The organism is Candidatus Methylomirabilota bacterium (genome assembly GCA_035315345.1).
Classification (GTDB): Bacteria; Methylomirabilota; Methylomirabilia; order Rokubacteriales; family CSP1-6; genus CAMLFJ01.
On sequence record DATFYA010000016.1, the window covers coordinates 55,842 to 108,239 of the forward strand.

The following is a 52,398-nucleotide window of genomic DNA, read 5'->3' on the forward strand; positions in this document are numbered from 1 at the left end:
TGGAACGGCTGGCTGGAGAAGCCCTTCAGCCCCGACGAGATGCTGGCGAAGGTGCGCGACTGCCTCACCAGGTAACCGAGCCGGTCGTGAAGTAGCCGATGAACTGCCACAGCAGCCCGCCCAGCCAGAAGACGAATCCGAGGCCGATGAGGGCGCGGAACGAGGAGGGCGGCCGCGCGGCCCCCTGACGCCACTCGCCGGCCAGCGAGAACCACACGGCGCCCAGGAGCAGGAGGACCGCGCCGGCAATGGTGAGGATCCAGCCCGCCATCACGCTGACCGTGAAGACGGGATCGAAGAAGATCGTGGGGTGCATGGTCGCTCCTGTGATCAGCGTGGCTGCATGCGGATGGCCCCGCCGATCGGATACTTTGGTTCCCGCATCATAGCGCCAATTGAGGGGCAGGAGAGCCAAGTATCATGACGACCCAAACCCAACGCAACACCCTCGCCGCTCTGCTGTACGACGTGCTCGTCACGGGGCCCACGCTCACCCTGAGCGAGAAGGCTGCTGCCCTGGGCGAGGTCAGCTCCACCCACATGACCCCAGGACCAGGCTGAGGCCCGCCACCGCGAGCCAGCCCTGGTGAAGGCTCTGGCCCGCGCGCTCCAGGCGGTCGAGCATTCGAACGTCGAGCTTGCCCTGGAGTTCCCGGAAACCAGTTTTGGCGAAGCGCTCGCGCAGCACCATCAGCGATGTTGGCGTGGACGAGTAAGTCAAGAATTCAAGGTTATTCGCAAGTTCAATCCCGCGCGTTGAAGCTACAGAGTCCGGATCTGGCTCAAAGATGACCGACTTGAGATCAGTCCAACTGAAATTGGCGCGAGGACACGTCAGCTTCAGAGCTACTCCCCAGACACCGAGCGCTTTCCTGGGGTGCGTCCCTTCCGCTGTCAACTGGCGAGTACCGCCCGGATCGGCTTGGCGCGCCGCGGCGCCGGCGGCGGGCGGCGCAGGCCCAGAGCAGCCGCCCGACGCAGTCGGCACCATCTGTAGTTGTGCTTCCTGCTCATTAAGGACAATAGGAGCCCGGCCGCGCAGGCCGCCGTCGCGCTCGGCGTCGGCGCCGGGATCGCGTCCGGTGCGTCGGCGTCTCGAGCCCGCGACCAACGGGGTTGACCAGAGCTACGGTCTTGACAAGACCTCGCCCAGGGCGTAGCCATTTCTCACAAGGTTTCTTCGCGACCACACCAGGGAGGTATGGACATGGATGAGGTCTTCCCGGTGCTCGCTGGCGTCGTCGTCGGCTTGGCAATTCATCACATCACGTCCACCCGGCTGCGCATTCTGATAGTCGCCGCGTCCAGCCTCGTCTTCGGGGCGGTCGCCAGTTTCGTGAGCGGAGAGCTGGCCGTCAGTTGGGTCTATCTGGTGATCGATGCCGCTCAGGTCTTCGTCGCCGCCAGCCTGACTGCCGTGCTGGCCGCGTTCTGGCGCCGCCGGGCATGGCGCTTGCGGTCCTGAGAGGGCGACGGACCCGCGCGTTAGCTGAGACGAAAGCGGTCGCGGTCGCCGGGTAGATTGGAGGACCCCATGCCGAGAGTAAGGAAGGGCGACGAGGAGTCCCGGAAGGGCGACGAGAAGCCTCGCGAGGACGACGGCAAGCAAAAGCCATCACCGCCGGGCAACCCGGACGCAGACCCAGTCAAGATCCATCGCGAGTACGTCGAGCGTCGCCTCGGTGGCGGCGCCACGGCAACTTCCGACGCCTACGCCCGTGCGCTCGAGCAGTGGCATAAGTTGCCGGGGGCGGTCAGCACGCCCGCCTCCGAAATCAAACCCGAGAACTCGAAGAACCCGCCCGAGGAAGAAGGCGGCGCGCAGGATGGCGGCGCCGACAAGGAGAGACGGCCATAACTCTCACGGGAACGGTCTGGACGGCTATCGGACCGAGCCCGATCACCCAGGGCGGCCGGCAGGACAATGGCCTGACCTCGGCCATCGCGATCAACCCCAACAATGGCAACATCATCTACCAGGGCACGGCCGGCGGCGGCGTGTGGCGCACGCTCGACGGAGGCGCAGCCTGGACGCCCATCTTCGACCGGCAGATCGCGCTCGGCATCGGCGAGCCGGCCGGCATCGCGATCGACCCCAACGACACGAGCATCATCTATGTGGGGACGAGCAGCCGGGTCACTCCGCAGGCCCAAGCGGGACTCTATAAGTCGACCGACGGCGGCGCCAGCAGCATCCGGCTCGGCTCCGGCTATCCGGCCGGCAACGTCGGCAACGCGACCCAGTTCGTCAACCAGAACATCAACGTCATCATCGTCGATCCGGCGAACTCGCAGACGCTCTACCTGAGCTCGTCGAGCGGCGTCTTTCGATCCACCGACAGCGGGCAGAACTGGACGCTGGGCGTCGGCAGCAACGGCGACGCGCGCTCGCTCGTTCTCGACCGCAGCTCCCCGGCCAGCGCCCGGATCCTCTACGCGGGTATCACCAATCGCGGGCTCTTCCAATCCACCGACGGTGGACAGAACTGGCTGCAGATCCTCGGTCCGGCCACGCCGCAGGTGGTGGCGGCACTCGGCGGCGCGCCCGGCGCAGCGTTCAGCAAGGTCGTCGTCGACCTGGCGCCGCCCACGTCGCCGCCGAACGCCGCCGGCATCCAGGTTATCTACGTCGCGCTGTCCGGACAGGGCGGGGCACCTGATCCGGTCGGACTGTTCCTCAGCACCGATCAGGGAGCGAACTGGGCGCAGCGCGGCGCGGCGGGTATGCCGACCAACACGCAAGGTGGCTACAGCTTCCACATCGCGGTAGACCCCGCGTCGCCCGGAAACGGGGCCAATGACACCGTCTACGTCGGCTGTGTCGGCCAGGGCCGTTCCAACGACTCCGGCGCCAACTTCACCGGGCTCACCGGCCTGCACGCGGACACGCACGCCTGGGCGTTCTTCCCGCAACCGAGCCCCACCCCGTCGGTGGTCTACTGCGGCAACGACGGCGGCATCTATCGTTCGACCGACAACGGAGCGACCTGGACGTCGCGCAATGGCGGCGGTCTTCAGACCGGCCTGTTCTACAACATCACGGTGCGACCCGATGCCACCGCCAGCGTCACGGTCGGCGCCCTGCAGGATAACGGACTGCAGACAACGTCCGGAGTGGCGAGCCCCGGCTGGCAAACTTCGCAGGGCGGCGATGGCTGGGACGCGGCGTACGACGGGGTGACGGCCGGCCGCCTGTACGGGACGAGCGGATTCTGGCCGAATCCGTGCACCCGGGTGTTCGTTTCCACCGCGGACGGGACGGACTTCCCTCCAACCGTTCCATCGGCTCAGGACATCACGCCGTGGGGCACTGCGACCGATCAGGGCTGCTACCTGGCATCGATCGCCTGCGACCCGAGCGCGGCGGGCATCGTTTACGCGAGCGGCAACCAGAACCTGTGGCAGAGCCAGAATGGCGGCGGCACCTGGCGCAACATCGGTGTCGTTCCCGGCAACCCGGCGGTCGCGCTTTCCAACGGCAACAACGTCGTAGTCGCCTCCGGCACCCAGGTGTTCCTGACCACGAACGCGCTCGCGACCACGGTGGGGCCACCCACCGGCGTGACCTTCACAAACATCACGCGGAACCTTCCGAACCGCAGCGTCCAGCGCGTCGAGTTCGACCCCAACGACCCTTCCGTGATCTACGCAGTGCTCGGCGGGTTCAATGGGGGGCCCGGGCAGACCGGGCACGTCTTCCGCACGACCGTCGCCGGCACGGCCTGGCAGGATATCTCTCCGGTCCTCGACGTCCCGTTCGGCGGGCTGGCCCTCGACGGCACCGACACGCCGACGAGCATCTACGTCGGAACCGATCTCGGCGTGCTGCGCTCCGTCGACGACGGCGCGACCTGGACGGTCCTCGACGACATCCATCTCCCGCGCGCGCCGGTGACGGATCTGGTGCTGTCGCGCCAGGGCGGGATCCTGCGCGCCGCCACGTACGGGCGCGGCGTCTTCGAGTTCCGCCGGCCGGACTGGCCGTCGATCGCCGTCAACCTCGAGAACGGCCTCAGCTTCGGCACCGTCTGCGACGGACCGGAGTACCTCACCCTTCAGATCTTCAACGTCGGCACCAAGGAGCTCGTGATCACGAGCGTCCAGCGTCTCATGGGGTCATCGGGGGTAAGCGTGCTGCCGTCGCCCGGGACGCCGGTCGTCCTAGCTGCCGGAGAGGAGATCGATTTCACCGTCCAGTTCACACCGACGACTCCGGGGACGCCCGAGACCGCGACGATCCGCATCATCAGCAACGATCCGGGCGCGCCCATCGTCGATCTCGCCGCTACGGGAACCGGCGGCCGCGCGTCCCTCGAGGTGGCCATCCCTGACGGCGGACGCTTCGGCGACGTCTGCCTCGGCTCGTTCGTGGATCGCGGGCTCGTCCTCAACAATCGCGGGCCCTGTCCACTGCGGGTGACCAGCCTGACGTCGTCCTCGACCGATTTCATCCCACCCCGCGTCTCCTTCTTCCCGCTCGTCGTGGCGGCGGGCGACTCTGTCGAGCTACCGATCCGGTTCCAGCCCAATCACCTCGGCCCCGCGTCGGCAACGCTGACGATCACGAGCAACGACCCGAACAGCCCGGAGACCGTCCGCGTCACCGGCAACACGCCCGCCCCGCGGCTCGCCCTTTCGATCGCGAACGCCGGCGAGTTCGGAGAGGTTTGCGTCGGCTCGTTCAGGGATGAGGAGCTGACGCTGAGCAACAGCGGCGGCTGCGCGCTGACCGTGACCAGCATCACCTCGTCCTCGCCGGAGTTCATTCCACCCGGGGTCAACGTGTACCCGCTCGTCGTCGCGGCTGGAGACTCCGTCGACGTCCAGGTCCGCTTCCAGCCGACCAGCTTCGGACCGAAGTCGGCCACGCTCACCGTCGTCAGCGACGACCCGGGCGGGCCACGGACGCTCCTCGTCTCGGGTTTCACGCCGAGCGGCAAGCTCACGGTTACGGGCACCGGGCACTTCGGCCCGGTCGATTTCGGCCGGCGCGCCGAGCGCACCATCTCGATCTGCAACGTCGGCAAGTGCGACCTGCACGTGCTGAAGGTCGCATTCCTGCCGGATCCGTGGAAGCCCGGCTGCCACGACTGCGACTGCTGCGGATGCGGCTGCGAGTGTGTATGTGGATGCGGTTGTGATCACCACCACCGCCACGAGCCGCCGCACCACGACCAGGGCGATCACGGGCAGCACGGGCATGGCCACCACCACAAGGACGACCGCGATCAATGCTGCGCGACCTTCAAGATCGTCAGCAACCCGTTCCCGGCGACCGTGCGACCCGGTTCGTGCTTGCCGATCCTGATCCGCTTCACTCCGACCTGTTCGGGACCGAAGTGCTGCGAGCTCCAGATCGAGACCGACGACCCCGACAACCTCAAGACGATCGTGTACGTCACTGGCTCGCTGCACCGCACCCTGGTGTCCGCGCTCAAATGCTGGGCCGCCGAGGAGCTGCAGAGCCTGCTCAAGGCGGGGAAGCATCCCTGAGCGTGGCGGAATCTCGAAGACTTTCCCAGCCAAGCGCACCCGAGCCGTCCCGCACTGTGACAGAAGGCTTGATGTGGAGGGAGCATCCTCAGATCAACAGATTCGTAGGTGCTGCTGCCTTCCCCCCAGAGGGCTAAATTAGTCCGGAAGTCGTAGGCGATGCGGGCGGCTGCGACGAGACGGCGGGCGGCGTATACCCTTTAAAGAACTATTCATACTTTGCACACGCAAGTCGAGCAAGGAGAGGGGTGACTCCGATGAGCAACGCCTTGAGCATCATCTTCGGTCGCAACGACCGCACACCTGCCGACCATCACTACGGAGATGAGGTCGACGATCACATACATCGGTCGATCGGTGGCTCAGCAAATCTGCGGCTCGACGACCCGATTCACCCGAGGGCTCCGATGATGCCGAACCCGGGGGACATGGTGCTCCACGAGACTGGGCCCATGATTATTATCGACGCTGATGACGTGGAGAATGCTTCGCCTACCCTTGACGCCGCACGCCAGATCGCCCGGGTCTGGGCGGCTCGGAAGGTCGACATAGACAGATGGGGTGAACCATGGGCGGCTATCAGATACGGACCGGCCACGAATAATATCTGGGACTGGCGGTTGCACGCGTACACAACCGACCCGCTCACGCTGGCTAGTGAGCTTGATGTACTTGTCGAGTTCATCATGAGGCGCCATCGGGAGCGGAGATGAATGCTCCCGGGCGATCCCTCCCGAGACGGGGACCCTCGCCGAAAACTCGTTTACGACGACGCCGTCCACGCCATCGACCGGCAGCAGGTCAGGCTTGACGAGGTCCGGAAGCGGGCCGCCAACATCTTCACTGCCGCGAGCATCTCAGGCGGTTTTCTTGGAGCGGAGGTGTTCAAGGCGCCCGAAGGACTGAATGTCTGGGCATGGCTAGCCGCCGGTGCCTTCACCCTCAACGCGCTTCTTCTCGGCTACATCTTGTGGCCAAGAACGTGGCTGTTCAAGAATAAGACGGACGAGCTCCAGTCCCTGTGGATCGACCAGAGTAACTTATCTCTCGACGAGATTCACACCCAACTTGCGGCGCACACGGCGAAGAACTACACGATCAATGACGCTAAGCTTCGCCGGCTCGCCGTTGCACTCGAGATTATGGTCATCGCGGTGCTCGTAGTGCTCGGCGCTCTCGTAGTCAACCTCGCACGCTCAGAACACGCGGGACGGTCGCTACTGGGCGGCGGCGGTTTGTAGGACGGAACGTTGCGCGCATGCGGCGAGCCGGCCGTCGAGTGCAATAAACAAGCGCTGCGGACCTGGGTCGTGCACTTGCCATCCGTCTGAAGGAGGCGGTTTCCTCGAAGGCGGCACAGGCTCACCGACATGCGATTGCGGCTTCCCGGTACGCTCTCGGGTACGAGAAGCACGCCCGGAATGTATTGCTAAGCTGATCCTCACGATGTCGTCGAAGTGTGCTTCTCCGGCGGGTCCTTACCTGCACCTGGAGGAAGCTGGATTGAACGCGATCACGACTGCGGTCGCGGCCGCGCTTCCCAAGGTAACCGGATGGCCCCGTCGAGCCGGATGGTCTCGCCGTTCAGCATCGAGTTCTCGATGATGTGGGCGGCCAGGGCTCCGTACTCGGCCGGACGGCCGAGGCGGGGCGGGAAGGGCACCTGCTTGCCGAGCGAGAGTCGCGCCGGCTCGGGCAGCCCGGCGAGCATCGGCGTCTCGAAGATGCCAGGAGCGATCGTGCAGACGCGGATGCCCAGCTCGGCGAGATCGCGCGCGATCGGCAGCGTCATGCCGACCACGCCGCCCTTGGACGCCGAGTAGGCGGCCTGACCGATCTGGCCGTCGAAGGCGGCCACCGACGCGGTGTTGATGACGACGCCGCGCTCGCCCTCGCCGTTCGGCGCGTTCTTGGCCATCTGGGCCGCCGCGAGACGGATGCAATTGAACGTGCCGATCAGGTTGATCTGGATGGTGCGCGCGAACCCGGCCAGGTCGGCCGGCCCGCGCTTGCCGAAGGTCTTGTCCGCGGTGCCGATGCCCGCGCAGTTCACGAGGACGTGCACGGCGCCGAACCGCGCGACGGCTCCCTCCAGGGCGGCGGTCACCTCGTCCGGGCTCGTGACGTCCGCGGGCACGAAGAGCGCGCGGTCGCCGAGGCCGCCGGCCACCTCCTTGCCGGGCGATCGCGGCAGATCGAGCAGGACCACGTGGCCGCCGCCCGCGTGGAGGCGCTCCGCGGTCGCGCGCCCGAGGCCCGAGGCTCCGCCCGTGATCACCGTGGTCGAGCCCGCGATCTGCATGCCGTCCTCCCGGGAAACGTGGTGTCGCCGACGGTGTAGTATAACCGGGCGCGCCATGCCGCTCCCCCGGTGGATCCGGACCCCCGACGACCTGCGTGCCCTGGCCTCCGAGCTCGAGGGCACGCCTGCCCTAGCCATCGACACCGAGGCCGACAGCCTGCACCACTATCCCGGCAAGCTCTGCCTGGTGCAGCTGGCCGACGCGCGGGGCCAGGCCCACCTCGTCGATCCGCTCGCCCTGCGTGACCTCTCGCCGCTCGGCCCGGTCCTGGCCGACCCGGGCACGCTCAAGATCCTGCACGCCGCCGACAACGACCTCGCGTATCTCAAGCGGCTGTACGGGGCGACCGTCTCGTCGCTCTTCGACACTGCGGTGGCCGCGCGCTTCCTGGGCGCCCCGGCCCTCGGGCTCGAAGGGCTGCTCACCCAGTTCCTCGGCATCACCCCGGTGAAGTCGCGTCAGAAGGACGACTGGTCGCGCCGCCCGCTGACCGCGGAGCAGGAGGCCTACGCCCTCGACGACGTGCTGCACCTGATCCCGCTGCGCGAGAGGCTGCTGGAAGCCCTGCGGACGCTGGGGCGCGAGCGGTGGGTCGAGCAGGAGTGCGCCGGGCTGGCCGCCCTCATCGTCCCCGAGAAGGCACCGGATCCCGACGCCTACATGAAGCTGAAGGGCGCGCGCGAGCTCACCCCGCGCGGGCTCGCCGTGCTGCGCGAGCTGTTCGCGGCCCGCGAGGCACTCGCGCTGCGGCTCGATCGCCCGCCGTTCATGATCATCGGCAACGAGAGCCTGGTCGGCCTGGCCACGCGGCTGCCCGCCGACGCCGAGGCGATCCTGTCGGTGCCGGGCTGCACTCCGCCGGTGGTGCGGCGCGCCGGCCCCGCCATCCTGGAGGCGGTGGCCCGCGGCCTGGCCTTGCCCGAGGCCGATCTGCCGGCCTACCGGCCCGCGCCGCGCCCGCACGTGCCCGCTGCCGTGCGGCGCCGCGCCGAGGCCCTGCGGGCGTGGCGGACGCGGGCGTCGAAGGAGATCGGCCTGGACCCCGGCGTGCTCTTCCCGCAGCGGCTGATCGACCGCCTGGCCGCGTCGCCGCCGGGCGACCTTACCGCGCTGCGGCAGATCGAGGGGGTGCGGGACTGGCGCGTCGAGCTGTTCGGCCCGGCGGTCCTGAGCGCGATCGCCTCGGCCTGAGCCGCGGTCCGGTCGCCCGCGCGAATCTTGCCCTGACCACCCGTTGGTGGTACCCCTGACCTTACGCCGTCTGACCGGATTGGGTTGATTGGAAGGGAGGGTCACCATGGCCTCCAACTCCCGCTACTTCCGTGAAGGCGTCATCGCCGGCCTCATCGGGGCCGCCCTGGTCGCCGTCTGGTTCCTCATCTACGACGCGGCCCGTGGCCGGCCGTTCCGCACCCCGTCCCTGCTGGGCGCGGCCACCTTCGAGGGAGTGAAGGACCCCTCCGCGGTGCCCACCGCCGCGCATCTCGTCCTGCCGTACACCGTGCTGCACGGGGTGGTCTTCGCGATGATCGGCGTGCTGATCGCCTACCTCATCGTCACGGTGCAGCGCGAGCCGAGCCGGTTCCTGACGTTGTTCATCGCCCTCATGTGCTTCGAGATCTTCTTCCTCGCAGTGGTGACGTGGCTCGCCCACCCGGTGCTCAACGAGCTGGCGTGGTGGGCCATCCTGGTGGGCAACGCGCTGGCCGCCTTCGGCATGCTCGCCTATCTGGTGCTCGGCCACCGCGCGCTCGGGCGGGCGCTGCTGAGCCCGCTCTGGAGCCGCACGGTGCGCGAAGGGATCTGGGCCGGCCTGCTGGGCGCCGCCGCCGTGGCGGTCTGGTTCCTCGTGTACGACACCGCGGCGGGCGTGCCGCTGCGCACCCCCGCGCTGCTCGGCGCCGCGCTCTTCCAGGGCCTGCGCGAGCCGAGCGCGGTGCAGATCACGCTGCCCCTGGTGCTGCAGTACACCGTCGTGCACGGCGCCGCCTTCGTGGCCTTCGGCATCGCGGCGGCCGGCCTGCTCACCCTCGCCGATCGCGATCCACGGCTCCTCTTCGGCCTGGTGATGCTCTTCTGCTGCTTCGAGGTGTTCTTCGCCGCCCTGCTCACGATCCTCGCCGAGTGGCTCCTCGAGGCCATCCCGTGGTGGACCATCCTCGGCGGCAATCTCCTCGCGGCCATCGTCATGCTCGGCTTCTTCTTCCGGGAGCATCGCGTGACCTGGCGCGAGTTCCTGCACGCGCGGCGCTAGCGAGGGTCCTCGCGCGCGGCCGGCCGCTCCTCCGCTCCGGGCTTTTCCCTCCCGGACGGAGCGAGTAGACTTCTGCCACCATTCATCGACGGCCACGCGCCCCGGGCGCGGGGACGAACCGGGAGGACGCGCGCGTGGCAGACCGGGAGCTGAAGGGGCGGGTGGCGGTGGTGACGGGGGGCAACGGAGGCATCGGCCTCGGCATGGCGCGCGGGCTCGCCCGGGCCGGGGCCGCCATCGTGGTGTCGGGCCGCAACGCCGACAAGAGCCGGCGTGCGGTCGACGAGCTGGGCGGGCTCGGGGCTGCCGCGGTGGCGATCGAAGCCGACGTCGCCGACGAAGCCGCGGTCAACGCGCTCGTGCAGGAAACTGTGGACCGCTTCGGGCGCCTCGACATCCTGGTGAACAACGCGGGCATGAACATCCGGAAGCCGGTGCACGAGCTGACGCTCGCGGAGTGGCGCCGGGTGATCGACACCAATCTCACCAGCGCGTTCCTCGCGAGCCGCGCCGCCTATCCGATCATGAAGAAGAACGGGGGCGGCAAGATCATCAACATCGGCTCGATGATGTCGATCTTCGGCGCCTCCTTCGCCCCCGCCTACGCGGCGTCGAAGGGCGGCATCGTGCAGCTCACGAAGGCGATGGCGAGCGGATGGGCCCGCGACAACATCCAGGTGAACGCGGTGCTGCCCGGGTGGATCGACACGGAGCTCACCACCAACGCGCGGCGCGAGGTGGCGGGCCTGCACGACCGGGTGCTGGCCCGCACGCCCGCGGACCGCTGGGGCGTGCCCGACGATCTGTCCGGCGTCGCGGTGTTCCTCGGCGGTCCCGCCTCGGATTTCGTGACCGGCACCGCCATTCCGGTGGACGGAGGCTATTCGATCCAGGGCTGAAGTGCGATACACTCGACCACGCGTGATGCGGCCGTCGGCACGACTCCTTCTGCTGGCCGTGGCGGTGTCCGGATGCGCGTCGGTTGCGCCCATCGACGTGGCCGTGCGGCGCCCGTCGCCGCCGGACGTCCTGCGCTTCGGGGTGGATACCTTCGCGTTCCCCAACGAGAGCCGCACCAACAACCCGGGCAAGCCGGATCTCTACGCCAACTACTGCTTCGTGATGGCCCGCGGGGTCATCCAGTTCCAGCGCTTCGCCCGCTTCGATCCGCTGGCCCCGCGGCTCCCCGGCGACGAGTACGCCGAGCGGGTGAAGCGGGTGGTCGCGCACGCCCCGTGGCGCGATCCGCTGCCGCCCGACGATCGGATCGTGATCCCGGGCTACGCCTCGCTCTACGAGTTCTCGCACGATCAGGAGGCCGCGGTGAAGGCGGGGCTGGTCGGGCGCTTCTGGACCCTCGTGCACTGGACGAACTGGCGCGTGGTGTTCCCGATGCCGCGCTGGCAGCAGGAGCGGGTCGCCCGGGAGGCGCTGACCGAGGTCGGGGACGGGCGGCCGGTGCAGCTGCTGGTGACGAACTTCCCGACCTGGGAGCTGAATCACACCGTGGTCGCGTATGCCTACCGGCTCGATCCGAGCGGGAATGTGCTCTTCACGGTCTACGATCCCAACGATCCACGCGAGCCCGGGCGTGTGACCTTCGATCGCGCCGAGCGCGAGTTCCAGGCGAGCCGCCTCTACGACACCCACGTGGGCCCCATCCGCGCCTTTCGCATGTACTACTGGGCGCTGCTCTAGGCCCATGGCCGCTCGCGAGCCGGCCGACCCGACGTCCCGACCCGCCGGGCACGCATCCGCCGACGGCGCGCCCGCGGCGCCCGACTACTATTCGCACGGTCTCAACCGCATCGCCTACTACCGGCTCGCCGCCGCGGCGGCCCGCGCCCTGCCGCGTCCCGCGCGCCTGCGGGTGGCCCGAGGGCTGGGCCGGCTGCTCGCCCGCGCGGTGCCGGCGGAGCGGCGCGCGGTCCGCGCGAATCTCTCGCGCGTGCTCGCGGGGGCGCCGCCCGATCGGATCGAGGCGGCGGTCGCTCAAACCTTCGCCAACTTCGGGGCGTTCTTCGCCGATCTGCTCACGCTCAACCGTCGGCCCGGGGCCGACCTGGGCGCCTACGTGGCGCGCGCCGACGGCGAGCACCACCTCGACGCCGCGCTCGCGGTGGGACGCGGGGTGGTGCTGCTGACCGCGCACCTCGGCAACTGGGAGTTCGCGGGCCGGCTGCTGTCGACCCGCGGCGGCCGCACCGCCCACGTCGTCCTCTCCGCCGAGCAGGACCGGGCCCTCGAGCAGTACCTGCGCCTCGACGGCCCGCAGCTGCGCTTCGTGACGCGTCGCCAAGCCACGTCCACCCTCGGGCTGCTCGCGGCGCTGCGGCGTGGCGAGCTGGTGGCGATGCAGGCCGATCGTCCCACCGGCGGGCGCGGGGACGCGCTCGCTCCGTTCTTCGGCGAGCCGGCCGCGTTCCCGCTCGGCCCGTTCGTGCTCGCGCGGGCCGCCGGCGCCGCGGTCATCCCCGCGTTCTGCGCGATGGTCCCGGGCGGGCGCTACCGGCTCGAGATCGACCCCGCGATCTGGGTGAAGCCCGGCGAGGAGCAGGCCGCCCTGGGCAGCGTGGTGGCCACGCTGGAGCGGGTGATCCGCGCCCATCCCACACAGTGGTTCAACTTCTTCGACGCCTGGAGCCCGTTTCATGGCCGCCCCTGAGCGCGTGACCGTGGTGGCCGCGGGAGTGGTCACCCCGATCGGCGCGGATCTGGAAGCGTTCTGGTCGGCGCTCGTCACCGGGGCCTCCGGCATCTCGCAGATCGAGCGCGTGGCGGTGGCGGACCTGCGCGTGCAGCGCGGCGGCGAGGTCAAGAAGGTCGGCCGCATCAAGGACTGGCGCGGGGTGCCCGACTGCCGGGCCACCCGGCTCCTGGTCGCGGCGGCCGACGACCTGTGCACGCAGACCGGATTCCGTCCGCTGCCGCTCGATCCCGCGCGCGTGGGCGTGGTGGTGGGCACCGCGCTCGGCGGCGTCGAAGAGGGCGAGCGGGCGCTCGCGGGCGAGAGCGCGCGGCGGCTGCGCGACGCGCTCTACGACGGACCGGGCGACCGTCTCGCCCGCTGGCTCGGGGCGCGGGGACCGGTGATCACGGTCTCGACCGCGTGCGCCTCCGGCGCCACCGCGCTCGCGATGGGCGCCGATCTCCTGCGTCGCGGTGAGGCCGACGCGGTGGTGGCGGGCGGCTACGACGTGCTCTGCCGCTTCGTGCTGCGCGGCTTCGACGCGCTCCGCTCGCTGACTCGCGACGAGGTGCGCCCGTTCGACCGCCGGCGCACCGGATTGCTGCTGGGCGAGGCGGGCGCGCTCGCGCTCCTGCGGCGAGAGCGCGACGTCCGCGGGCCGCGGCTCGGGACCCTGCTCGGCTACGGCAGCGCCAGCGACGGGTTTCACATCGCGGCGCCCGAGCCCCAGGGCCGCGGGCTCGAGCGGGCCATCACCGCCGCGCTCGCCGACGCGGGCGTGTCGGCCCGCGACATCGATCTGGTCAGCGCCCACGGCACCGCGACCCCGCTCAACGACCGGATCGAGACCGCGGCGCTCAAGCGCGCGCTCGGCGCGCGCGCCTACCAGGTGCCGGTCAACTCGATCAAGGCCGGTCTCGGCCACACCATGGGCGCGGCCGCCGCGCTCGAGGCCTTCATGTGCCTGCTCGCCGCGCAGCGGGCGCTCATTCCCCCGACGCTGAACCTGGAAGATCCGGATCCCGAGTGCGACCTGGACTACGTGCCGGGCCAGGCCCGGCCCGGCCGCCCGCGCCTCATGTTGTCCACCTCGATGGGATTCGGCGGCTGCAACGGCGCGCTCGTCCTCGAGGCGGCATGACCGCGGCCCCCGCGATCCGGGCTCTGGGCCTGCTGAGCGGCCAATCGCCGGCCGAGGCCGGGCCGGCCGCGCGGATTCTGCCGCTCCCGCGCCCGAATCGGGCCGGCGACCGATTCCGGCGGACCACCCGGGAATGCCTCCTCGCTCTTGCGGCAGTGGACGCGATGCTTGAAGATGGAACGGCGGGCCGAGACGCCATCGCGGGGGATCGGACGGCGCTGCAGTACGTGACCGCGGCCGCCTATGGCGCCTCCAATCGCGCGTTCATCGAGCGCCGGGGCGGCGTGATGCACTTCGCGTATACGGCGCCGGCGGTGGTCTCGGCCGAGGTGGCGATCGAGTTCGGCATCACGGGGCCGTACGGCATCCTGATCGGAGGGGCGCCCGCGACGCTGCGGGCGATCGAGCAGTCGGCGCGGCTGCTGGAGGCAGGACGCTGCGACCGTGCGCTGGTGCTGGTGGTCGAGATCTTCGAGGAGTGCGCGGACCTCTACGCGCGCCACCGCCGATTCGACCACCGGCCGCTGGTGGAGACCGCCGCGTGTCTGTGGCTCGAGCGCGGGGTGGGTGATCTCCGGTTCGAGTCCGCTCGCGGCGCGGGGGCGGCCGGCGATCCCCCGGGCGGGGGGGAGCGATTCGCGGCCGGTCCGCTCGCGGATCTGCGGGAGTGGCGCGACGGTGCGCGGACGGAGCCGCTGGAGCTGTCCGGAGCCTGGCGCGGCGAGCACGCGCGGCTCCGCTGGAGCACGGAGCAATCCCACGCGCGCGGGAGCGCGGCGTGACAGGAGGTCGTGACCGATGACGCAGAAGGAAGTCCTGGACGAGCTGAAAGGGCTCGTCGTCGAGCGGCTCAAGTTCGATCCGCGCCGCGCGGCCGAGATGACGCTCGAGACGACCCTGCCCAAGGGGGTCGACGGCTCCCTGGGCCTGGACTCGCTCGACTTCATCGAGCTGTCGGTGGCCATCGAGGAGCGCTTCGGCATCGTGATCGACGAGGGGCACGACCTCACCGAGGAGTTTCTCTCACTGGATTCCCTGTCGCGGTTCATCCTGTCCAAGACCGGCCAGGGCTGAGCCTCCGAGGTGCAGCCTCCCGTCATGGACGCCGCATGAGCCGGGCCCGCGCCCCTCACGGCCGGCGCGAGGTGGTGGTGAGCGGGCTCGGCATCGTGAGCCCGTACGGCCTCGGCACCAAGGCCTTCTGGTCGGGACTCGCCGCCGGCGCCTGCGCGATCAAGCCGATCACCGTCATCGACACCGCGGGCTTCCGCTCGCGCATCGCCGCCGAGATCCCCGCCGACGCGTTCGGCACGATCGGCGTCTCGCGTCGGCGCTCGCGGGCGGATCGCATCGCGCTCGCCGCGGCCCGCGAGGCTCTCGCCGACGCCGGCCTGCCGGCCCGGGCGCGGGCCGAGGCCGGGCTCTTCGTCGGCGCGGTCGGTGGCGGCATGCTCGAGGGCGAGGACTGGTACTGGGACGAGGGCCGGCGCGGCGTGGTGTCTCCCCGGATGCGCGCCCTGCGCACCATCCTGCCGTACTCGCACGCGGAGACCCTCGCCTGGCGTCTCGGCCTGACCGGCCCCAAGGAGACGATCGTGATGGCGTGCGCGTCCGGCGCCGCCTCCATCGCCCTGGGTGCCGATCTGGTCCGGGCCGGGACGATCGCGGCCGCGGTGGTGGGCGGCGTCGACGCGCTCACGCACATCTGCTTCATGGGCTTCAACGCGTTGAAGCTGCTCGACCCGAGCCCGTGCCGGCCGTTCGACCGGGAGCGCCGCGGGATGTCCATCGGGGAGGGCGCCGCGTTCTTCGTGCTGGAGGACGCCGAGCACTGCCGGGCGCGCGGCGGACGCGTCCACGCGCGGCTCGCCGGCTACGGCATGTCCACCGACGCGCACCACGTGACCGCGCCGCACCCCGAGGGCGAGGGGATGATCCACGCCATGCGCCAGGCCCTCGACGACGCGGGGCTGCCCGCGGCCGCGGTGGGCTACGTCAACGCCCACGGCACCGGCACGGTCCAGAACGACCGCGCGGAAGCCCTCGCGCTGCGCGCGGTGTTCGGCGAGGGCGGCGTCCTGCTGAGCTCGACCAAGTCGCTGGTCGGCCACACCATGGCGGCCGCGGGCAGCGTCGAGGCCATGGCCACCGTGCTGGCGCTCCAGCACGGGCTGCTCCCGCCCACCGCCAACCTGGAGCAGACCGATCCCGAGGTCGCGTTCGACTGCCTGCCCGGTACGGCGCGTCCGGCCGAGATCGAGGCCGCGCTATCCAACTCCTTCGGGTTCGGCGGCCAGAACGTGAGCCTCGTCTTCACCCGAGCCGACGCCGGTGCCTGATCGCCGCGTGGTGGTGACCGGCGTGGGGACGATCAACGCCTCCACCGCCGGCGGCCGGGACGCCCTGGCCGGCGCGCTCGCCCTGAATCGCTCTGCGATCGGCCCGGTGCGCGGCTTCGATGCCGCCGCGTTCACGAGCCGGCTCGCCGCCGAGGTGGACGACGCCATCCTGGCGTCGCTCATCGACCGGGACGCGGCCCGTCGCCTGTCGCGCATCTGCCGGCTCGCTCTCGGCGCCTGCGTGCTCGCGGTGCGCGACGCGGGGGTGCCCAGCGGGCCCGGGCTCGGCATCGTGGTCGGCACCGAGTTCGGCGACTTCACCTCGAGCCGCGACTTCGCGCACGGCTTCCTGACCCGCGGCCCGGGCGGGCTCTCCCCGATGATCTTCCCCAACACGGTGATGAACACGATGGCGTCGATCGCCGCGATCGCCGTCGGGGCCAAGGCGCCGTCGGTCACCGTGAACCAGTCGACGCTCGCGGGCGATCTCGCGGTGGCGCGCGGCGCGCGCCTCATCGCCGACGGCCGCGCCACCGCGGTGGTGGCCGGGGGCGTCGACGAGCTGTTCCAGGAGGTCTACCAGCGCCTGGCCGAGATGGGCGCGCTCTCCCCGATGCAGAGCCGCGCGCCGGAAGGCTGCCGGCCGTACGCGGCCGACCACAACGGTCCCGTGCTCGGAGAGGGCGCCACCTTCGTCGTGCTCGAGGATCTGGAAACCGCCCGCGCGCGGGGCGCCCGCATCATGGCCGAGATCGTGGAGGCCGCGTGGGGCAACGTGCCGACTGCCCCGCACACCGGCCGCCCGACGCGGATCGACGACCGCTCCCCGGCGGGACGGCTGATCCGATCGCGTCCGGAGGGCGTGGCGCGCTGCTACGGCGCGGGCAACGGCGACCCCGCGGTGGACGACTGGGAGCGCGCGCTGCTCGGTCACGACCTGCCGGCCCGCGCGGACCTGCTGCCGCCCCGGTCGCTGGCCGCGCTCTTCGGCCAGCACGGCGGGCTGGGGGCGCTGCGGATGGCCGCGGCCGCGCTCGACGCCGAGCGCGGCATCGGGTCCGTGCTCGTGCACGGCATCGCGCGGGGCGGCTGCCGCACCGCGGTGCTGGTGGGCCCGCCGCCGTGAGCGAGCACATCCCGGCCATGCGCGAGCATCTGATACTCGTCCCGGTGTTCAACGAGGCCGCGACCATCGGCGACATCGTCGAGCGGGCCCGGCTGCACGGCCCGGTGCTCGTGATCGACGACGGCTCCACCGACGACAGCGCGGCGCGGGCCGTCGTCGCGGGCGCCGAGGTGATGACCCTCGCCGGCCGGCGCGGCAAGGGCGCGGCGCTGCGGGCCGGCTTCGCCGAGGCCCTCCGTCGCGGCGTGTCGCGGGTGGTGACGCTCGACGGCGACGGCCAGCACGACCCCGACGACATCCCGCGCCTGCTGAAGGTGGCGGTGGAGGAGCCGCGGAGCCTCGTCATCGGCGGACGGCTCGGCGGCCTCGCCGCGTATCCGGAGCGCGCGATGCCGACCGATCGGCTGGCCGCGCTCCGGGTGGCCGGCTTCTTCATCAACTGGCTCACCGGCATGGCGGTGGCGGATACCCAGTCCGGCTTTCGCGTCTACCCGGCCGCGCTGCTCACGGCGGCGCCGCCGCGGCGGGGTGGCTTCGTGCTGGAGAGCGAGATGCTCCTGCGCGCGGCCGAGCACGGCTTCGACATCGTCGAGGTGCCGATCGCCCCGCTGCACTTCGAAGACCGGCGCAGCCGTTTCCGCCCCGCTCGCGACGGTCTCGCGGTCGGCTCGTTCCTGGCCGGCCACATCGCGCGGCGCTGGGGGCGCGAGGCGACCGCGCTCGCCGCCTACCTGGTCGGCATCTTCAGCGCGTCGCGCCTGCGGGCGCGACATCGCGAGATGTACCAGGTGGCCGCGCCCCACCGCGGCAACCCGCCGGACTGGGCGCTGGCCGTCGGCACCTTCATCGCCAACCGGGCGATGCGCTCGATGGAGCGGGGATGGCGCTCACCGCACAGCCAGGGCCTGCGGATGGCCGCGGTGGCCACCGTGGCGACGCCGCTCATGCTGGCCCTGGCCCTCAGCCGCCGCGCCCTCGCCACGGCCGACGTGGATTGGATCAGCCCGGCGGTTCGGCGCCTCTATCCGCAAGACGAGCTGGCGCGCACCCTCGAGGCGCCGGCCCGGCCCGCGGCCGCCGCGTCGCGGGCCGCCGACTACGACGTGCTGGTGGTGGGCGGCGGACCGGGCGGCTCGAGCGCGGCCACCTTCCTCGCGCGGGGCGGGCTCCGGGTGGCCCTGGCCGAGCGCGAGGCGTTTCCCCGCTTCCACGTCGGCGAATCGCTGCTGCCCGCCAACATGCCGGTGCTGGAGCGGCTGGGCGTGCTCGACGAGGTGAAGTCTCGCGGATTCCTCGTGAAGTACGGGGCCTACTTCCACGACCAGGACCAGGAGCTCGACTACCAGTTCCTCTTCCGCGAGGGCAAGCCGTGGCCGGCCTACACCTACGAGGTCCAGCGCGCCGAGTTCGACAAGATCCTGCTCGATCACGCGGCCCGCCAGCCGAACGTCACGCTGCTGCAGCCGACCACCGTGGAGCGGGTGGCCTTCGACGACGACGGAGTGACCGCGACCGTATCGGACGCCGCCGGCTCGCGGCAGCTGCGCGCGCGCTTCCTGGTGGACGCGAGCGGACGCGACGCTCTCATCGCCACGCGGCACGGGCGCCGTCGCCCGATCGAGGGGCTGGGCAAGGTCGCCCTGTTCGCCCACTTCCAGGGGGGCAAGCGCTGGCCCGGCAAGGAGGTGGGCAACATCCGCATCTTCAGCTTCGAGCCCGGCTGGTTCTGGTACATTCCGTTCGCCGACGGCACCACCAGCGTGGGCTGCGTGCTGCACGCGCGCACCGTGCAGGGCCGGGAGGGCGGCCTCGACGAGCTCTACGAGTCGCTGATCGCGCGCTGCCGCCAGCTGACCGACGCGCTGGAGGGCGCGCCCCGCATCACTCCGGTCCACCGCGCGGCCAATTTCTCGTATCGGACCGATCCCGCGATCGGGGACCGCTACGTGTGCGTGGGCGACGCGATCGCCTTCCTGGATCCGATCTTCTCGTCGGGCGTGTACATCGCCACCCAGTCCGCCGAGCTGTCCTCGATCGAGATCCTGAAGGCGTTCCGGGAGAACCGCTTCGAGGCGAGCCGATTCCGGGCCTACGACCGGACCATCCGGAAAGGCACGGAGCCATTTCAGCGCTTCATCCGCTACTTCTACGATCCCTCGTTCGTCGAGATGTTCCTCAAGCCGCGCGAGTTCGCGGGCATGGTGGACGGGGTGACCGGCGTGCTCGCGGGCGGGGCGTTCCTCCGGCAATCGCTCCGCATGAAGCTGTCGCTGGAAGTGTTCTTCACGATCGTTCGCATCAACCGCTGGACGCGCCGGCGCCGGGGTCTGCCCACCGAGTCTCGCTTCACGTGGTAGGGATGCGCCGGCTCCTGCCGAGGAACTACCTGTTCACGATCCTCGGCATCGCGGTGGGAGTGGGCGGCCTGGTGGCCCTCGGGGCCATGGCCGAGCGCATCACCCGCTTCATCGACGGCGGCGATCGTTTCGTGCTCGGCCAGATCTCGGTGGCCGGCGAGGGGATGGGCATGGGCACCGGCTTCACCGCGGGCGGCCTGCTGCGCGCGGCCAAGATCGCGGAGATCGCCCGGGTGCCCGGCGTGGCCGCGGTTCAACCGCAGGTCATGCTGCCACTCAACCCGTCCACCTCTCAGTTCCTCACGCTCACCCAGGAGCTGGTCCTGGGCGTGGATCCCGGCGTGCGGATGCCCAATCGCGAGTTCCGCGACCTGCCGGTGCGCGACGGGCGGCCCCTGCGGGCGGGGGACCGGGGCGTGGCGGTGGTGGGGGCGGACTTCGCGACGGCCCGCGGCCTGCGCGCGGGCTCGCGGCTCGAGCTGAGCGGTCGCGCCTTCGAGGTGGTGGGCGTGCTGGACAAGACGCTCACCGCGCCGGACCGCTTCGCCATCGTGCCCCTCGAGGACGCGCGCGATCTCTGGCTGCGCCGCGATCCGCTGCTGGTGCAGGTCTTCGCGGGCGGAGGCATGACCCGCGCCGATCTGAACAGCGGGGCGGCGGTGGCGTGGGCGGACGGTGTCGATCCGGACGCGCTCGCCCGGCGCCTCCAGGCCGACGTGCCGGGGCTCAACGTCACGATCCCGGGCGAGCTGAGCCGGCTCCTCCGCCAGTCCACCGCGTTCTTCTCGGCGCTGCTCTTCGGCATCGGCGTGCTGGGCCTCGTGATCGGCGGCCTCTCGCTCGCCAACACGGTGACCGCCGCGGTGTTCGAGCGCATCCGCGACTTCGGCATCAAGCGCGCGCTCGGGGCCACCGATGGGCAATTGCTCCGCGAGATCCTGGGCGAGGCCCTCGCCGTCTCGGTCTCGGGCGGGGCCATCGGGATCGGGCTGGCCCTCGCGGTGGGCGCGCTGGTGGACGCCCGCGTGCTGCGCCAGGGGCAGCAGCTCTTCCTGTTCTCCCCGCGGCTGCTCGGGTTCGCGCTGGTCTTCTCGGTGGTCCTGGGCGCGCTCGCGGCGAGCTACGCCACGCTGCGCATCGTGCGCCTGTCGCCCGCCGAGGCCATCCGGCGCGGAGCCTGACCGTGGTCGTGCGCGCGAGCGGATTGAGCAAGACGTTCCGCGGTCCCGACGGCCGGCCGGTGCCGGTGCTCGAGGGCGTGGACGTCGAGGTGGGGGCCGGGGAATTCGTGGCGGTGGCCGGCCCGTCGGGCTCCGGCAAGTCCACCCTGCTCAACCTGCTCGGTCTGCTGGAGCCGCTCGACGCGGGCGAGATCTGGTTCGATCAAACCCAGGTGAGCGCGCTGCCGCGGCGGGCGCAGTGCCCGGTGCGGGGCCGCTCGATCGGCTACGTCTTCCAGTCGTTCCTGCTGATCTCGGCTCTCACCGCCCTCGACAACGTCCTGCTCGCCGCGCGCTACGTGGGCCGCTCGCGGCGCGAGGCGCTGCCCGAGGCGCGAGCCCTGATGGAGCGGCTCGGGGTGGCCCACCGGAGCGGCCACTATCCGGCCCAGCTCTCGGGGGGCGAGCAGCAGCGCGTCGCGTACTGCCGCGCGGTGCTGAACACGCCGCCCCTGGTGCTGGCCGACGAGCCCACCGGCAATCTCGACGAGGGCCACGCCGCGGTGATCCTGGCCGCGCTGCGCTCGCTGTGCCAGGAGCGCGGGGCCTCGGTGATCCTGGTCACCCACCGGGCTGACGCGGCCGCCCTCGCGGACCGCACCCTGCGCCTGCGCGCGGGACGGCTCGAGACCGACCGCGCCCGCTAGTGGTGGCTCGCCGCGGCGCCGGCGCCGCCGTCGTGGTCACCGGGCTGCTGGCCGTGCTCCTGCTCGCCCCCGGGCTCGGGCAGGCGCCGTTCGACGATCCGGGCGAGGGCCAGCACGCCGAGATCGCCCGCGAGATGCTGGGCAGCAGCTGGATCGCCCTGCGGCTGAACGGCGTGCGCTACTGGGACAAGCCGCCGCTGCTCTACTGGCTGACCGCGACGTCGTTCACGGTGTTCGGGATCGACGAGTGGGCGGCCCGCCTGCCGTCGTTGCTCGGGGCGCTGCTCGCGGTGGCCGGCACCGCGCTGCTCGGCGCGCGCCTGCTGGGGTCGGCCGGCGGCCTGCTCGCCGGCGCCGCGCTGCTCTCGTGCGCGCTCTTCGCCGCGTTCGCGCGCTACGTGCGGCCCGAGACGCTGTTCGTGGCCGCGATCCAGTGGGGCTTCACCGGCCTGCTGCTCGGAGCCTGCCAGCCGCGGGAGCGCGCAGGTGACACGCGCACTCCGGCGGGCGAGTCCTCGGCGGGCGACTTGCCGCCGGGCAGATCCGCGGCGGGAGAATTCACGCCGGGCAGCCCGCTGGGGGCGGACGCTCGGACCCGCCCCTCTTTTATATGCGGGGGCCCGGACATGGCCCCCGCACTCCCCCAGTCGGCGGGCAACCCGTGGTGGGCGATTCTCGGGTGCGGGACGCTGGGGGTGGCCGCGCTCGCGAAGGATCCGCTCGGCATGCTGGGGCCGCTTGCCGCGGTCGCGGTGGCGCTGGCGCTGGCGGGGCGGCTGCGGCCGGTGCGCGCCTGGATGCCCGCGCTCGGCGTGGTATCGCTGCTCGTGATCGGCCTCGGCTGGTACGCGGTGGCCGCCGCGACCGAGCCCTCGTTCCTCTGGTACACGGTCGTCGACAACCATCTCCTCAACGTGGCGCGCATGCGCGTCTACCCCGACGAGGACGTGCCGCTGTCCGCGCTCGAGTTCCTGGCCGCGGCCGGCTTCGGGGCCTTCCCGTGGATCCTGGCCGCCGCGGCGGCGGTGGCGGCGCTGATCCGCTCCCGCGCCTGGCGCGATCCCGGCGAGCTGCCCTGGGTGGCGCTGGCGCTCTGGGCCGTCGGCGTGCTGGCCCTCTTCACGCTGTCGCCCTTCAAGCTGCCGCACTATGGCCTGCCGGCCTATCCGGCGATCGCGCTGCTCGCGGCCCGCGGGTGGCGCGACGCGACGGCACGGCCGCGCGGGCTCATCACCGTGCATCTCGTGCTGTTCGCGCTGCTCGGGGCGGTCTTCGCGTGGGCCGCGATCAGCGACGGGCGCGATTTCACCGCGGCGGTGTTCGGGATCTCGGACGTCTACTCGCGAAAGGAAGCCGCGCTCGGCCAGGCGTCGCCCTATCCGCCGTGGTCGACCATGCAGCCCATGCTCGTGCAGGCCGCCGCGGTGATGCTCGCGGGTGCGGGGGGTCTCGCGTGGGCCGGGGCCCGCCGCTCGGCGCCGGCGGGGGCGGCGACGGTGGCGGTCGTGACGCTCCTGCTGGTGCCGCTGGTCGGGCAGAGCCTCGCCGCGACGTCGTCGGTCCGGACGGTCGCCCCGATGGCCGCAGAGATCCGCGCGCGGCTCGCGCCCGACGACGTTCTGGTCCTGGAGGGCCCGATCGAGAACGCGGCCGCGATCGAGCTGTACTCGGGGCACCGGCCGGTCCTCCTCGACGGCACCCGCAGCGTGCTCGGCATCGGCGCCACGTTCCCCGACGCGTCCGCCTCGTTCTGGAGCGCCGAGACTTTCCGCGCCGCGTGGGCCTCGCCGCGGCCGCCGTATCTGCTGACCGGGCGCGAAGCCGGCCGGAGCATCGTCTCGTCGCTGCCCCCGGGCCGCGTGCGGCTGCTTGTCGCGCACAACGGCCGCTGGCTCTACGCGCGGGCGGGCGAGTGATGCTGTTCGATCTGATCGTCCACTTCACGTACCCGGGCGTCTTCCTGATCCTGCTCTCCACCGGCCTCGGTCTGCCGATCCCCGAGGAGCTGCCGATCGCCATCGCGGCGCTGATGGCGCGCTGGCAGCTGATGCACTGGGCGGGGGCGCTCTTGTCGTGCGTGGCCGGCGTGCTCGCGGGCGACATGCTGCTGTACTGGGTCGGGCGTCACTTCGGCCGGCAGATCTTGAAGTGGTCGACGGTGCGGCGGATCCTCACCCCGGCGCGCGAGGCGCGGGTGATGGACGCCTATCACCGCCACGGGCTGAAGTTCGTGGTGATGGCCCGGCTGGTGATGGGCCTGCGGGCCGCCGCGTTCCTGACCGCGGGACTGGTACGCGTGCCGTTTCCGCGCTTCTTGCTGGTCGACGTCGCGGCGGTGCTGATCAGCGTGCCGCTCTGGTTCGGAGTGGCCTACCTGGTCGCGGACTCGGTGGCGGCGGCGCTCGTCTGGGTGCGCGAGCTGCAATTCTGGATCGGCGGCTTCGTGCTGCTGATCGCGGCGATCTGGATCGTCGTCGTGGTGCGGCGCCACCGGCAGGTCTAGGCTCGGGAGGGCGCGACGGCCGCTATGGTATCGTGAGGCCATCGTGACCGACTACCTGCGCACGCTCTTTCTGCACCCGCCCGCGGTGGCCGGCTTCGATGGCGGCGCGGGGTCCCGGTACCAGGCGCGGCGCGAGATCCGCTCGTTCTGGTACCCGACGTGGCTGGCCCAGCCCGCCGCGCTGGTGCCCGGATCCCGCCTCGTGGACGCGCCGCCCGACGGCCTCACCCTCGAGGACGTGCTCCCGCTGGCGCGCGGCTACGATCTCTGCGTGATGCACACGAGCACGCCGTCGTTCGCGTCCGACGTGCGAGTGGCCGAGGCGCTCAAGGCCGAGAATCCCGATCTGATCGTCGGCATGGTGGGCGCCGCGGTGGCGGTGGCGCCGGAGGCCTCGCTGCGGGCCAGCTGCGCGCTCGCGTTCGTGGCGCGGAGCGAGTTCGACTTCACCATCCAGGAAGTCGCGCAGGGCCGGCGGCTCGCGGACGTCCGCGGGCTGTCCTACCGGATGAACGGGCACGTGGCCCACACCCCCGATCGCCCGACCCTCGAGAACATGGACGCGCTGCCCTTCGTGACCCCGATCTACCAGCGCGACCTCACGGTGGAGCACTACGCGATCGGCTATCTCCGCCATCCCTACGTCTCGCTCTACACCGGGCGGGGCTGCCGCTCGAAGTGCACGTTCTGCCTGTGGCCGCAGACGGTGGGCGGCCAGCGCTACCGCACCCGCAGCCCCGAGCACGTGGCCGAGGAGATGGCCCTGGCCGCCCGGATGTTCCCGCAGGTCCGCGAGTTCTTCTTCGACGACGACACCTTCACCGACGATCTACCGCGGGCCGAGGCCATCGCCCGGCGTCTCGGGCGCCTGGGGATCACCTGGTCGGTCAACGCCAAGGCCAACGTGCCGTACGCGACCTTGAAGGTGCTCAAGGACAACGGGTTGCGGCTGCTCCTGGTCGGCTACGAGTCGGGCAACCAGGCCATCCTCAACAACATCAAGAAGGGCGTGCGCCTCGACGTGGCGCGTCGGTTCACCCGCGACGCGAAATCGCTCGGCATCGCCATCCACGGCACGTTCATCCTGGGGCTGCCCGGTGAGACGCGCGAGACCATCGCCGAGACCATCCGCTTCGCGGCCGAGATCGATCCCGACACCATCCAGGTCTCGCTGGCCGCGCCGTATCCGGGCACTGCGCTCCACGAGGAAGCGCAGCGGAACGGATGGCTCGAGTCCGACACGCTGGTGGACGGCTCGGGGGTGCAGGTGAGCGCCCTCGGCTACCCGCATCTCGCGCGCACCGAGATCTTCCGCTCGGTGGACCACTTCTACCGCCGCTTCTACTTCCGCCCGCGGAAGATGCTCTCCCTGGCCGCGGAGATGGTCCGCGACCGGCAGGTGATGCGTCGCCGGCTCGCGGAGGGGCGCGAGTTCCTCCGGTTCCTGCGCACCCATCGCTAGACCGTGGGCCGGTGAGATGAACGTCCTCGTCATCGACACGATCGCCGCCGAGGGCATCGCGTACCTGACCGAGCGCGGGTTCACGGTGGACCAGGTCTCGAGCACGGTGCCCCGCGACGAGCTGCTGGCGCGAGTGGGCGAGTACGAGGCGATCGTCACCCGCTCCTCCACCGCGGTGACCTCCGAGTTCCTCGCCCGGGCGCGGCGGCTGCGCATCCTGGGCCGGGCCGGCGTCGGAGTGGACAACATCGACGTGGACGCGTGCTCGCGCCACGGCGTGGTGGTCGTCAATGCGCCCTATGGCAATGTCGTCTCCGCGGCCGAGCACACCGTGGGCATGCTGCTGGCGCTGGTGCGCAAGATCCCGACGGCCCACGAGGCGCTCAAGCATCTGCAGTGGGACCGCGGCATCTACGGCTCGGAGCTGTTCCGCAAGACCGCCGGAGTGCTGGGCCTCGGCAAGGTCGGCTCCCGGGTGGCCGCGCGCCTGCGCGCGTTCGACATGGAGGTGCTCGTCTACGACCCCTTCATCCCGGAGAGCCGGGCCCGCGATCTGGGCGTGCGCCTGACCGATCTACAGACGGTGCTGAGCCGCGCCGACATCCTCACCGTCCACGTCCCGCTGAGCGACGACACCGAGAACATGATCGGCGCGCGCGAGCTGGCGGCCATGAAGTCGGGGGCCCGCATCGTCAACTGCGCCCGGGGCGGGATCGTCAACGAGCCGGCCCTGCTCGCCGCGCTCGAATCGGGGCAGGTCGCGGGCGCCGCGGTGGACGTGTGGAGCGAAGAGCCGCCGGCGTCCCCGCTGGTGAGGCGCCTCATCCAGCATCCGCGCGTGGTGGTGACCCCGCATCTGGGCGCGAACACCCAGGAGGCCCAGGTCAACGTGGCGGTGGACGTGGCCCGGCAGCTCGTGGCCTTCCGGGAGGGGGAGCTGGTGGAGCACGCGGTGAACATCCCGGTGGGCGACCGCGAGACGCTGGCCGAGCAGCGGCCGTACCTGCACCTCGCCGAGCTGCTCGGGCGCTTCTGCGTGCAGCTCGAGCCCGAGAACGTCGAGCGGGTCGAGATCGAGGTGGCGGGCCACGTGGCGCGCTGGGATCCCGCGCTGGTGGGGCGCGCGGTGCTGAAGGGGCTGCTCGGGCGGGTGACCGCGCAGGCGGTGAACCTGGTCAACGCGCACCTGATCGCGGAGGAGCGCGGCCTGTCCATGGAGATCCGCACGGATCCCGAGTCGGTCTCGGGCTACACGAACCTGATCACCGTCACCACTCAGGCGGGGGCCGGGCGCAAGATCATCGCGGGCACCGTCTTCGACGGGGTGCCCCGGATCGTGCGGCTGCGCGATCTGCACATCGAGTTCATTCCGGAGGGCTACATCCTCGTGCTAGCGTACGAAGATCGGCCCGGCATGGTGGGTCGGATCGGCTCGATTCTTGGACGACACAACGTCAACATCGCGTCCATGCACGTGGGCCGGCGCACCCGCCGGGGCCGCGCCATCGTGGTGCTGCTCCTGGACGACGACGTGCCGGGCGAGGTCATGGACGAGGTGACCAAGAGCGTGGAGGCCGATTTCGCGAGGATGATCCGGCTATGAGCGCGATGCGTCGTGGTGGCGAGGCGGTCGCCTTCGAGGCCCGCCCGTGGGGCGGGTTTCAGACCATCGAGGAGGGACGTGGCTACAAGGTCAAGCGCCTGCTCGTGCAGCCGGGCCAGCGCCTGAGCCTGCAGCGGCACCGCTTCCGGGCCGAGCACTGGGTGGTGGTCACCGGCTCCCCGCGGGTGATCATCTCCGGCCGCGCGCGACGGCTCAAGCCGCGAGGGTCGGTGGACGTCCCGCGCGGCGCCTGGCACCGCATCGAGAACCCCGGGCGGGTGCCCGTCGTGCTGATCGAGGTCCAGCACGGCCCCTATCTCGGCGAGGACGACATCATCCGCCGCCACGACGACTACGGCCGCGCCGCACCGGGGGACAAGCCAAAATCCAGAAAACCACAACGGTAGACCGCCCCGAGCGTCCGCTCTCGCTGGCTGCCCTTCCGCCGCGCCGCCGCGGCTTGGCGAGGCGCAGCCGAAGGCGAGCCGAGCGGATAAATAATGAAGCGTCCGGTAGCAGCCCAAGCCGGTGGCCCCGACCCGATCAACCCAACCCAAAACCGCACCGGCTAGCCCCGACCCGACCAACCCCAACCAAAACCGCAACGGCGAGCCCCAACCCGATCAACCTCACGCCCCCCACGAAAGGACCCCGCCCATGCCCATCCAGACCCGGTATCTCTTCAGCGCCGCCATGGACGTCGACCCGGCCCAGGAGCGCCTCTTCAACGAGGTCTACGACCGCGAGCACGTGCCGAGCCTGCTCACGGTGCCGGGGGTGATCGCGGTCTCGCGCTACGAGCTGCAGCCGCTCACCATGAGCATCGGCGGCCAGCTCAAGAGCATCGTCATCGAGCACGCGCCAAAGTACGGCGCCCTTTACGAGATCGAGAGCCCGGACGTGCTGGTCGGCGATGCGTGGGCCAAGGCGGTCGAGGTGGGGCGCTGGCCGGCCCAGGTGCGACCCCACACGCGCAATCGCCAGCACATGCTCTACAAGCGCATCACCCCGTAGACGCTCACGGCGGAGCGGAGCTGGCTCAGCGCATCAGGCTCGAGACGTGCAGGTAGACCGCGATGAGGCCGAGATACTCGTGCAGCACGGCCTCGCCGCAGCGCCGGCGCCTCCACCAGGTGCGGTCGGCCGAGCACTCGTCGTCGATCATCGCGATGCCGGCCTCGATGCCGGGGCCGGCCTCGCGATGCCAGATCAGCCGCACCCGCCGCGAGTGATTGGGGGTGGTCACCAGGAGCACCCGGCGCCACCCCCGCGTGTGGGCCTCGGCGGCCACCGCCCGCAGCTCCATCTCGGTGATCTCGACCGGCTTCGTCAGCGTGACGATCGCCGCGCGGGGGACCCCGTACTTCTCGAGCGCGGCCACCGATTCGCCCTGGAAGTCCAGCGGACGGATGCCCAGGTCGAGGAGCTGCTGCACGCGCACCGGCATCGTCTGGCGCGAGACCACCACGACGGGGGCGCGGCGCTCGCGGAACAGCGTGGCGGCCAGGGCCTCGCGGGTGGGCGTGCTTCCGGCCACCACCACGATGGCGTCGGCGGGGCCGTCCGACGGCTCGACCACGAGGATCCGGCCGGCCGCGCGCAGCAGGGGCCGGTGTGCGACGACCGCGACGAGGGCCACCACCAGCAGGGCGACCAGGACGACGATCCACGACCGTCTCATGCGCGCGTTGGACCATCCAAAAACTTTGGTGGGCTCTCTCACGGACGGTAGGATGGCCGGCAGGAGGTACTACTCATGCGACGTTTGCTCGTCCTGTCGGCCACCGTGCTCGCCCTGACCGCGTGCGCCTCGACGCCGCCCAGAGCGCAGCGCAGCGAGTTCGAGGACATCCCGGTGCCGAAGGGCCTGGCGGTGGACCTGGACCGCTCCACCATCATCGAGTCGCCGAACGTGAAGGCGGCGCGGCTCTTCTACAAGGGACGCATCGAGCCGGACAGCCTGTCCGTCGCGTTCCGCACCACGCTCGAGGCGAACGGCTGGAAGCACCTCTCCTCGACGACCGCGTCCGGCAAGGGCACGACCCAGATCTACGAGAAGTCGGGCAGCTCGCTGCAGGTGATGATCTACGAGAGCTGGTACTACACCTGGGTCGAGATGTCGGCGACCCGGATGGTGGGGTCGGCGTCGGCGCAGCTCCGGCAATAGGTAGCGCGTCACGGCGGCGGCGCCCTCAGGGGCGCCGCCAGCGCCGTCCGCTGCGCTCGATCAAGGTGTCGGCCTCGGCCGGGCCCCAGGTGCCCGCCTCGTAGTTGGGGAACTTGCGGGGGTCCCCGCTCGTCCACGCGTCGAGGATGGGCTGCAGCAGCTCCCAGGCCATCATGACCCAGTCACCGCGCGCGTAGAGCGTGGTGTCGCCCTTCATGGCGTCCAGCAGGAGCCGCTCGTAGGCCTCGGGCGGCTCGCCCCCGAAGGCCTGTCCATAGTCGAACTCCATCTCCACCGGCTTGATCCGCAGGTCCTGCCCAGGCAGCTTGGCCCCGAACGAGAGCGACATGCCCTCGTCGGGCTGGATGCGCAGCACCAGCCGATTGGGCTCGGCGAGGATCTCGGGATTGCGCCGAAACACCAGGTGCGGAGTCCGCTTGAACTGCACCGCGATCTCGCTCGCGCGCTTGGGCAGGCGCTTGCCGGTGCGCAGGTAGAAGGGCACGCCGGCCCAGCGCCAGTTCTCGACCTCGAGCCGCAGCGCCGCGAAGGTCTCGGTGATCGACTCGGACGAGACGCCCTTCTCCTCGCGATAGCCCACCACGCGCTGCCCGCCCACGAACCCGGGCCCGTACTGCCCGCGCACCGCGACCCGGTCGACCTCGTCGGCGGCCACCGGCCGGATCGCCTGCATCACCTTCGTCTTCTCGTCGCGCACCGGATCGGCGTCGAAGGTGACCGGCGGCTCCATGGCCACCAGGCAGAGCAGCTGGAGGATGTGGTTCTGGATCATGTCGCGCAGCGCGCCCGACTCCTCGTAGTAGGCCCCGCGCCCCTCGACGCCGATCGACTCGCCCACCGTGATCTGCACGTGGTCGACGTGGTTGCGGTTCCACAAGGGCTCGAAGATGCCGTTGGCCCACCGGAACACGAGGATGTTCTGGACCGTCTCCTTGCCCAGGTAGTGATCGATGCGGTAGACCTGATCCTCGCTGAACACCGAGGCAACCACCTGGTTCAGCGAGCTGGCCGACTCCCGATCGCGGCCGAACGGCTTCTCGATGACGATGCGCACCCACCCCGCGCTGTTCTCGGGCGGGCGGTTGAGCGAGGCCTCGCCGAGCCGCATCACCAGATGCGGGTATACCGACGGCGGCGTCGAGACGTAGAAGAGGCGGTTGCCGCCGATCCCGCGCTCCTGCTCCACCTGCGTGATGTAGGCGGCGAGCCCCGGGTAGGTGGCCGCGTCCGAGGGATCGCCCGAGTAGTAGAACAGGGCCTGGGCGAAGCGGTCCCAGACCCGCGCGGACGGCGGCTGCACGCGCGCGAAGTCGGCGATGGCCTCGCGCATGCGCGTGCGGAACTCCTCGTTGGTCATCTCGGAGCGCGCCACTCCGACCACCGCGAACGGCTCGGGCAGCACGCGGCTCTGGAACATGGACCACAGCGCGGGGATCAGCTTGCGCCGGGTGAGATCGCCCGACGCGCCGAAGATGACGAGGGCGCAGGATTCGTCGCCGGTGGGAACCGTCATGCTCACAGCCTCTTGGTCAGCCCCGCGACCATCTGCAGCAGCTGCTGCAGGGCCGGCGACTGCTTGCCGGTCAGATGGAGCCGGATGACCCGGCGCGCGCCGTCGCGCAGGCTCTGGAGATCGCCCAGGGCCTGGGCCGACTTCAGCGTCGAGAAGCCGTAGCCCGCGCCCGGGATCGCCAGGTCCTCGCGATCGTCGCCGGTGATCTGGATGAACAGGCCGCTGGTCGGGCCGCCCTTGTGTAGCTGGCCCGTGGAGTGGAGATACCGGGGGCCCCAGCCCACCGTGGTGGCGACGCGTAGCCGATCGCGCAGGGCCACCCGCATCTCCTGCAGCGCGCGCCCGGCCTCCGCGGTCGGGGTGAGATAGGCCTGGATCGCGAGATAGTCGCCGGGGGCGGCCATGGCCAGGTGGGCGGCCAGCCCGCGGCTCACCGAGCCCGGCTTCTTGTTCGACTTCGTCATCAGCACGATGCCGTCTTCCTCGACGTCGGCGGGCCACTCGGGCAGCCGGTGGGAGCGCCGCCACTCGGTGAGCAGCGCGGCCGCGTTCTCCTTGGCCCGCGCCACGTCCGGCTCGTCGAAGGGATTGACCCCGAGGACCGCCCCCGCGGTGGCGGTGGCCAGCGCCCACCGGAAGAACTCGGCGCCCAGGTCCATCGGATCGCGCAGCACGAGACGCAGCACCGGATGTCCCGCGTCGGCCAGCTTGGCCAGTGCGCCGTCGTGCGCGTCGTCGCCTTCCAGCACGAGGGCCACGAAGACGCGGTCGTCGCCGTAGACGGTCGGCGGGCCGAGCGGCTCGTCCACCACCGGCACGAGGCCGGTGCCGTCCTTGCCGAGCGACTCGGCGAGCAGCTGCTCGATCCAGCGGCCGAGGCCGCGGATCTTCTCGGACAGCACCAGGGTGACCTTGTCGCGGCCGGCCCGCGCCAGCCCGGCCAGCACCGCGCCCAGCTGCACCGCCGGATTGCCGCGCACGCCCACCTCGTTGCCGCAGGTCTCCACCATGGTGTTGGCGCGCTCGAGCAGCACCTTGATGTCCACGCCGATCAGGGCCGCCGGCACGAGGCCGAAGAGGGACAGCGCCGAGTAGCGCCCGCCGATGGAGGCGGGGTTCAGGAAGGTGCGCCGGAAGCCGGTCTCGGTGGCCAGCTTGTCCAGCGGCCGGCCCGGATCGGTGATGGCCACGAACTGCATGCCGGGCCGCGGCGAGGAGGCGGCCTCCACCTGGCCGCGGAAGAACGCGTACGCGGCCATGGTCTCGGCGGAGGTGCCCGACTTGCTCGCGACCACGAACAGGGTGCGGCTCAGGTTGATGGAATCGGCCACGTGCTTGACCGCGCCCGGATCGGTCGAGTCCAGCACGAGCATGTCCGGGAAGCCCATCTTCGAGCCGAACGTGTCGTTGAAGACCTCGCCGGTCGACGACGATCCGCCCATGCCGAGCAGCACCACGTGCGAGTACTGCAGGCGGCGCACCTCGTCCGCGAAGCCCCGGATGTCCTCGGAGTGGCCGCGCATGATCGTGGGCGAGGTGAGCCAGCCGAGCCGATTGCGCACGGTGGCGGCGTCGCCCTTCCAGAGCGTGGCGTCCTTCACCCAGAGTCGGTCGAGGAACTCGCGGGCCTCGAGGAACCGCAGCGTCTCCTCCACCGCGGGCAGCTTGAGCGGATCCGGCAGGACGAGCGGCGGAGCGGTGACCGCGGGGGCGGCCGGAGCCGGGATGGGCTCGGGAGCGACGACGACCGGTGGCGGCGCCGCCGCTGTCGGCGCCTCACGCCGCGTCGGGGCCGGGCGCGGCATCCCGGGCTCCGGGCTGACCTTCGCGTCGGTCCCGGGCTTGAGCGGGGCCTTGTCGGCGCCGAGGAGCCCGGCCTCCAGCTGCCCGATCTTGGTCATCTGCCGCGTCTGCTGATCGCCGGGCTCGTACGGGGTCGTGATGAACGTCCGGGCAATCTCGACCGCGGTCTTGGAGTCCAGGTCGGCCGCGGCGAGGCAGAGCACGTTGGCGTCGACCTCCTCGCGGCTGCGGCGCGCCGAGGCGGCGTCGTGGCAGAGCGCGGCGCGGACGCCCCGCATCTTGTTGGCCGCGATCACTCCCCCCGCACCCGAGCCGCAGAGCAGCACGCTGGCGTCCACGAACCCCCGGAGCACGGCCTGGCCGACCGCGCGCGCGAAGTCCGGATAGTCCACGGGCTCGGACGAGAACGTGCCCAGGTCGAGGACATCGTGTCCCTCGGCCTCGAGGGCGCTCACCAGGGGTTCTTTGAGCGGAAAGCCGGTGTCGTCGCAGCCGATCGCGATTCGCATGGGCCCGCGGCGTCTATTCTCTCAGGAGTCCTGAAAGCCGACAATGTTGTCGTAGAGCCGTCGCTGTCGCCGGCGGGCCACCTGATACTTCGCATGAATGCCCGGGTCGGGACGCAAGATCCGGACCGGATCCGCGGGCGGTGGGGTCTGCACCCCGAGCGCTTCGAGCGTGAGGATGGCGGCGCCTCGGGCGGACGCCTCCGTGTCGGGACTCAGCCCGATCGGCACGCCCAGGGCATCCGCGATGATCTGCGCCCAGGTCGGGGAGTGCCCGATCGCCCCGCCCGAGCCGATCACCCGATGCTCCGCAGCGAGGGGTCGCAGCCGGTCGTAGATCTCGGCCAGCCGGAGCGCGACGGCTTCCAGCAGCGCCCGGGTGATCTCGACGGCATCCGTGGCCAGCGACATCTCGGCCAGCGCGGCGCGGGCCTCGGGGCGCCAGCCCGGGCTGCGCTCGCCCGCGAGGAACGGCAGCGCGGTGAGCCCGTGGCCGTCGGGCGGCACCGCGGCCAGCGCCTGTTCCAGCGCCGCGTCGTCCGCGGGCAGCGCGAGCGTCTTGCGGCACCACGCGAACACGTTGCCGCCCTCGGACGTGGCCCCGCCGACCAGCGCGCGCCGGCCGTCCACGCGATAGCGCCAGAGCCCCGACGGCGTCGCGCGGTGCGCGCCGAGGCCCTCGGGCCGGACCACGCGCAGGGCCGCCGACGTCCCGACGTTGAGCGCGATCCGGTCCGGTCCCGCGCAGCCCGATCCCATGTTCGAGCAGGCCCCGTCGCCGTGAGCCGGATACCAGGGCACGCGCGCGACCGCGGGCCAGCGCTCCGCCCACGGCGCGATCAGCCCGACCCGCGGCTCATCGTCGATCGACGGCAGCGCGTCCGCCGCGATGCCCGCGGCCTCCAGCATCACGCGGTCCCAGCCGCCTCTCTCCTGGTCGAGCAGGCCGGTGCCCGAGGCCATCGAGAGGCTGCATTGCCACGAGCCGGTGAGCCGCGCGTGCAGGACTTCGGCGAAGCCGCCCCAGCGCGCGGCACGGGCGAACACCTCGGGCCGGGTCTCGCGCAGCCAGCGCAGCTTGGCGGGAAAGAACGTGGAATGGATCGGCGTGCCGGTGCGCTGCAGGACCGCGCGCGCGTCCAGGTCGCGGCGCAGCGCCCGCGCGGCGGCCGCGCTGCGCGTATCCGCCCAGGTGAAGACGGGGGTGAGGGCGCTCCCCGACCGATCGAGCCCGATCAGGCTGTGCCAGAAGACCGAGGCGCCGACGCCGGCGATGTCGCGCGCGGCCCCGCCGCAGCCGGCCAGGCACTCGTCGAGGGCGCGGACGACCGCGTCGAGCAGCGCGTCGGCGTCCAGCTCGACGCCCCCATCGGGCGTGGTGCGCGGCTCGTACGCCACGTGCCCCTCCGCGTCGGGCCGCGCGCGGCCGCGCTCGTCGTAGATACGCGCGCGGGTGGAGCTGGTGCCGACGTCGAGCGCGAGGACGAGCATGTACGGTACTATACGACTTCGTGGACCGGGCTCGGAGCGTCGCGCCCCGATGGACCCGGAGCGCTGCTGACCGCTGACTGCAGGAGAGCGAGCCATGTCCCTTGTCACCGTGCTGAGCCCGGTGGGCGAGCTGCGGACGGCGACCACGGCGATTCCGCCGTTGCCCGCCGATCTCCGTGGGCTGACCGTCGGGTTCCTCGACAACACCAAGCACAACTTCGACCGCCTCGTGACCGGCATCGGCGAGCTGCTGAAGGAGCGCCACGGGGTGGCCCGGGTGGTGATCCGCCGCAAGGCCAACGCGGCCACCGGCGCCGCGCACGACATCGTCGAGGCCCTGTCCAAGGAGTGCGATGTCGTCTTCGCGGGCTCCGCGGACTGAGGCTCCTGCACGTCGTGGAGTCTCCACGACTCGCTGGAGCTGGCGAAGGCGGGAACCCCCGCGGGACTGATCACCACCACCGTGTTCCAGCGCCTGGCGCTGGGTGAGATGGCCGCGCTCGGCGCCACCGGGCTGCCGCTGCTGGTCATCCAGCACCCGCTCGGGGGCGAGGCGCCCGAGGGCGTCGGCCGGCGCGTGCAGCAGGCGGTGGAGCAGCTCGACGCGATGCTCGGCGGCCGCTGAGCCGTCATGAGCGAGGCCGCCGGCGCGACCCTGACCCTCCCGGAAGAAGACGTCTACTCGGAATTCTGCAAGCGGGAGTGGTGCGACGGGTTGCCGTTCATCCCCCCGACCCCCGAGCGGGTGCGCGCGATGCTGGCGGGGGCGCGCACCAAGCCCGCCGAGACGCTCGGGGTGATGCCACCGCTCTGGCGGGATTGCACGGTGGAGAAGCTGGCGGTCAACGCGGTGATGGCCGGCTGTGAGCCCGCGTACTTCCCGGTGGTCGTCGCCGCGGTCCAGGCGATGCTCGACCCGGCGTTCAACCTCTATGGCGTGCAGGCCACCACGCATCCGGTGGCGCCGCTGGTGGTGGTCAGCGGGTCCTACGCGCAGACGATCGGCATGCACACCGGGTCCGGGCTCTTCGGGCCCGGCTTCCGGGCCAACGCCACCATCGGCCGCGCCATCCGCCTGATCCTGATGAACGTGGGCGGCGGCTGGCCGGGACGCGGGGACATGGCGACGCAGGGCAGCCCGGCCAAGTTCGCCTACGCCGTCGCGGAGCGCGAGGACTCGCCGTGGGAGCCGCTGCACGTGGCGCTCGGGTTCAAGCCGGAGCAGAACGTGGTCACCGTGTTCGGCGGCGAGGGGCCGCACAACGTCAACGACCACGTGTCCACGACCGCGGCGGGCATCCTGAACAACGTGGCCGACGTGGCGACCAGCCTCGGCTCCAACGTGGGCTGGTACCTGTCGCAGAGCCAGCTCCTGGTGGTGCTGGGGCCCGAGCACGCGGCGACGGTGGCGGCGGACGGATTCACGCGGGCCGACGTGCAGCGCTTCGTCTTCGAGCACGCGCGGATGCCCCTCGGGCGAATGAAGCTCGGTGGCATGTGGGGCATGCACGACTGGCCGCACTGGATGAACAAGGTCACCGACGAGTCGGTCCGGCTGCCCCGCGTGCCGACCGCGGACGACGTCTACGTGATGGTCGGCGGCGGGTCGGGCAAGCACTCCTGCGTCGTGCCCAACTGCACGTTCAGCCGTGCGGTGTCCCGCCCGCTCGATCGCCTCTGACCTGACCCCGCGTGAGCACGACGAGGGCGGCGAGGAGCAGCAGCGCGCCGATCGCGCCGGCCGCGCCCAGGCGCTCGCCGAAGACCGCGAGGCCGAGGGTGGTGGCGGTGAGGGGCTCGAGCAGCGAGACGATGCCCGCCGCCGTCGCGGGCACGCGCCCCAGCCCCGCGGTGAACAGCGCGTACGCGATCGCGGTGGGCCCCACGCCCAGGTAGAGCAGCAGCGGCCATCCCGCGCTCATCGCGCGCATCGGGGCTGCCTCCGCGAGCAGCGCGGGCGCGAGGAGCACCGCGGCGAGCGCGAAGGTGATCGCGGCGACCGCGAGCGGCGTGACGCGCGCCAGAAGCCCCTTGGCGGCCACCGCGTACACGGCGTAAGATACCCCCGCGCCGAGCGCCAGTAGTGCCCCCAGCCCGAAGTGGCCCGCGACGTCGTCGAGCCCGCGCGGGCCGACCACGAGCAGCGCGGTCCCGGCCACCGCCATTCCGAGGGAGAGCCTCACCATCGCGGTGAGTCGCTCGCCGAGGAAGACGGCGGCCAGCACCGCGATCAGGAGCGGCGCGGAGCAGATGGCGAGCAGCGCGGCCACCGCCACGCCGACGAGGGTGACCGCGCGGAAGTAGCAGACCTGGTATGCGGCCATGGCCAGGCCGAGCGCGGCGCAGAGCGGCAGATCGGCGGCGGACGGCCACGGCCGACGGCTCGAGGGCGCGCGGCGGCGCGCGACGTAGACGGCGGCGAGCACCAGGAACGGCGCGGCCACCGCGAGCCGGCACCAGCCGACGAGGAGGGGCGAGGCGGCGACCTCACGCGAGAGCAGCGTCATGGTGGCGCCGGTGGTTCCCCACGAGGCGGCCGCGATGGCGATGAGCAGCAGGCCCAGCAGCATGCGAGGAGTAGACCACACATGAGCGAGATGATCGGCTTCATCGGGCTGGGCAACATGGGCGCGCCGATGGCGGGGCGCCTGCTGGATGGAGGCTACGCGTTGACCGTCCACGACGCGCGGGAGTCGGCGGCGCGCCCGCTGCTGTCGCGCGGGGCCCACTGGGCCGCCTCGCCTGCGGAGGTCGCGGCGGCCGCCCAGACCGTCATCACGATCCTGCCCACCTCGCGCGAGGTGCGTCAGGTGCTGATGGGCCCCAAGGGCCTGCTCGACGCGCTACGGCCCGGCAGCCTCGTGCTCGAGATGACCTCGGCCGATCCGTCGGCCACCCGCGACCTGGAGCCGGAGGTGACCGCGCGCGGCTCGGTCCTCATCGATGCGCCGGTCTCGGGCGGCGTGCGCGGAGCGACCGAGGGCACGCTCGCCATCATGGTGGGCGGCGATCCCGCGCTGCTCGAGCGCGCGCGCCCGGTGCTCTCGCGCATGGGCCAGCACATCTTCCACGCCGGGCCGGTGGGCGCCGGCCACGCGATCAAGCTGGTCAACAACATGTGCTCGGGCGGCATCCTGGCCCTCACCATCGAGGCGGTCGCGGTCGCGGCCCGCGCCGGCGTCGATCCCGCGCGCGCGGTGGAGATCATCCAGGCCTCCAGCGGCCGCTCCAACGCGAGCGACTACAAGTTCCCGCGCTTCATCCTGTCCGGCGGCTTCGACGCGGGCTTCGCGATCCGGCTGATGATGAAGGACCTCGACGGCTACGGCCGTCTCGCGCAGGAGGCGGGCGTGCCGTCGCCGGTGGCCCGCGCCGCCGCCGAGGTCTATCGGCTGGCGATGGCGCGAGGCATGGGAGAGGAGGATCATACCGCCATCGCCCGGATCATCGAGGAGGCGGCGAGGGTGACACTCCGCGCCGAGGGAGGCACGGCATGACGCGCATCGGCTTCATCGGCGTCGGAACCATGGGGCTGCCCATGGCGAAGAACCTCGTGAAGAAGGGCTTCACGGTCACCGCCTTCGATGCCAATCCCGACGCGGTGAAAGCGGCGGCCGCGGCGGGCATGACCGCGGCGGCCAGCGCGGCGGAGGCGGTGGCCACCGCGGATCTCGTGGTGACCATGCTGCCCTCGTCGCCGCACGTGGAGGCCGTGTATACGGGCGACGGCGGCGTGCTCGCGGCGGCCCGGAAGGGTACGCTCTGCGTGGACATGTCCACCATCGACCCCGCCGTGTCCCAGCGGGTGGCCCGGGCCGCCCAGGAGCGGGGCGTGCGCTTCATGGACGCCCCGGTGTCGGGCGGCACGCCGCGCGCCACCGACGGCACGCTGGCCATCATGGTGGGTGGGGCCGCCGCCGATTTCGAGGAGGCGCAGCCCGCGCTCTCGGCCATGGGCGCCAACGTCATCCACGTGGGGCCGGTGGGCAGCGGGGAGGTCGTCAAGCTCTGCAACAACCTGATCGCGGGCGTGTGCGGGGTGGCGGTGAGCGAGGCGTTCCGGATCGCGGAAGGCTTCGGCATGGATCCCAAGGTCGTCACCGACGTGATCTCGAAGTCCTCCGGCAACACGTTCCTCATGGGCTTCATGCACCCGGTGCCCGGCATCATGCCGAGCGCGGCCTCCAGCCACGATTACGCGCCGGGCTTCATGACCGATCTCATGTGCAAGGACCTGGGCCTGGCGGTGGACGCGGCGCGAAATCTGAGAGTGCCGCTCTTCGTGACCCCGGCCGCCCAGCAGGTCTACCGGCTCGCGTCGTCTCACGGGCTCGGCCGGCGCGACTTCACGAGCGTGTATGCCTTCCTCAAGCCCTCCTCGGGTCAGGCTCCCGTGTAGGCTCACGGATCAGACGTCATGAGCCGCCGGCTGAAGCGCGCGCTGATCGTCCTGGCCGCCCTGCTGGTGGCCGGTGCGGCGTTTCTCTGGGCGCTGCCCGAGATCGTCAAGTGGCAGGCGGTCAAGCAGATCGCGGCGCTCACCGGGCGGCAGGTCGGCATCGAGGACATCGACGCCAACGTCTTCACGGGGCGGATCGCGATCAAGAACTTCCGCCTCGCCGAGCCGGACCCCGCGCAGACCTTCGTCGGATTCGAGCGCCTCGACGTTCGGGTCGTCCCGTGGTCGCTCGTGCGGCGCACGATCCGCATCGCCGAGCTGCGGCTCACCGGCCCGACCGTCAACCTGGTGCGGCTGTCGCCGACCGAGTTCAACTTCTCCGACATCCTGCAGCGGGTGGCCGCCGCACCCGCCGCGCCCAAGGCCCGGTCGACCGAGCCCGACGCTCCGTCGCGGTGGGTCGTCGCGCTCGACCAGTTCGCCCTGATCCGGGCCAGCATCGCGGCGACCGACCGGGCGGTGACGCCCGCGAGCGAGTGGAAGATCCGCGATCTGACCATCGAGGCCGGCAACCTCACCACCTCGCCGTCGGGGCCGCTCGGCACCCTGGCCGTGCACGGCGCCCTCAACGAGTCCCCGGTCGAGTTCTCCGCGCAGGACATCGACCTCACGCCGACCTCCTTCGCGGGGAAGTTCTCCATCCAGAACTTCAACCTGCTCCAGGTGCGGCCGTACCTGCCGCCGCTGCCCGTCGCGCTGGAGGCCGGCGTGGCGGGCGTGAACATGGCGGTCAAGCTCGAGCTGGGCAAGGGGCCGGGAGGGCTCGCCACCGGGCTCGTGACCGGCGACGTCGCGCTGACCTCGCTCGCGCTGAGCCAGCCCGGGAAGGCCGCGCCCTTCCTGAGCGTGCCGCGCGTCGGGGTCGCGCTCAAGGAGGTGAACCTCGTCTCCCACGTGGTCACGCTCTCCACGGTGGACGTCGAGGGCCTGGATCTGCGCGCGGTCCGCGACAAGCAGGAGCAGATCGACCTGATGGACCTGACGAAGACGCCGGGGGAGAGCAAGCCGGCGAGCCCCCCCGCGCCGGCGCCGAAGCCTTCGCCCAGGCCGGCTCCCAAGTCCGATCCGGCCGCGACGAATGCGCCGGCCGCGGCGGCGAAGGGTGAGTCGCCGGACTACAAGATCACGATCGAGAAGATCGGCGTGAAGGGCGTCGTCACGTTCACGGACGAGTCGGTGTCGACGCCGCCGACCGTGCTGAAGGTCACGGACCTGGACGTGAAGGTCGACGACGTCACGTGGCCCGCGATTCGCCCGCTGAACCTGGCCCTGACGATGGGGCTGCCCGGGGGCGGCAAGTTCGGGGCGAAGGGGCCCGTGCAGATCGAGCCGCTCGACGTCACCCTCGCGGTCACCACGCGCGACGCGCCCATCGAGCCCTATCGCGCGTACTTCCCGTTCCCGGCCAGCTTCTCGGGCAAGTTCAATGCCGACAGCCAGAACCGCATCCGGATGGTCAAGGGTCAGCTCTCCGCGCTCTCCCGCGGCAACAGCTGGGCCACCAACCTGGCGGTGAAGGGGCCCGACGACCGGGACGCGCCGTTGAAGCTCGAGCGGATGGAGCTCACCGGGATCGACTTCGGCTGGCCCACCCACGCGCGGGTCGCCAAGGTGCTGCTCCGGAAGCCGTCGAACGAGATCGACCGCGCGACGGACGGCTCGCTGAACGTGCAGGAGCTGTTCGCCCCGGCTCCCAAGCAGGGGGCCTCCGGCTCGACCGGACCGGCGAAGGCCAAGGCGCCGGCTCCCGCGCCGGGCGGAGCCCCGGAGCCCGACCTGCTCAAGACGATGGATCTCTCGTTCAAGGAGATCGTGATCGAGGACGGCTACATCCGCTTCCTCGACCACTCGACCACGCCGCCCTTCTCCAACGACATCTCGAAGCTCAACCTGTCGGTGAAGAATCTCTCCAACAAGGCGAGCCAGCGCGCGTCGGTGGACATGAAGGCGGTGATCGGCGGGGACTCGACGCTGGATGTCCGCGGGCAGCTCTCGGCAATCGGGGCGCCGACCTACGTCAGCATGAACACCCAGCTGAACAAGTTCGCGCTGCCGTCGGCGAACCCGTACGTGGACGGGGCGATCGCCTGGATCATCCGACGCGGCGAGCTGACCGCCAAGCTCGAGACCACCATCGACGGCGAGAAGCTCGACGCGAAGAACGACATCCTGATCGGCAATCTCAAGGTCGCCCGCTCCCGCCCGTCCGAGGAGGTCAAGAACCGGCTCGGGCTGCCGCTCGGGCTCGTGGTCGCCCTCATCAAGGATGGCGACGGCAACATCCACGTCAAGATCCCGATCACCGGCGCCCTGAACGACAAGCAGTTCGACTGGAGCGACGCGATCTGGACCGCGGTCCGGAACGTGATCGTCAACGTGCTGAAGGCGCCGTTCCGCGCCATCGGCGGCCTCTTCACGAGCGGCGACAAGATCGCAGAGCTCAAGGTCGATCCGATCATCTTCGCCGCCGGAGATGGTGCGCTGAGCCCGGAGATGGAGCGGCAGACCGTCCGGGTGGCCGACTTCCTGCGGCGCTCGCCCTACGTCGGCCTCACCCTCACCTCGGTGACCACGCCCGAGGACGTGGAGGCGCTGAAGACTCGCGAGGTGACGGCCAAGCTCGACCTCTTCCAGAAGGAGAAGAAGATCGGCGATCGGGCGCGAGCCATTCGCCGCTACTACGAAGCCAACTTCAAGGACGTGCCGATCCCGCCCACCGAGAGCGAGCAGATCGCGTGGCTGCGCCAGCGCGAGCCGGAGCCGATCGGACCGCTCGAGGATCTGCGCCGGCGGCGGCTCGAGGTGACCCGCGACCGCCTGGCCAAGGTCGAGGGGATTCCCGAGGCGCGGCTACAGACCCAGGAGGCCGGAGCGCCGCCGGCGGGCGCGCCGCCGGGAATCGGCAGCGCATCGGGCGCCGCCACCCCGGGGGCGGCGGCCGGCGGCACGCCCTCGCCGGCGGCTCCACCGTCGGGAGGTGCGTCGACGTCCAGTGCTCCCGCGCCGAGCGCGCCCGCGCCGGGCGCCGCGCCGCCGACTGGCGCGGCACCGGCCGCCGGCGGTGCTCCAGCCTCGGGCAACGCCCCCGCAGAAGGCAGCGCGCAGTCCGCGGTGGCCGCGGCCCCGGGGGCGCCGTCGTCGGGTGAGGCGGCAAGCGGCACGACCGGCGCGGCGGAGTCCGGGGCGAAGGGCCAGGCGGGCGGCCGGGTCGAATTCGGCATCGTTGGCGAGAGCGACTGAGCGCTTTGCTATACTACGCGCGACGTTCGCGCGTACGAGGAGGCGCACGTGGCCCACTATGTGATGCTGAGCACGCTGAGCGAATCCGGCCGGAAGGTCCTGCACGCCCGGCCGGGCTGGATCCGCAAGGTCAACCGGGAGCTGTCGCGGCGGGGCGCCAAGGTGCTCGCGCAGTACGCCGTGCTCGGCCCCTACGACTTCGTGACGATCCTGGAGGCCCCCGACAACGAGACGGTGTCGTCGATCTCCATCGAGATGGGCGCCCGCGGCTCGGTGCAGATGATGACGATGCCGGCGATCCCACTCGACACCTTCATCAATCGCCTCGAGCGCGGCCGGGCCGGGACGGGGCGGAAGGGGAAGCGGCGCTGACCGACCGATGAAAGTTCTCGCGCTCCATCCGGCCAAGTGCACCGGCTGTCTCCGGTGCGAGCTCGCCTGCTCCTACATGCAGACCGGTCAGTTCCAGCCGTCCAAGTCGGTGATCCGAGTCTCCCCGTTCGAGGGCTACACGTCCTACGCCCCCTACACGTGCACGCAGTGCGCGGAGGGCTGGTGCATGACCGCGTGCCCGGTCGGCGCCATCCAGATCAACACGGCCGGCGCGAAGGACGTGATCGACGACACGTGCGTGGGCTGCAAGCTCTGTACGATCGCGTGCCCCTACGGGACGATCTTCTACGACGGCGACACCCAGAAGGCCTACAAGTGCAACCTCTGCGGCGGCGCCCCCGCGTGCGCGAGCGCCTGCCCGACCGAGGCGATCACGTTCGAGGAGGCGGAGACCGCCGACTGGATCGGCGACTTCGCGGCCGACCGCACCGCCCGCGTGCTCGCGGTGGAGGCCCGCTGATGCCGGCCCGTCACCTGATCGTGGGCGGTGGCACCGCCGGGCTGAACGCCATCCGGACGGTACGCGAAGAAGAGCGGATGCGGGGCCTGGATCCGTCCGAGATCACCCTGGTCTCGGCGGAACGCTGCTATTCCCGCATGGTCCTGCCCTACTACCTCTGGGGGACCATCTCCGAGAGCCACGTGTATACGGCGACCCCGGCGGCCCTGACCGCGTGGAAGGTGAAGGCCCTCGTCGGGCGCAAGGCGAAGGCGCTCGATGCCGCCGCTCGGACGCTCACCCTGGACGACGACGCGACGGTCGAGTTCGACGACTGCCTGATCGCCACCGGCTCGCGCGCCGCGAAGGCCCCGATCCCGGGCGCGGACGGGCCGGGGGTGCACTGCTTCTGGACCCTCGACGAGGCCACGGACGTGATTGCGGCCATCGCACCGGGGAGTCGGGTGGTGATGATCGGGGCCGGCTTCATCGCGTTCACGATCCTGAACGCGATCCTGGCCCGGGGCGCCCGGCTCACGATCGTGGAAGTGGCGCCGCGCATCCTGCCTCGAATGGTGGACGACGCCTGCGCCGGCATCGTGCAGCGCTGGCTCGAGGCGCACGACGTGGAGGTGCGCGTCGGCGCGACGGTGACGAAGATCGAGCAGGCGGGCGGCCGGCGAAAGCTCTCCTTCAAACGGGGCGCGCCGCTCGCCGCCGACGTGGTGATCATGGCCACCGGCATCCGCACCAACCTCGAGTGGCTGCAGGGCTCGGGCGTCGAGATGGGCCAGGACGCCCCGGGCGGCATCGTCGTGGACGATCACTTGCGCTCGAGCGTGAAGACGGTCTACGCGGCGGGCGACGTGGCGTGCGGGCGCAACCTGATCACCGGCGCGGCCGAGGTGCACGCCATCGAGCCGACCGCGCAGGAGCACGGGCGGGTGGTCGGCGCCAACATGTCGGGCCGCGACGTGGCCTATCGCGGCAGCCTGCTCATGAACATCGTGGAGGTCGCGCATCTCGACGTGGCCTCGTTCGGCCAGTGGGAGGATCCCCAGGCCGAGGTCTACACCGCGCTGCGCGCCGGCCGCTCCGAGTACCGCAAGCTGCTCTTCCACGGCGGCCGGCTCACCGGCGCGGTCATCTGCGGGCCCGCCGAGGCGGTGTGGACCACCAACGACGTCGGCATGCTGAAGGGGCTCGTCTCCTCGGGCGTGGATCTCTCGCGCTGGAAGGCGCATCTGCAGGCGAACCCGTTCGACATCAAGCCCGCGTTCATCGCCTCGCACACGACCTCGCGGCTGCTGCCCGAGACCATTCTCGGCCGGCCCTCTCAATCCCCCTCGCTACCCCAGACGGTGGCCCTATGAGCCCGATGCCGACCATCACGCGGGGCGCGGCCAAGCCGGCGCCGACGCCGGTCTACGCCTACGCCGGCAAGCTGCTTCGTGTGAACCTCTCGACCGGGAAGGTCCGGACCGAGGCCTGGAGCGAGCCCGACCGGCGTGAGTACCTGGGCGGCATCGGCCTCGGCGCCAAGATCCTCTACGACGAGGTGGGGCCGAAGGTGCAATGGGATCATCCCGACAACCGGCTGATCTTCGCCACCGGCCCGCTGGCCGGCCTGCCGGTGTGGGGGACGGGCGGGCTCACCGTCGTCACGCGCGGGGTCCTCACCGGCGGCGCGACGTCGACGCAGGCCAACGGCTTCTTCGGCGCGGCGCTGAAGTACTCGGGTTACGACGCCATCGTGATGGAGGGGCAGGCCAGGAAGCTCTCGTACCTCTACATCAACGACGACGTCGTCGAGGTGCGGGACGCGGCGCACCTCCGCGGCAAGGACACGTGGGAGACCCAGCAGGCCCTCGAGGCCGAGCACGGCCTCTCCGGCCACCGGCTGTCGGTCTACGCGATCGGGCCGGCGGGCGAGAACCTGGTGCGCTTCGCGGCCATCCACGGCGACTACGGGCACGTGGCCTCGAAGAACGGCTGCGGCGCGGTGATGGGCAAGAAGAAGCTGAAGGCGGTGTGCATCGTGCGCGGGACGAAGGCGCTGGCCGCGCACGACACGCGTGGGCTCATCCAGGCGGCCGACGATATCGCGCACGACCTCAAGACCGATCCCTCCACCTCGACGCTCTACAACTACGGCACGCTGCCCGGGGTGGTGAACCTCTCGAAGCTCGGCGTGCTGCCGATCAAGAACTACACGACGAACCTGACCGGCGACGTGAACATGAAGGACTGGGAGGCACCCGCGCTCCGCGGCGACTTCGACCACCGCGGGCATCAGTGCAATGCCTGCGGGATGCGCCACTGCCACATCCAGGTCATTCCGAAGGGCCGCTACGCGGGCGAGCGGGTGGACGAGCCCGAGTACGAGGGCTGGTCGGGAGCGGGCTGGACGATCGGCCTGACCGACAAGTACTCGGTGTCCTGGCTGAACACCCGCATCGACCGCGCGTGCGTGGACGTCAACGAGTTCGGCTGGGTGTGCGGCTGGGTGATGGAGTGCATGGAGAAGGGCTACCTCACCGAAAAGCAGGTGGGCTTCCGCCTCACGTGGGGCGACACGGAGGGCGCCTACAAGCTGCTGCAGATGATCAGCCATCGCCAGGGCTTCGGCGACGTCCTCGCCGAGGGCGTCAAGCGCGCCTCCGAGAAGATCGGCGGCCCCGCCGCGGAGTGCGCGATCTACACCCAGAAGGGCGCGTCTCCGCGCGGGCACGACCATCGCGGCCGATGGGAGGAGATGCTCGACACCTGCACCTCGTCCAACGGGACCATGGAAAGCGCCAACCCGACCTTCCAGACCGAGGTGGGCGCGCCCGGCCGCATCAACCCGTTCGACGGCGAGCAGGTGGCGAAGCTGGTCGGCATGATCCGCGGCCGGCGCCATTTCGAGGACTCGCTCGGCGGCTGCACCTTCACGTTCCGGACGAAGATGGCCAACCTGGCGCGAGCCCTGTCCGCGGCGACCGGGTGGGACTATCGTCTGGAGGATGCGGTGCGCTTCGGCAATCGCACCGCCGCGATCCTGCGCGCGTTCAACCTGCGCTGCGGCATCGGCACCGCGGTCGAGTACCCGTCGGCGCGCTACGGCTCGCAGCCGGTGGACGGCCCGGCCAAGGACCACGACATCCGCAAGCAGTGGGACCGCATGCTGGACGTCTGGTACGAGACGGTCAACTACGACCGCAGGACCGGCAAGCCGAAGCGCGAGCTGCTGCGCGCGCTCGATCTCGGCTGGCTCGAGAAGGACCTCTACGGGGCGAAGTAGACGGGAGACCGCTGCAGTTGCCTGGCGAGGCGCAGCCGAAGGCGAGCCGAGCGAATATCGAAGTCACCACCTGGGTCACGAAGCACGTCGGGGGTGACGGCACCGGCTCGCGCGTCTTCGACGAGGACCTTCGGAGCGGCGACACCCCACGCACTCTCCTCCGCCGCTTCACCGCGCGCTTCCCGGAGCTGGACGCCGCCCTCTGGAGTCCCGACCACGCCGAGCTGGGCTCCCACATCGAGGTCCTGGTCAACGACGCGGTCCTCGGCGTCGCCTACGATCTGGACACGCCGCTGACCGGGGGCGAGCGGATCACCCTGCTCGGGCAGTTCATGGGCGGGTAGGGCTCGCTCACCAGGAGGCGGACCAGGACGCCGATGGCATCGGAGCGCGCGACGAAGACACTCTCACTCCACGGAGGAGCTGGCCAACCGGCACCGTGTGCCGCAGATGTTCGACACGAAGGACTTCGTGGAGGGGGGCGGGCTCATGTCCTACGGAGCCGATCTGGCGGATCTCTACCGCCGCTCCGCCGCGTACGTGGACAAGATCCTGAGAGGATCGCGCCCGGCGAGCATTCCGGTGGAGCAGGCGACGAAGTTCGAGCTGATCGTCAATCGCAAGACGGCGCGCCGACTCGGGCTGACGATTCCCCGATCCGTCATGCTGCGCGCGGACGGCGTGGTGGAGTGAGGCCCGCCGCGTCCACGTCCACGTCTACGTCTCTCGCAACACCCCCTCCAGCAGCTCCAGCATCCGGTCGATCTCGTCGCGGGTGACGTCGAGCGCCGGCATGAAGCGGAGCGTGTCCGGCCGCGGGGCGTTGATCAGCAGGCCGCGGTCGAGGGCGCTCCGGGCGACCTTGGCCGCGTCGAGCCCGTTCAGCTGGAGCGCGAGCAACAGGCCGCGTCCGCGCACCTCGCCATGCCCCAGGGTGGAGGAAAGCTGCCGGAGGCGATCGGCGAGATAGTCGCCGGTGGCGGTCACCTCGGCGAGGAATTCTGGGCGGGCCACCGTCTCGACCACCGCGGCGCCGATGGCAGTCATGAGGGCGGAGCCGTTGAAGGTGCCGCCCTGGTCGCCGTACTGGAAGCATGAAGCGGCGTCGGTGGCCAGCAGGGCGGCCAGGGGCACGCCACCGCCCAGGCCCTTGCCCAGGGTCACGATGTCGGGCGCGATGCCCGCGTGCTCGAACGCGAAGAGCCGGCCGGTGCGCCCGATGCCGGTCTGGATCTCGTCGAGGATCAGCAGCAGGCCCTCGTCCCGGGTGAGCGCGCGCAGTCCACGCAGGAAGTCGTCGCCGGCTTCGTAGACCCCGGCCTCGCCCTGGATGGGCTCCAGCATCACCGCGACGCTCCGGGGGGTGATCGCCCGCTTGACCGCGTCCAGATCGCCCAGCGGCACCTTGGTGAAGCCCGAGACCTTGGGCTCGAAGAGGGCCTCCCACGCGGGCTTGCCGGAGGCGGCCATGGTGGCGAGCGTGCGCCCGTGGAAGCCGTGGTCCATCGTGATGATGTGGAAGGCGCCGGCCCGATGGCGGGCGCCCCACTTGCGGGCCAGCTTGATGGCGCCCTCGTTGGCCTCGGCGCCGCTGTTGCAGAAGAAGACCTGGCCCAGGCCCGACGCGTCGGCGAGCAGGCGCGCGAGGCGGGCCATCTCCGCGTTGTAGTAGGCCGGGCTGCAGTTGATCAGGCGGGAGGCCTGGAAGGCGATCGTCTCCATGATCACCGACGGGCAGTGGCCCAGGCAGTTCACGGCCCAGCCCTGGACGAAGTCGAGATAGGTCTTGCCCTCCTCGTCCTCGAGCCAGGAGCCGTGGCCCTCCACCATGACGACGGGTGGCCGGTCCGCCACCTTCATGATCGCGCCCAGATCGGTGCTCATGTCGTGGTCCTCTCGGCGATCGCGGGATCGACGAGGCGGGGAGCCGCTGCCGGCCCGTAGGGATCCGGCGTCCGCCGCTCCATGAGGCGGTCCGGGTAGCGCGCCTCGCGGAACCCGTATTGCCGGTAGAGCCCGTGGGCGTCCCGCGTGAAGAGAGCCCACAGGCGCAGGTTCTGGAGCTCGGGATGGCTGGTGATGCCGGCCATCAGATGCTTGCCGATGTCGCGTCCGCGATGGCTCGGCAGGACGAACACGTCGGCCACGTAGGCGAACGTGGCCCGGTCGGTGATGACCCGGGCGAATCCCACCTGGACGTCCCCGTCGAAGGCGCCGAAGCAGATGGAGTGGCGAATGGAGCGCTCCACGACCGCGCGCGGGACGCCCTGGGCCCAATAGGATTCGGACAGGAACCCGTGGATCGTCTCGATGTCGAGACGTCCCTGGTCGGTCGAGACCAGGATGTTGCCGTGGCGCTGCTCGTGGATCATCGGCTCTCCTCTTCGAGTCGGACGAGATGGGGCGGGGCGGGATCAGCCGCGGCGGCCGCCGCCGGCGCGGGCGGGCGTCCGCTCAGTGCGAAGCCGTCGCTCGAGCCGCAGGGCGGCGGCGGGGCCGGGGGTGGCGACGAACACGGTGTCGTCACCCGCGATGGTGCCGACCACGTCGGGCAGGTCGGCCTCGTCCAGGGTGCGGGCGAGGGGCTGGGCGCCGGCGGGCGGCGTGCGCACGACGACCAGCGAGGCGGCGGCGCGCACGGACAGGACGAACTCGCCGACCGCGCGGGCGAGCGCGCCCTCGCGAGCCTCGGCGGGCACGAACGTGCCGGCGGTGGCGCTGACGTAGCCGGACGGGGTCTTGGCGAGCCCGAGCGCCTTCAGATCGCGGGACAGGGTCGGCTGCGCGACCTCGATGCCCCGGCGCTTGAGCCGCCGCTGCAGATCTTCCTGGGAGCGCACCCCGCCCTCGTCCACGAGGGCCAGAATGGCCCGACGCCGGCGGCCCCGGTCGTGCGCTGGATATATATTCATCTTGGTGAATATTAATACGCCAACCCGCCCGGGGTTGTCAAGCCGGTCACGAGCCCGGCGAGATTTGCGTCTCCGCCGGGCGATGGGGTAGCGTGACCGGGTGATGGCGCGGCGCGGGTGGGGATGGTCGGTGCCGGCGGTCCTGCTCGTGCTGATGGCCCTGGGCGGCCGCTACGCGTCCACCACCCCTCGCTACGCGCTCTATCACCTGGGCGCCGCGATGCAGCGGCACGACGTGGCCGAGGCCGAGCGCTACTTCGATGTCGAGCGCATCGCCGATACCGCGGCCGACGTCATCGCGGCGGACTACCTGAGCCGGCAGCCCGCGCCCACCACCGAGGCCGAGGCCAACGGGCGGCGACTCGTGGTGACGCTCATCAAGCGCCGGGTACGTCCGCAGCTCATCGCGCGCGTGCGCGCGGAGATTCGCCGCAGCGTGGAGCGCGCCGGCGTGCAGCCCGCCGCGGTCGCGCTACCGGTCGGGGTGGTGGCGGTGCTGCGCGCGTTTCACGTCGCGAGGCAGGGCGGCGATGCCTGGGTGACGTACCAGGATCCCCACGAGGGCCCGATCCGGTTCCGGATGAGCCGCCAGGCCGGCCAGCCCTGGCGCATCAGCGAGCTCGATCCGGAGTGGGTGCGGCGCCGGGCCCGGGAGGAGCCGATCCGGATCCGGTAGCCGCCCGGCTCAGCGCGACGCGATCAGCCGGTCCACCACGTTGCGGAGCAGGCGGAGCCCCAGATCGTCATCGACCGACATGATGGACTCGGGATGGAACTGCACCGCGGCCACCGGCAGGCTCGCGTGCTCGATCGCCATCACGACGCCGTCCTCGCTCTCCGCGGTCACCTCGAGGGCCGCCGGAAGCTTCTCGCGAATCGCGAAGAGCGAATGATAGCGGCCGGCGGTGAACTCCTTGGGCAGTCCCTCGAAGAGCCGGCCGCCGCGAACGTGGATGCGCGACGCCTTGCCGTGGACCGGGTAGTCGAGCACGCCGAGCGTGCCGCCCCAGTGCTCGACCATGCCCTGAAGCCCCAGGCAGACCCCGAAGGTGGGCAGACCGCGGTCGAGCAGGGCGCGCAGCGTGCCGGAGACGTCGAAGTCGGCGGGTGTTCCCGGTCCCGGCGAGAGCACCACCAGATCGGGTGAGAGATCGTCGAGCGCCCGCGCGGGAAAGCCGGCGCGGAGCGTGATCACCTCGGCGCCGGTCTGGCGCAGGTAGTTCGCCAGGGTGTGCACGAACGAGTCCTGATGGTCGACCAGCAGCACGCGACGGCCGGCGCCGGGCCGCGGCGGATCGACCCGTGGCACGGCCTCGTTGCCGCGCGGCCGCCGGATGGCGTCGAGGAATGCGGAGGCCTTCAGCCGCGTCTCCTCCTCCTCCGCGTCGGGATCCGAATCGTAGAGCAACGTGGCGCCCGCGCGGATCTCCGCCGCCCCGTTCTTGATCCGGATGGTGCGCAGCGTGAGGCCGGTGTTGAGGCTGCCGTCGAAGCCGATGAGGCCGACCGCGCCGCCGTACCAGGCGCGAGAGGAGCGCTCGTGGTCCTCGATGAACTGCATGGCCCACGCCTTCGGCGCCCCGGTGACCGTGACCGCCCACGCATGCGCCAGGAAGGCGTCGAGGGCGTCGAACTCCGGACGCAGCCGGCCTTCCACGTGATCGACGGTGTGGATGAGGCGCGCGTACATCTCGATCTGGCGACGGCCGATCACCCGCACGCTGCCCGGCACGCAGATCCGCGACTTGTCGTTGCGGTCCACGTCGGTGCACATGGTCAGCTCCGACTCGTCCTTGGACGAGGTGAGCAGGGCCAGGATCTGCGCGGCGTCGCCCATGGGATCGCGGCCGCGCGCGATCGTGCCCGAGATGGGACAGGTCTCCACGCGGTCGTCGTCGACCCGCACGTACATCTCGGGCGAGGCGCCCACCAGATATTCCGCGTCGCCCAGGTTCATGAGGAACCCGTAGGGCGCCGGGTTGCGCTCGCGCAGGCGGAGGAATAGCTCGGAGGGCGGCGAGGGGCACGCCTCGAAGAACGTCTGGCCCGGCACCACCTCGAACAGGTCGCCGCGCTTGAACGCCTCGCGGGCGACGCGGACGACCGCCGCGTATTCGCCCGGCTCGTGGTCGGCGCGACGGGCGACCTCGGCGGCGCCCGCATAGGGGGTCGTGCTCCCCGCGCGCGGCCGGCCCACCGTGGTGAGCCCGCCCGCCTCGAAGTCGTAGCGGCGACGCTGGGCGACTTCACGGCGATGGTCGACGATGACGAGCTCGTCCGGGAGGTAGAGCACCAGATCCCGCTGGTCGGCCGGGCGCGGGAGCCGGGGACGGATGGGCTCGAACTGGAAGGCCAGATCGTAGCCGAACGCGCCGTAGAGGCCGAGGTGCGGCTCGTCGCCGTGGTGGAAGAGATCGACGAGCACGCGGATCGCCGAGAAGACCGACGGCTGGCGGCTGCGCGCCTCCTCGGTGAAGCCGGCCGCGGGCCGGCGCACCGTCAGGGTGAGCGAGCTCTCCGCGCGGTCGAGCGTCTCGATGGCGTCGAGGCCGCCGAGGGCGTCTGCGATGGCGGGCAGCAGCACCGCGCCGCGTGCGTTCAGCGTCTCCACGCGCAGCCCGCGGCCGCGGGCCACCAGCACGAGCGGCGGATCCACGAAGCCCATGTCCCACCGCGTATAGCGGCCGGGGTACTCGTAGCTCGAGGCGAGCAGGATCCCGCGGCGCGAGTCGAGCGCCTCGATCACGGGCTCGATCGCGTCCTTGACCGGGATGGCCTCGACCGTGCGGTGAACGTGGATGCCCCGACGCGTCATGTAGCGGTCGGTCGTCATGGTGCCCATCTCCTCTCGTCGAGGAGCCGATCCGCGCGGGGCCTTCTCAGCAGAAGAGCCGCCCGCGGGGGCGGCTCCGATCTCGCATTCAGGTGCTCGTGCGTGCGCTGGTCGGCGGGACCACCCCTCAGGGGAGGGGCCACCACCACATCCAGGTCGCAGCCGAGCGCGTGCGGCTCACGGCCGAGAGCCTCGCAGGTG

The 52,398-nt window shown here is 71.2% G+C and carries 52 protein-coding genes (1 of these 52 cut by a window edge); 41 read left to right on the plus strand and 11 right to left on the minus strand.

Going from position 1 to position 52,398, the window contains the following annotated elements:
• Window positions 1-75 carry the 3' end of a response regulator gene (locus VKN16_02685; protein ID HME93111.1) on the plus strand. 309 nt of this gene lie to the left of the window's left edge, so only the last 75 of its 384 coding nucleotides appear in the window; the start codon falls outside the window, past its left edge; its stop codon occupies window positions 73-75.
• Here the strand turns inward: VKN16_02685 and VKN16_02690 are convergent.
• Window positions 65-316: a hypothetical protein gene (locus tag VKN16_02690; protein ID HME93112.1), complete on the minus strand. Its 252-nt coding sequence runs from the start codon at window positions 314-316 to the stop codon at window positions 65-67. The genes VKN16_02685 and VKN16_02690 overlap by 11 nt on opposite strands.
• Before the next feature lie 104 nt (window positions 317-420).
• Between VKN16_02690 and VKN16_02695 the strand changes: the two genes are divergently transcribed.
• From VKN16_02695 to VKN16_02725, 7 genes are all read left to right on the plus strand, one after another.
• Entirely contained in the window at window positions 421-561 is a 141-nt protein-coding gene (locus VKN16_02695; protein ID HME93113.1) for a hypothetical protein, read from the plus strand.
• Window positions 562-586: 25 nt separating this feature from the next.
• Complete coding sequence (locus VKN16_02700) at window positions 587-760, plus strand: hypothetical protein (GenBank protein ID HME93114.1); 174 nt, start codon at window positions 587-589, stop codon at window positions 758-760.
• A 447-nt stretch (window positions 761-1,207) separates the two neighbouring features.
• Complete coding sequence (locus VKN16_02705) at window positions 1,208-1,465, plus strand: hypothetical protein (protein HME93115.1); 258 nt, start codon at window positions 1,208-1,210, stop codon at window positions 1,463-1,465.
• A gap of 69 nt (window positions 1,466-1,534) precedes the next feature.
• Window positions 1,535-1,858, plus strand: a complete 324-nt coding sequence (locus tag VKN16_02710; protein ID HME93116.1) for a hypothetical protein — start codon at window positions 1,535-1,537, stop codon at window positions 1,856-1,858.
• Window positions 1,859-1,998: 140 nt separating this feature from the next.
• Window positions 1,999-5,493 (plus strand): choice-of-anchor D domain-containing protein, encoded by a 3,495-nt coding sequence (locus VKN16_02715; protein ID HME93117.1) that lies wholly within the window; start codon window positions 1,999-2,001, stop codon window positions 5,491-5,493.
• Between the two features lie 257 nt (window positions 5,494-5,750).
• The gene (locus VKN16_02720) at window positions 5,751-6,206 is read left to right on the plus strand and encodes a hypothetical protein (protein ID HME93118.1); all 456 of its coding nucleotides are present in this window, start codon (window positions 5,751-5,753) and stop codon (window positions 6,204-6,206) included.
• Window positions 6,207-6,734 (plus strand): hypothetical protein, encoded by a 528-nt coding sequence (locus tag VKN16_02725; protein HME93119.1) that lies wholly within the window; start codon window positions 6,207-6,209, stop codon window positions 6,732-6,734.
• 272 nt (window positions 6,735-7,006) lie between these two features.
• Here the strand turns inward: VKN16_02725 and VKN16_02730 are convergent, their stop codons facing one another.
• A complete protein-coding gene (locus tag VKN16_02730) occupies window positions 7,007-7,795 on the minus strand; it encodes a 3-hydroxyacyl-CoA dehydrogenase (protein ID HME93120.1) in 789 nt (262 codons plus the stop codon).
• A gap of 55 nt (window positions 7,796-7,850) precedes the next feature.
• Between VKN16_02730 and VKN16_02735 the strand changes: the two genes are divergently transcribed.
• The 19 genes from VKN16_02735 to VKN16_02825 all read left to right on the plus strand — a co-directional run bounded on the left by VKN16_02735 (window position 7,851) and on the right by VKN16_02825 (window position 28,151).
• Entirely contained in the window at window positions 7,851-8,987 is a 1,137-nt protein-coding gene (locus VKN16_02735; GenBank protein HME93121.1) for a ribonuclease D, read from the plus strand.
• Window positions 8,988-9,093: 106 nt separating this feature from the next.
• The gene (locus VKN16_02740) at window positions 9,094-10,050 is read left to right on the plus strand and encodes a hypothetical protein (protein HME93122.1); all 957 of its coding nucleotides are present in this window, start codon (window positions 9,094-9,096) and stop codon (window positions 10,048-10,050) included.
• 134 nt (window positions 10,051-10,184) lie between these two features.
• The gene (locus tag VKN16_02745) at window positions 10,185-10,949 is read left to right on the plus strand and encodes a glucose 1-dehydrogenase (GenBank protein ID HME93123.1); all 765 of its coding nucleotides are present in this window, start codon (window positions 10,185-10,187) and stop codon (window positions 10,947-10,949) included.
• Between the two features lie 97 nt (window positions 10,950-11,046).
• A complete protein-coding gene (locus VKN16_02750) occupies window positions 11,047-11,748 on the plus strand; it encodes a hypothetical protein (GenBank protein ID HME93124.1) in 702 nt (233 codons plus the stop codon).
• 4 nt (window positions 11,749-11,752) lie between these two features.
• Entirely contained in the window at window positions 11,753-12,715 is a 963-nt protein-coding gene (locus tag VKN16_02755) for a lysophospholipid acyltransferase family protein (GenBank protein ID HME93125.1), read from the plus strand.
• The gene (locus VKN16_02760) at window positions 12,702-13,880 is read left to right on the plus strand and encodes a beta-ketoacyl-[acyl-carrier-protein] synthase family protein (protein ID HME93126.1); all 1,179 of its coding nucleotides are present in this window, start codon (window positions 12,702-12,704) and stop codon (window positions 13,878-13,880) included. The genes VKN16_02755 and VKN16_02760 overlap by 14 nt, the downstream gene beginning before the upstream one ends.
• Entirely contained in the window at window positions 13,877-14,662 is a 786-nt protein-coding gene (locus VKN16_02765) for a beta-ketoacyl synthase N-terminal-like domain-containing protein (GenBank protein ID HME93127.1), read from the plus strand. Before VKN16_02760 ends, VKN16_02765 begins: the two co-directional genes overlap by 4 nt.
• A gap of 16 nt (window positions 14,663-14,678) precedes the next feature.
• A complete protein-coding gene (locus VKN16_02770) occupies window positions 14,679-14,954 on the plus strand; it encodes an acyl carrier protein (protein HME93128.1) in 276 nt (91 codons plus the stop codon).
• A gap of 35 nt (window positions 14,955-14,989) precedes the next feature.
• Window positions 14,990-16,219, plus strand: coding sequence for a beta-ketoacyl-[acyl-carrier-protein] synthase family protein (locus VKN16_02775; GenBank protein ID HME93129.1), 1,230 nt, complete (start codon window positions 14,990-14,992; stop codon window positions 16,217-16,219).
• Window positions 16,212-17,345: a beta-ketoacyl synthase N-terminal-like domain-containing protein gene (locus tag VKN16_02780; protein ID HME93130.1), complete on the plus strand. Its 1,134-nt coding sequence runs from the start codon at window positions 16,212-16,214 to the stop codon at window positions 17,343-17,345. Before VKN16_02775 ends, VKN16_02780 begins: the two co-directional genes overlap by 8 nt.
• A complete protein-coding gene (locus VKN16_02785; GenBank protein ID HME93131.1) occupies window positions 17,342-19,702 on the plus strand; it encodes a tryptophan 7-halogenase in 2,361 nt (786 codons plus the stop codon). Before VKN16_02780 ends, VKN16_02785 begins: the two co-directional genes overlap by 4 nt.
• Window positions 19,703-19,704: 2 nt before the next feature.
• Entirely contained in the window at window positions 19,705-20,883 is a 1,179-nt protein-coding gene (locus VKN16_02790) for an ABC transporter permease (GenBank protein HME93132.1), read from the plus strand.
• A 2-nt stretch (window positions 20,884-20,885) separates the two neighbouring features.
• Window positions 20,886-21,569, plus strand: a complete 684-nt coding sequence (locus tag VKN16_02795; protein HME93133.1) for an ABC transporter ATP-binding protein — start codon at window positions 20,886-20,888, stop codon at window positions 21,567-21,569.
• Between the two features lie 2 nt (window positions 21,570-21,571).
• Window positions 21,572-23,485 carry a glycosyltransferase family 39 protein gene (locus tag VKN16_02800; GenBank protein ID HME93134.1) on the plus strand — a complete coding sequence of 638 codons (1,914 nt, stop codon included), beginning with the start codon at window positions 21,572-21,574 and terminating at the stop codon, window positions 23,483-23,485.
• A complete protein-coding gene (locus tag VKN16_02805) occupies window positions 23,485-24,072 on the plus strand; it encodes a DedA family protein (GenBank protein HME93135.1) in 588 nt (195 codons plus the stop codon). Before VKN16_02800 ends, VKN16_02805 begins: the two co-directional genes overlap by 1 nt.
• A 43-nt stretch (window positions 24,073-24,115) precedes the next feature.
• Entirely contained in the window at window positions 24,116-25,534 is a 1,419-nt protein-coding gene (gene hpnJ / locus VKN16_02810; protein ID HME93136.1) for a hopanoid biosynthesis associated radical SAM protein HpnJ, read from the plus strand.
• A 16-nt stretch (window positions 25,535-25,550) separates the two neighbouring features.
• Window positions 25,551-27,137: a phosphoglycerate dehydrogenase gene (serA, locus tag VKN16_02815; protein HME93137.1), complete on the plus strand. Its 1,587-nt coding sequence runs from the start codon at window positions 25,551-25,553 to the stop codon at window positions 27,135-27,137.
• Window positions 27,134-27,544 carry a phosphomannose isomerase type II C-terminal cupin domain gene (locus VKN16_02820; GenBank protein HME93138.1) on the plus strand — a complete coding sequence of 137 codons (411 nt, stop codon included), beginning with the start codon at window positions 27,134-27,136 and terminating at the stop codon, window positions 27,542-27,544. Before serA ends, VKN16_02820 begins: the two co-directional genes overlap by 4 nt.
• Before the next feature lie 250 nt (window positions 27,545-27,794).
• Complete coding sequence (locus tag VKN16_02825; protein ID HME93139.1) at window positions 27,795-28,151, plus strand: hypothetical protein; 357 nt, start codon at window positions 27,795-27,797, stop codon at window positions 28,149-28,151.
• A gap of 25 nt (window positions 28,152-28,176) precedes the next feature.
• Here VKN16_02825 and VKN16_02830 read toward each other — a convergent pair whose 3' ends face one another.
• Window positions 28,177-28,818 (minus strand): YdcF family protein, encoded by a 642-nt coding sequence (locus VKN16_02830; protein ID HME93140.1) that lies wholly within the window; start codon window positions 28,816-28,818, stop codon window positions 28,177-28,179.
• A 75-nt stretch (window positions 28,819-28,893) separates the two neighbouring features.
• Between VKN16_02830 and VKN16_02835 the strand changes: the two genes are divergently transcribed.
• Window positions 28,894-29,304, plus strand: a complete 411-nt coding sequence (locus VKN16_02835; protein HME93141.1) for a hypothetical protein — start codon at window positions 28,894-28,896, stop codon at window positions 29,302-29,304.
• A 25-nt stretch (window positions 29,305-29,329) separates the two neighbouring features.
• Here the strand turns inward: VKN16_02835 and zwf are convergent, their stop codons facing one another.
• Genes zwf through VKN16_02850 form a run of 3 tightly spaced genes read right to left on the minus strand, consistent with a single transcriptional unit; the run spans window position 29,330 to window position 34,638 of the window.
• The gene (gene zwf, locus VKN16_02840; GenBank protein HME93142.1) at window positions 29,330-30,838 is read right to left on the minus strand and encodes a glucose-6-phosphate dehydrogenase; all 1,509 of its coding nucleotides are present in this window, start codon (window positions 30,836-30,838) and stop codon (window positions 29,330-29,332) included.
• A gap of 2 nt (window positions 30,839-30,840) precedes the next feature.
• Window positions 30,841-33,150 carry an RpiB/LacA/LacB family sugar-phosphate isomerase gene (locus VKN16_02845; GenBank protein HME93143.1) on the minus strand — a complete coding sequence of 770 codons (2,310 nt, stop codon included), beginning with the start codon at window positions 33,148-33,150 and terminating at the stop codon, window positions 30,841-30,843.
• 21 nt (window positions 33,151-33,171) lie between these two features.
• Window positions 33,172-34,638, minus strand: a complete 1,467-nt coding sequence (locus VKN16_02850) for a gluconokinase (GenBank protein ID HME93144.1) — start codon at window positions 34,636-34,638, stop codon at window positions 33,172-33,174.
• A gap of 94 nt (window positions 34,639-34,732) precedes the next feature.
• Here VKN16_02850 and VKN16_02855 point away from each other — a divergent pair, with 94 nt between their 5' ends.
• The 3 genes from VKN16_02855 (at window position 34,733) to VKN16_02865 (ending at window position 36,319) form a co-directional block, all read left to right on the plus strand.
• Window positions 34,733-35,020, plus strand: a complete 288-nt coding sequence (locus VKN16_02855) for a hypothetical protein (protein ID HME93145.1) — start codon at window positions 34,733-34,735, stop codon at window positions 35,018-35,020.
• An 81-nt stretch (window positions 35,021-35,101) separates the two neighbouring features.
• On the plus strand, window positions 35,102-35,263 hold the full coding sequence (locus VKN16_02860) for a hypothetical protein (protein HME93146.1): 162 nt from the start codon (window positions 35,102-35,104) through the stop codon (window positions 35,261-35,263).
• Window positions 35,264-35,269: 6 nt separating this feature from the next.
• Complete coding sequence (locus VKN16_02865; GenBank protein ID HME93147.1) at window positions 35,270-36,319, plus strand: hypothetical protein; 1,050 nt, start codon at window positions 35,270-35,272, stop codon at window positions 36,317-36,319.
• Here the strand turns inward: VKN16_02865 and VKN16_02870 are convergent.
• A complete protein-coding gene (locus VKN16_02870; GenBank protein HME93148.1) occupies window positions 36,282-37,208 on the minus strand; it encodes an EamA family transporter in 927 nt (308 codons plus the stop codon). The genes VKN16_02865 and VKN16_02870 overlap by 38 nt on opposite strands.
• Before the next feature lie 18 nt (window positions 37,209-37,226).
• Between VKN16_02870 and VKN16_02875 the strand changes: the two genes are divergently transcribed.
• The 9 genes from VKN16_02875 to VKN16_02915 all read left to right on the plus strand — a co-directional run bounded on the left by VKN16_02875 (window position 37,227) and on the right by VKN16_02915 (window position 47,145).
• Window positions 37,227-38,135, plus strand: coding sequence for an NAD(P)-dependent oxidoreductase (locus VKN16_02875; protein HME93149.1), 909 nt, complete (start codon window positions 37,227-37,229; stop codon window positions 38,133-38,135).
• Window positions 38,132-39,037 (plus strand): 3-hydroxyisobutyrate dehydrogenase, encoded by a 906-nt coding sequence (gene mmsB / locus VKN16_02880; GenBank protein HME93150.1) that lies wholly within the window; start codon window positions 38,132-38,134, stop codon window positions 39,035-39,037. Before VKN16_02875 ends, mmsB begins: the two co-directional genes overlap by 4 nt.
• Window positions 39,038-39,055: 18 nt before the next feature.
• Entirely contained in the window at window positions 39,056-42,337 is a 3,282-nt protein-coding gene (locus tag VKN16_02885; protein ID HME93151.1) for a DUF748 domain-containing protein, read from the plus strand.
• Window positions 42,338-42,385: 48 nt separating this feature from the next.
• Complete coding sequence (locus VKN16_02890; GenBank protein ID HME93152.1) at window positions 42,386-42,709, plus strand: GYD domain-containing protein; 324 nt, start codon at window positions 42,386-42,388, stop codon at window positions 42,707-42,709.
• A gap of 7 nt (window positions 42,710-42,716) precedes the next feature.
• Window positions 42,717-43,190, plus strand: coding sequence for a 4Fe-4S dicluster domain-containing protein (locus tag VKN16_02895; GenBank protein HME93153.1), 474 nt, complete (start codon window positions 42,717-42,719; stop codon window positions 43,188-43,190).
• A complete protein-coding gene (locus VKN16_02900; GenBank protein HME93154.1) occupies window positions 43,190-44,542 on the plus strand; it encodes an FAD-dependent oxidoreductase in 1,353 nt (450 codons plus the stop codon). The genes VKN16_02895 and VKN16_02900 overlap by 1 nt, the downstream gene beginning before the upstream one ends.
• On the plus strand, window positions 44,539-46,452 hold the full coding sequence (locus VKN16_02905; GenBank protein HME93155.1) for an aldehyde ferredoxin oxidoreductase C-terminal domain-containing protein: 1,914 nt from the start codon (window positions 44,539-44,541) through the stop codon (window positions 46,450-46,452). The genes VKN16_02900 and VKN16_02905 overlap by 4 nt, the downstream gene beginning before the upstream one ends.
• A 17-nt stretch (window positions 46,453-46,469) precedes the next feature.
• The gene (locus VKN16_02910) at window positions 46,470-46,796 is read left to right on the plus strand and encodes a MoaD/ThiS family protein (protein HME93156.1); all 327 of its coding nucleotides are present in this window, start codon (window positions 46,470-46,472) and stop codon (window positions 46,794-46,796) included.
• A 79-nt stretch (window positions 46,797-46,875) separates the two neighbouring features.
• Entirely contained in the window at window positions 46,876-47,145 is a 270-nt protein-coding gene (locus VKN16_02915) for an ABC transporter substrate binding protein (protein HME93157.1), read from the plus strand.
• A gap of 24 nt (window positions 47,146-47,169) precedes the next feature.
• Here the strand turns inward: VKN16_02915 and VKN16_02920 are convergent, their stop codons facing one another.
• Genes VKN16_02920 through VKN16_02930 form a run of 3 tightly spaced genes read right to left on the minus strand, consistent with a single transcriptional unit; the run spans window position 47,170 to window position 49,364 of the window.
• Window positions 47,170-48,336 (minus strand): acetylornithine transaminase, encoded by a 1,167-nt coding sequence (locus VKN16_02920; GenBank protein ID HME93158.1) that lies wholly within the window; start codon window positions 48,334-48,336, stop codon window positions 47,170-47,172.
• Complete coding sequence (locus tag VKN16_02925) at window positions 48,333-48,824, minus strand: GNAT family N-acetyltransferase (GenBank protein ID HME93159.1); 492 nt, start codon at window positions 48,822-48,824, stop codon at window positions 48,333-48,335. The genes VKN16_02920 and VKN16_02925 overlap by 4 nt, the downstream gene beginning before the upstream one ends.
• A gap of 42 nt (window positions 48,825-48,866) precedes the next feature.
• Entirely contained in the window at window positions 48,867-49,364 is a 498-nt protein-coding gene (locus VKN16_02930) for an arginine repressor (GenBank protein HME93160.1), read from the minus strand.
• A gap of 130 nt (window positions 49,365-49,494) precedes the next feature.
• Between VKN16_02930 and VKN16_02935 the strand changes: the two genes are divergently transcribed.
• Window positions 49,495-50,040: a DUF2939 domain-containing protein gene (locus VKN16_02935; protein HME93161.1), complete on the plus strand. Its 546-nt coding sequence runs from the start codon at window positions 49,495-49,497 to the stop codon at window positions 50,038-50,040.
• Between the two features lie 9 nt (window positions 50,041-50,049).
• Here VKN16_02935 and VKN16_02940 read toward each other — a convergent pair whose 3' ends face one another.
• Entirely contained in the window at window positions 50,050-52,197 is a 2,148-nt protein-coding gene (locus VKN16_02940) for an anthranilate synthase component I (protein HME93162.1), read from the minus strand.
• Window positions 52,198-52,398 lie beyond the last annotated feature (201 nt).

Coding starts and splice junctions, on each gene's coding strand:
- VKN16_02825 (HME93139.1), top strand. CDS start 27,795: ATGCCCATCCAGACCCGGTATCTCTTCAGCGCCGCCATGGACGTCGAC.
- VKN16_02710 (HME93116.1), top strand. CDS start 1,535: ATGCCGAGAGTAAGGAAGGGCGACGAGGAGTCCCGGAAGGGCGACGAG.
- VKN16_02695 (HME93113.1), top strand. CDS start 421: ATGACGACCCAAACCCAACGCAACACCCTCGCCGCTCTGCTGTACGAC.
- VKN16_02870 (HME93148.1), bottom strand. CDS start 37,208: ATGCTGCTGGGCCTGCTGCTCATCGCCATCGCGGCCGCCTCGTGGGGA.
- VKN16_02775 (HME93129.1), top strand. CDS start 14,990: ATGAGCCGGGCCCGCGCCCCTCACGGCCGGCGCGAGGTGGTGGTGAGC.
- zwf (HME93142.1), bottom strand. CDS start 30,838: ATGACGGTTCCCACCGGCGACGAATCCTGCGCCCTCGTCATCTTCGGC.
- VKN16_02905 (HME93155.1), top strand. CDS start 44,539: ATGAGCCCGATGCCGACCATCACGCGGGGCGCGGCCAAGCCGGCGCCG.
- VKN16_02900 (HME93154.1), top strand. CDS start 43,190: ATGCCGGCCCGTCACCTGATCGTGGGCGGTGGCACCGCCGGGCTGAAC.
- VKN16_02760 (HME93126.1), top strand. CDS start 12,702: ATGGCCGCCCCTGAGCGCGTGACCGTGGTGGCCGCGGGAGTGGTCACC.
- mmsB (HME93150.1), top strand. CDS start 38,132: ATGACGCGCATCGGCTTCATCGGCGTCGGAACCATGGGGCTGCCCATG.
- VKN16_02940 (HME93162.1), bottom strand. CDS start 52,197: ATGACGACCGACCGCTACATGACGCGTCGGGGCATCCACGTTCACCGC.
- VKN16_02920 (HME93158.1), bottom strand. CDS start 48,336: ATGAGCACCGATCTGGGCGCGATCATGAAGGTGGCGGACCGGCCACCC.
- VKN16_02770 (HME93128.1), top strand. CDS start 14,679: ATGACGCAGAAGGAAGTCCTGGACGAGCTGAAAGGGCTCGTCGTCGAG.
- VKN16_02730 (HME93120.1), bottom strand. CDS start 7,795: ATGCAGATCGCGGGCTCGACCACGGTGATCACGGGCGGAGCCTCGGGC.
- VKN16_02830 (HME93140.1), bottom strand. CDS start 28,818: ATGAGACGGTCGTGGATCGTCGTCCTGGTCGCCCTGCTGGTGGTGGCC.
- VKN16_02765 (HME93127.1), top strand. CDS start 13,877: ATGACCGCGGCCCCCGCGATCCGGGCTCTGGGCCTGCTGAGCGGCCAA.
- VKN16_02690 (HME93112.1), bottom strand. CDS start 316: ATGCACCCCACGATCTTCTTCGATCCCGTCTTCACGGTCAGCGTGATG.
- VKN16_02755 (HME93125.1), top strand. CDS start 11,753: ATGGCCGCTCGCGAGCCGGCCGACCCGACGTCCCGACCCGCCGGGCAC.
- VKN16_02705 (HME93115.1), top strand. CDS start 1,208: ATGGATGAGGTCTTCCCGGTGCTCGCTGGCGTCGTCGTCGGCTTGGCA.
- VKN16_02865 (HME93147.1), top strand. CDS start 35,270: ATGAGCGAGGCCGCCGGCGCGACCCTGACCCTCCCGGAAGAAGACGTC.
- VKN16_02925 (HME93159.1), bottom strand. CDS start 48,824: ATGATCCACGAGCAGCGCCACGGCAACATCCTGGTCTCGACCGACCAG.
- VKN16_02835 (HME93141.1), top strand. CDS start 28,894: ATGCGACGTTTGCTCGTCCTGTCGGCCACCGTGCTCGCCCTGACCGCG.
- VKN16_02805 (HME93135.1), top strand. CDS start 23,485: ATGCTGTTCGATCTGATCGTCCACTTCACGTACCCGGGCGTCTTCCTG.
- VKN16_02930 (HME93160.1), bottom strand. CDS start 49,364: ATGAATATATATCCAGCGCACGACCGGGGCCGCCGGCGTCGGGCCATT.
- VKN16_02875 (HME93149.1), top strand. CDS start 37,227: ATGAGCGAGATGATCGGCTTCATCGGGCTGGGCAACATGGGCGCGCCG.
- VKN16_02740 (HME93122.1), top strand. CDS start 9,094: ATGGCCTCCAACTCCCGCTACTTCCGTGAAGGCGTCATCGCCGGCCTC.
- VKN16_02885 (HME93151.1), top strand. CDS start 39,056: ATGAGCCGCCGGCTGAAGCGCGCGCTGATCGTCCTGGCCGCCCTGCTG.
- VKN16_02725 (HME93119.1), top strand. CDS start 6,207: ATGCTCCCGGGCGATCCCTCCCGAGACGGGGACCCTCGCCGAAAACTC.
- VKN16_02735 (HME93121.1), top strand. CDS start 7,851: ATGCCGCTCCCCCGGTGGATCCGGACCCCCGACGACCTGCGTGCCCTG.
- serA (HME93137.1), top strand. CDS start 25,551: ATGAACGTCCTCGTCATCGACACGATCGCCGCCGAGGGCATCGCGTAC.
- VKN16_02845 (HME93143.1), bottom strand. CDS start 33,150: ATGCGAATCGCGATCGGCTGCGACGACACCGGCTTTCCGCTCAAAGAA.
- VKN16_02895 (HME93153.1), top strand. CDS start 42,717: ATGAAAGTTCTCGCGCTCCATCCGGCCAAGTGCACCGGCTGTCTCCGG.
- VKN16_02855 (HME93145.1), top strand. CDS start 34,733: ATGTCCCTTGTCACCGTGCTGAGCCCGGTGGGCGAGCTGCGGACGGCG.
- VKN16_02790 (HME93132.1), top strand. CDS start 19,705: ATGCGCCGGCTCCTGCCGAGGAACTACCTGTTCACGATCCTCGGCATC.
- VKN16_02850 (HME93144.1), bottom strand. CDS start 34,638: ATGCTCGTCCTCGCGCTCGACGTCGGCACCAGCTCCACCCGCGCGCGT.
- VKN16_02820 (HME93138.1), top strand. CDS start 27,134: ATGAGCGCGATGCGTCGTGGTGGCGAGGCGGTCGCCTTCGAGGCCCGC.
- VKN16_02720 (HME93118.1), top strand. CDS start 5,751: ATGAGCAACGCCTTGAGCATCATCTTCGGTCGCAACGACCGCACACCT.